The organism is Gordoniibacillus kamchatkensis (assembly GCF_000829455.1).
GTDB lineage: Bacteria > Bacillota > Bacilli > Paenibacillales > NBRC-103111 > Gordoniibacillus > Gordoniibacillus kamchatkensis.
The window spans coordinates 1-56,218 of sequence record NZ_JXAK01000002.1 but is presented as its reverse complement, the minus strand read 5'-3'; the positions used below and the strand labels follow the sequence as shown (position 1 = coordinate 56,218).

Here is a 56,218-nt window from a genome sequence, read left to right as displayed (position 1 = left end):
TTCCGGCATCACGATATCGGTGATGACCACTTCCGGCTTGCCCTCCAGAAAGGCATCCCACGCTTTTTTGCCGTTCGGCGCGTCGGCGGCCACATGCATCCCGTATTTGCCCCACGGGATTGTGCCCATTAACCCTTTGCGGATAATCGCTTCGTCATCCACGATCATGACGCCGATTGACGTATCCGGGACCATTTATATCTCCTCCTGATAAGGCAGCCTGATATATACGGATGTTCCGGCGCCGAGCCGGGAACGAACTTCAAGACCGTAGCGGTAGCCGAAATGCAGCTTGATTCGCTGGTCTACGTTGTACATGCCGATCCGTTTGAGGGAATGGGCTTTCTCGCCCGGTTCGAGCATGCGGCTCAGCATCTCGGGCTCGATGCCTTTGCCGTTGTCGGTCAACGTGAGCAGCACGGCTCCCGAATCGGCTTCGATCGTAAGCTGAATGTTGCCCGCGCCGTCCTCGAACGCATGGAAAAAAATGTTTTCCACCAGCGGCTGCAGCGTCATTCGCGGAATTTGCACGCTCTTCAGCGGCACGCCTTGATTCGTTATCGTATAGGAGAAAACGCTTCCATAACGGTGCTCCTGAATTTGCAGAAAATGGTCGATCAGCTCCAGCTCCCGGTCGAGCGAAACGATCTCTTTCGTGAAATTCAAGTTGCCGTCCAGCACTTTCGTCAAGTGATAAATCATTTTATTGACGTCCTGCGCCCCTTGCAGCCGGGCTTTCCATTGGATCGAAGCGAGCGTGTTCAGAAGCAGATGGGGATTGATTTGAAAATGGAGCGCGCGCAGCTCGGCCTCCTTCTTCAGTCCTTCCACCCGGCGCACTTCGCCGATGAGCGTCTCGAGCTGGTACAGCATGTTGTTGAAGCTGAAAGCCAGCCTGCCGAGCTCGTCCTCGGAATCTACTTCCACCCTCGTATCGAGCTTGCCGATCCCGACCAGCTGGATCGTCTCCTTGAGGCGCTTGATGCGGCGGATAAACCGGGACGAGAGGACGAAGGCGTGCAGAAAGGCGACCAGCAGCGCCAGCGAAACCGCCAGAATAGTGAACGTGCGGATAATGACGGACGACTTGTAGAACTCGCTGTAAGGAATTCGCACCTCGATGCGCCAATCGGTGACCCCAGACGATTTGATCCATACGACATCGGTCGCTTTAGCGTCAAAATGGGATTGCGTCTCGTAAATGACGCGCTGCTGCGAATCGGTAATTTTGATCCGGGCATGCGTGTCGGCCTCGTACTCTTGAAACAGCTTCAGCAAGTTATCCGCGTTCACCTCGATCAGAATGTAGCTTCCTTCCAGAAAGCTCACCTGATTTTTGATCTGAAACAACAGCCCGATCACTTTTTCGCCGGGAATCGTCAATACGTCGATATAATGCTTCGGCTCGTAGATGCCGAACCAATAGTTGCCGGAGCCGGGCTTGTAATTGCGAAGCAGCCCTTCTTCCTCCATCTTCTGGACGTTGATCGTGCTTTCCCCGTAATAGTACCCCGAGCGGGTGATGATATAGATGCCTTTCGTATCCACCATTTTATGCGCTTTCAAAAATTGCTCCAGCTGCTGCTCGTCCTGAAAGCCTTTGTAGGTGGAGGGCACCTCCTCATGCAAGACGGTGAACTTCGGATCGAGCAAGTAGGCCAATATGTCCGTTGCCGTGAACTTCATCTGGCGCAAGCTGGTATCGATCTGGAATTGCAGCTGGGCCGCCGAATTGTTGCCGTACAAGCCGAACTGCTCGTTGATCAGCTGCGACGATTTCAAATAGGAGAAAAAGCCGAGCAGCAGCAGCGGAATCGTGGCGGCCAGCATGATCAGCAGCGTTAATTTCGTTTGCAGGCTTTGGCGTGCGATTTTGAGCCACTTGTCCGGTCGAATGGTCATCACCTTCATCTCGCGCGGTTCGACATTGTTTTTATTATAGCACGGCGGGTTGCCGGATGAAGCGGGCTTTTTTGGATAACGAACGGGGCCAGGGACTGCGTCCCCGGCCTGATCGTTTCGCTATTTCGCCTTTTTTTGATAAGCGCGCCACGTGATGCACCATTCGCCGGGATGGTCGAAGCCGGATTCGTCGATGCGATGAACGGTGCTGTTGTGCGGAGCGCTGCGCACGACGTCCGGGTCGTGGTAAGCCTCCCACGAAATTCGCTCCAACGCCCGGACGTATTCGTCCAGATCGTCCTTCGAGTAAGACTCCGTCGGCTCCAGGGTAAACGGCTGCGGCACAATATACGGATGGTGGCTGGTCCAGTAATGCAAGCCGAAGTCGCACATTCTCCGCTGGACGTCTTCCGTCGTAATGCCCGTCTCCTTGGTCAGCTGCTCCCAGCTGTAGCGCACCTGCTCGAGCCGGCCTCCCTTCACGTACGGAGCGCTTGCCCCGCGAATTTGCAAAATTTTATGGTACAAGTAGTTGTTGTTCAGCACGGCGATTTTGGCGACGTCGAGCAGCCCTTCCGGCCCGAGCGCGCGAATCCACGCGTACGCCCGCAGCACCGTTTGCGCGACGCCGTGGAACATTCTGACTTTGCCGATGCTGTGCTCCAGCTGCTTGTTAAACTTGTATTTCTCCCCGTCGAATCGACGATAGGGCCCGGCAGGAACGGAATCAGCTCCTTCGTAACGCCGAGAGCGCCCGTAGCGGGGCCGCCGCACATGTGCGGGGCGGCGAACGTTTTGTGCAGGTTGAAGAAGCACATATCGAAGCCGGCTTCTTTGGCCCGGGCGATGCCGAGCAAGCCGTTGGCGTTCGCCTGGTCGTAATAGCAAATGCCGCCATACTCGTGCACAAGGTCCGTGAACTGCTTGATTTTCGGATTGAAAATGCCCGTATCTTCCGGGTTCGCCACGACGAAGCCCGCCGTCCGCTCGGACAAAGCGTTTTTCAGCGCCTCGATGTCCGGGAAGCCATCCGGGTCCGGATGCAGGGTGATGATCTTGTACCCTTTCACCGCTGCGTCGCCGCTTGCGACGGGTGGGAGAAGATCGTCGTAATAATCTCGTCGCGCTTGTCGCCTTCGCCTTTCGCGTCATGGTAAGCGCGGCAAATCGAAGCCATCGCGAACAGCGCCTGGGTGCCGCTGCTCGGCTGGAAGCTGAACTGGTCCATGCCGGAAATTTCGCGCATGGCGAGATCCAGCGCGTAATAAATGCTCAAGATGCCCTGCACAGTAGATTCGTCCTGCAGCGGATGCAAATCCATCATTTTGGGATTCCGGATCAGCAGCTCGTTGACGCGGGGAATGTATTTCATCGTGCACGTGCCTTGGCCGATCTCCACGTTGAAATCCGAACCGAGCGTCTCCTGCGACAGCCGGAGATAGTGCCGCAGCACTTTGGCTTGGCCGATTTCCGGAAGCGCCGGAGGCGTGTCTCTGACCGCCGCTGCCGGCAAGCCGGAGACGCCGTCGCCGACTGCTTCTTCCACCGCTTTGTCCGCCGCAGGCACGAGCACTCCCCGCTCTCCGGGGCGGTGCAATTCGAAAATTACCGGCTCATCCCATTTCGCCTGATGAAACTGTCTGACCGTATACTTCCTCTGTATTCGTTTCATATCGGCTCCCCTTTCACGTTTGAAATTAGCTCTGAACGATAGACCGAACAGATGCTGCGAGCTTATCCAGATCTTCTTTCGTATGGATCTCCGTAACGCAATAGAGCGCGCACTGCCCCCATTCCGGATATTCGGCCGAAAGATCTTTGCCGCCGAAAATGCCCATCTCCAGCAGCCGCTTGTTCACCGTCTCCACCGTTTTCCCGGTCCGGGTGAAATCGACCACGAACTCTTTGAAAAACGGAGCCGCGAAGCGGATGCCGACACCTTCGATTTCGCTCAGCCGAAGCGCTGCGTATTTCGCATTTTGGACAATCGTCCGCCCCACTTCCTGCATCCCGTGCGGTCCCATCAAAGCGAGGTACACGCCCGCCGTGATGCCCCACAGCGCCGTTTGCGTGCCGACCGATTCCTTTCCTTTTTCCCGCTTGGCGAACGAAGTCCGTTCGTACGCGACATCGCCGAAGCCGTACTCCCCTTCCACCGCCGTGGGGGCGATGCCGAACAGGCGGGAAGGGTACTCCATCACGAACTTTTCTTCGTCGCGTGTGGCGATAAAGCCCGCCTGGCCCCCTCCGTACTGCATATGGATGCCCAGCGGCTGCAAGTCGCCGCAGACGATGTCCGCGCCGAACTGGCTCGGAGGCTTCAGTACGCCGAGCGAAATCGGATCTACGCCGACAACGAACAGCGCTCCGGCCTTATGGGCGTATTCGGCTATCTCGGCGCCGCGATGCTCTACGATGCCGGCGTAAGAAGGATTTTCGATGTAGACCGCCGCAATGCGCTCGGACAGCTTGGCGCGCAGGTCGTCCACCGACAGCAGCCCCAGCTTCGGATCGGCGTCGATATAGACGCAGCGGATGTCCGGCGACAAATAATTTTCAATGATCATTCTCCGTTCGGGATGGATGATCGCTGGCAGCAGCACTTCGCTTCGCCCCGTAATCCGCGCCGCCATCCTAAGCGACGTAGCGGCCGCCTGGGCCCAATCGAACGTAGGCACGTTGACGACGTCCATATCGACCAGTTCGGCAACGAGGCTTTGATATTCGAACAGAGTCTGGAACCGGCCGTGGTCCTCGTACGGTTCTCCGGCATAAGCCGTGACGAATTCGGAGCGCTGGCTGATTTCGTCGCACACCGCCGGGATAAAATGCTGCCAGCAGCCCGCTCCGAGAAAGTTCACATATTGCTTCGCCGAAACGTTCGTGTCCAGCAGCTTCTCGATATGACGCTGCAGCTCGTACTCCGTAAGCGCCGGAGGCACGTTCATTTGCCCTTTGAATCTGAGCTCCTCGGGAATGCCGCGGTAAAGCTCCTCGATGCCGGACGCGCCGATTTCGGCGAGCATTTGCCGCTGTACCTCCGGCACGGTGTTCGGAATGTACGGATGCGGCTTATAAGGTCCGTTCATGTTCTGCCTCCTGAGCTCGATTTGATTTCGCTAACGTCCGGTTAATTTCCGGCCAAACCGCCGCCGTCGACGACCAGCACGGACCCGGTCACCCACGAGGACATGTCGCTTGCCAGAAACAAGACCGCTTTGGCGATATCTTCCGGCGTTCCGATGCGGTCGAGCGGACGTCCCGCGGCGGAGGACTGCATAAACTTCGCTTCCTCCATGTTCATCTGCTTCGCTTCGTCGCGCAGCAGCGGCGTGTCCGTATCGCCGGGACAGACGCAGTTGACGCGAATGTTCTGCGGCCCGTGATCGATCGCCATCGCCTTCGTCAAATTGACGACTCCCGCTTTGGCCGCACAGTACGCCGCCGCTCTGCTGCCGCCTTCCAGCCCCCAGCCCGAGCCGGTGTTAACGATAGTTCCTCCCCCGCCGTCGGCCATGACCGGAATCGCGAATTTGGACAGCAGATAGGCGCCTTTTAACGAAATATCGATGACCTGGTCCCATTCCCGCTCTTCCAGCTCCACAACCGATTTGCGGCGAATGACCCCGGCATTGTTGAACAAAATGTCGATGCGGCCGAAGGCGGCAGCGGTCTGCTGCACCGCCTGCTCGCAATCGCGAATGGAGGTGATGTCGCAGTGCTGAAACGATGCGCTCAGCCCTTCCCGCACAAGGCTGTCCGCCGCCGCTGCCCCTTGCTTTTCGTTGATGTCCACAATTACCGCATGCGCCCCGTACTCCGCAAGCAGCTTGGCGGTTGCGAAGCCGATGCCCGACGCTCCCCCCGATATGACGGCCACTTTCCCTTGCAAACTGAGCATACTGTCCTTCATCGTTTCGTGTCCCCCTTAGTTTGATAGAGCTCATTTGCCAACATTAGAAATACGCTCGAGGTCCACGTAAACGCCCGGTCCCGCAGCCCCTCGCCCGACACGGCGTCGAAGTTTTCCGCCATGCCGCTCTTCGCCGCCATGCCGCAAAACCGCGCGGCGATGTCCAGCGCGAATTCATGCTCGCCGCAAGCTTTGAGCCCTTCGTATACAAGCATCGTGGACGGCGCCCAGATCGGCCCCCGCCAGTAGCCGTCCGCCTCGTAAAATTCGCTGCGAACGCTTTCCGTGGCAAAGCCGTGCCCGGTCAAAAAGCGGCCCTGCTCCTTGAGCCCCTCTACCAGCTTGCGCATGACGGGCTCGGGCAGCCGCCTACCCAACACGATGGGCAAAAACAGCTGCAGGCTATCCCCGACCGAAGGCGTATGCTTGCCCGACAGCTTCGCGCGGAACGCCTCTCCGTCCCAAAAATGGTCGATCATGCCGTGCAGCAGCGCCTTCGCCCGGCTGTCCCATTCCGAAGCTTCGCGCTCCAGGCCGAGGCGCGACGCAATGTTCCCCAGCACCTCCATCTGCAGCACAAGGAAAGCGCTTAAATCCGGCGTCTCGACAGGCACCCCCAAATGGAACGCCGTACCGTTGTCCCAACCGCTGTCGTTGCCGTGGTTGTACTGCGGAATGCCGTCCCGGTCGTCGTCCCGATGCCGGAACCAGAAGTTCGTCCACTTGGCCAGCGGCTCATATACTTCCCGCAAACGCTCGGTGCCGATCCGATCCGTCCTGTCCATCATCCAGGCCAGCGTCCAGCCGTGAATCGGCGGCTTGCAGCCGTTCCACAGCGCATACTTGTCGTTCATCAAATCGGGCAGCATGCCCGATTCGTGCTGCCGGTCGAAAAAAATCATAAACTGGTCCCACGCCAGGTCCGGGTCGCTGCGCACGAGCGCCATCGCATTAAAGCAGTGATCCCAGCTCCAAATGTTCGTCATCCAGTTTTTCGACATGTACATCGCTCTGCGCGGCAAGTACCCTTCCTGGCTGACTACGCAGGACCATGTAATGTACGCCGCCAGCTTTCTCGCTTCCTCGTAGCGGGACGGGGACTGCAGCGTGCGATCCAGATACGCTGTAAAATGTTCCTCCGTCCGCTTCGGCCCGCCGCTTAGCAAGCCGCGAACGTCAGCTCTTGGCTGAACCCGGTATTCATGCAGCAGCAATTCGAAGCCGTCCTCGCCTTCCCCCGGCGCCATCTCGAACGCGATAGCGGTGCACCTGGACTTTTCCCAAGGCGCGTCCGTCCGCAGTACGCCCGATAACGGGTACAGGCCGAACCTCGTTTCTTTGGAGTAGCTGTTGACCTCCACTCCTTCCGGCACGGCAACGGCATAATCGTACGTTTCGTTTACCGCGACGAGCCGCAGTCCCGCTCTATGGCCCGTTATCCGGATCACATCAGGCTCTTGAAAACAAAACTGTACGCAGCCGTCATCCGCGATGACGTCGAGCTGCGATGCCGTCGCCGTGTAACGATACGGCACCGGCTCGCCTTGGCGCGTAAGTTCCAGGCGAAAAGCGAGACCTGGGTCTTCGTCGCCCCCGCGCACGCTTTTCAAATAAAGGCCTTTTTCCGCCTTGCTCCCCGCCGTTTCCGAAATGGCCATGTACGAGCCGAACGCGCTGAATGGCACCTGACTTAAGTTAAGCAGCATGTTTGCACCTTTTCTCCCATGTCGTCCGCGACTTCGTTTCAAGGAAATTGTATATAAAAAAAATCCGTTCATGAACGGATTTCTTAGCGGAGTTATGTGTCAATTGTTCTCTTTTTGTTGGAAGCAAAATGCCGGGTGCATTTTCGTTAGATCACGGTATGAGTTTTGTTCGAAGCAGGTGATATGGCGCTGCTTGCCACGCGTTTTAGCCGAGCACGATGCGGTCGTCGGACAGCTGGTGCCCGCTGATTTGCTCGAATTCGCCGAGCAGCTGCTCTACGGTCAAATGGCGCTTGCGCTCCTCCGGAATGTCGAGGATGATGCGCCCTTTATCCATCATGATGAGGCGGTTGCCGAGACGGATCGCCTGCTCCATATTGTGCGTCACCATCAAGGTTGTCAGCCCGAGGTCGCGCACGATTTGGTCCGTCAGACGGGTGATCAGCTCCGCCCGGGCCGGATCGAGCGCCGCCGTATGCTCGTCGAGCAGCAAAATTTGCGGCTTCGTGAACGTCGCCATGAGGAGGCTCAGCGCCTGCCGCTCGCCGCCAGAGAGCAGTCCCACTTTAGCCCGCAGCCGGTTCTCGAGGCCGATGCCTAGCCGCTGCAGCTGCTCGCGGAACATCGCCCGCTTGCTGCGATTCACGCCGAGCCGGAAGCCGCGCGGCTTGCCGCGGGCGTACGCCATCGCCAGGTTCTCCTCGATCGTCATACGCGGCGCCGTGCCGGCCATCGGGTCCTGGAACACGCGGCCGATCCAGCGGCTGCGCTGGAATTCGGGCAGCGCGTGAATCGGCTTGCCTTCGATCAGCACTTCGCCGTAATCCGGCTTCATGACGCCGGAAATGATGTTCATCAGCGTCGATTTGCCGGCCCCGTTGCTGCCGATCACCGTAACGAAATCGCCGGGGGCGAGCTTGAGCCGGATGTCCGTCAAGGCGATTTTCTCATCCGCCGTGCCGGGGTTGAACAGCTTGGATACTTGCGACAGCTCGAGCATCAGCGCACACCCCCTTGCTTCGGTGCGGCAGCCGCAGCCGCAAGCTCGAGCGACCGTCTGCGCGCGGCGCTCCTCGCCTTGACCGAGCGCCGTGCGGTCGGCAGCACCAAGGCCACGATGACGATGATTGCCGTAATGAGCTTCAAATCGGAAGCGTCCAGCCATTGGACGCGCAGCGCGAAGGCGACGACAAGCCGGTATACGACCGAACCGAGCACAGCCGCCAGCGTTGCCCGGAACACCGAGCCGGAGCCGAAAATCGCCTCGCCGATAATGACCGAAGCGAGCCCGATCACGATCATTCCGATGCCCATGGAAATGTCCGCGAATCCGGACTGCTGCGCGACGAACGCGCCGGATACGGCGACGAGGCCGTTCGACAAGCTGACGCCGAGAATGGTCGTCGAGTCCGTATTGGCGCCGAGGCTGCGAATCATGCGCGAGTTGTCGCCCGTCGCCCGCAGCGCCAGGCCGAGATCGGTGTGCAGAAACGCGTCCAGCAGCAGCTTCACGATGATGACGACAATCAGCATGAAGACCAGCGGCGAGATGGACGCGAAAATCGTATCGACGCCGAGCAGCGAGATGTTCGGCTTGCCCATAATGCGCATATTGATCGAGTACAGCGCGATCATCATCAGAATGCCCGACAGCAGGCCGTTGATTTTGCCCTTCGTGTGCAGCAGTCCGGTGCACGCCCCTGCCGCCAGCCCGCTGGCGAACGCAACGAGCGTAGCGAGCCACGGCGAGTTGCCGTGCGAAATCATGATGGCCGTCACCGCCGCGCCGGTAGTGAAGCTTCCGTCGACCGTCAAGTCGGGGAAATCCAAAATCCGGAACGTGATGAACACGCCGAGCGCCATGAGCGAATACAGCAGTCCGAGCTCGACTGCTCCGCTTAACGAGCCAATCATAACAAATCCCCCAAATATGAAAGTAAGGGGTGAACGATTAGGCGCGTTCACCCCGGTTCTGGTTGCGATGGTTACTGGATGATGTTATTCGTTTTGTCCTTGACTGCGTTTTTCATGGCGTCGGTGACGGTGATGCCTTGCGCAGCCGCCGCTTTCAGGTTAAGGATCAGATCGAGCTTCTCCTGCATCCCTACCTTCATGTCGCCCGGCTTTTTGCCGTTTTTCAAAATATCGACGGCCATTTGCCCAACCTGGTAGCCATGATCGAAATACTTGAAGCCGACAGTGGCGAAGGCGCCTTTTTCAACCGTATCGCGGTCGCTGGAGAAGAAAGGAATATGGTTCTTGTTCGCCGTCTGGATAATCGCGTCGACGCCGCTGACGACCATGTTGTCGAGCGTAATGTAGAACGCGTCCACGCGGCCTACGAGCGACTCGGCGGCTTGCTTCACTTCGGACGTATTCGTTACCGGCGCGCGAACGAGCTTAACGCCGCTCTTCGCCAGCTCCTTCTCCGCTCTGTCGGCCATAACGACCGCGTTCGGCTCGCCCGTATTGATGACGACGCCGACGTTTTTCACGTTCTTGAAGTTGGTCGTAATGAAGTTCACAAGCTGAACGGTTGCTTCCGGGTTCGTGTCTGACGCGCCGGAGACGTTGCCGCCCGGCTTATCCAGGTTGCTGACGATTTTCGCGCCGAGCGGATCGGTGACGGCTGCGAACAGCACCGGCGAATTTTTCACTTGCTGCACGACCGCTTGCGCCGACGGCGTAGCGATAGCGAGAACGAGGTCGTTACTCTTGGCGCCGATCTTTTGCGCGATCGACAAGTTGTTGGCAGAGTCGCCCTGCGCGTTGTTGTAATCGACCTTCAGGTTTTGGCCGTCGACGATGCCGGCGTCTTTGAGCGCAGCGAGGAAGCCGTTGCGGGTCGCGTCCAGCGACGGATGCTCGACGATTTGCGAGATGGCGATGTTGTACGTTTTGCCGCTTGCTGCAGGAGCGGCCGGCGTGTTCGAGCCCGCTGCCGCAGGCGCGTCTTTCTTGCCGCAGCCGACGGCGCCGACGAGCACAGCCGACATAACGAGAGAAAATAATACCTTGTTTTTCATTGTTCTTTTTAACCCCTTTCAATATAGTACGTGCGACAGCAAAGTTGGAAATTTCACGCGCGAAAGCAGGAAAGTTTATGAACAGAATCAGAAAGTATAAGCTTCCTTCAGCTGCTTCCTGATTCCGCCTGAAAAGCTGCATCGCTTACGAAGCGAGTTTTGCTTCGCAAAACTTGTAGGTCGCTCATCTTCGAAAATAGTTCGATAGAAGCTTTTCTTACCACAGTTTAAGGCGCTTGTCTTATGCCGTCAATTGAAAATTGTACGCTTGATGCGCAATAACGGGTTGCGTCGAGAGAGGTCGTGAAGATGCATCGGCCCGACGGCACTCCTTGGCAGCCACCCAACGCAAAAGGCGGGTAGCGCTTCTAACGCTTACGGAACAGACGGGAGGGGGCTTTCGGCCGATTGCGGAGGGCTGCCCAGTTGGGCGGCTAGAGCCGGCCTCGATCGGCGCCGAATGCGGACGGAATGCGGCGGCTCCCGCTCTGGAGAATCATGGTATGCTACGCCGTACCCTCCGCCAGTACTGACGATGCGGCATGCTGCCATGAGCCCTCGTCATTTCAGCATTGTCCCCATCCGCTTGGCCGCTTCCATAATCAGAGGCGCTTGCTCCTGCATTTTTTCCAGCGTCAGCCGGTTCGACGGACCGGAAACTGCCAAAGCGGCGATCAGACGCCCGGCCCGGTTCAAGATCGGCGCGGACACGGCGGCGGCGCCGGGCTCCCGCTCTTCCACGCTCGTCGCGTAGCCGAGCCGCTTCGTCTCCTGCAGCTGCTGCACGAACAAATCGCGGTCGAGGCTGGCCGGCCATTCCGGATCAAGCAGCATCTCGCTGACGACCATCGGCTCGCCGAAGGCGACGAGCACTTTGCTCGACGCGCCGACGTACAGCGGCATGCGCGCGCCGACCGGGGCTACGCGGCGGATCGCCTGGCTGCTTTGCACCGCCTGGATGCGGACCCGCTCTTTGCCGTCGCGCACGTAGAGCGACACCGTCTCGCCGACCAAATCGCGCAGCCGCTCCATCTCCGGCAGCAGCAGCAAGCTCGGGTCGTCCGTCTGGGCGAGATTCGCCGACAGCTCCCACAGCCGGAACCCGAGCCGATATTTCTCCGTCGACACGTCGCGCAGTATGAAACCTTTGCCTTCCAGCGAAGCGAGCAGCCGGTGGACCGTGCTTTTGTGCAGCTTCACTTTGCCGGCAATTTCCGTCAAGCTCAGCTCCGTCGATTCCGTAAAACAGAGCAAAATATCCAAAGCGCGTTCGACCGCGCGCACCGTCAGCTTCCCATCCTCCATCAGCCCGTCACCGCCTATTCGAGTTTCACCAAATGAAACCATGTTGCTTTCAGTATAACGGATCGCCCGTCCTTGCGTAAAGCCCTTTCGACAAATATTACAGCGTCGTTACAGGCGGCTAACAATTGCGCGGAATCGTTGACTTCCGGATCGAACGGGTCATACACTGGAACTACACCGATCGACTCCCCGGTCATCCGTTTCCGTCCCCCGTCGCCCCAGTCACAAATGAATCGCTTCTAGGAGGATCCCGTATGGATGCACCCGTACCTCAAACACCGCAAACGCCCCTTGCGACGGCTGCTATTGGCAGCGCTTCCACAACTGCCGGCACGCTGCGCCGCAGACGCGGACGATGGCTGCTCACCGCCCTGATCTCACTCGCAATGCTCGGTGTCAGCCTCATTCTTGCTTTTCACGCTTATATCGCCTGGACGCTCGCCCGTCCGCATATCGACCCGCTTCAAAGCAATCCGCAGGCCGCTATCGGCGTTCCGTATGAGAACGTCACCTTCCCGAGCCGGGGCGGCGGATCGACGCTGCAGGGCTGGTATTTGCCGGCGGCAGGGTCAACGAATACCGTCATTTTCTCGCACGGGTACGGAGGCAACCGCGAGGAGATCTGGGTGCCGATCTATAGCTTGGCCAAAATGCTGCACGACGCTGGCTACAACGTGCTCATGTTCGATTACGGCTATGTGCAGGGTGGCGACCGCATCGTAACCGGCGGCATCCGCGAGTCGCAGGAGCTGCTCGGCGCGTTCGATTACATGAAAGACAAAGGTGCGCACAACTTGTTCATCTGGGGCTTCTCGATGGGGGCCGGCACCGCTTTGCAGGCGGCGCTGCAGGAGAACGGCACGGCGATCAGCGGAATGATTCTCGACAGCACGTTCCTGCTCAATCCCGACACTCTTTACCATAATATGCGCCAGGTTGTCGATTTGCCGCGCTATCCTTCGCTGCCGCTGATCCGCTGGTTTTCCCGCTGCTCAACGGCGTCAAACTGCGGGAAGTTCCGTACACGAAAGTGGAATCGACCGCCTACCGGATGCCGATCTTTTTTATCCACGGCAAGCAGGACGAACGCGCTCCGTACGAGACGATCGAGCGTCTGTACGCGAATCAGAAAGGCACGTACGGCAAGCAGCTGTGGGAGCTGCCGAACGCCACGCACGAGCTGCTGTACCGCGCGGAACCGGAGCAATACAAGCAGCGTACGCTGCAGTTTTTGCGGGCGAATACGGTCGAATGGAGCAGCTTCTCGGGCCCGCGTTAATCGACAATGGCGAGTATAGCGATCCCCTCCCCCGAATATAATGGCTTCAGCGGAATCCGTCATGGTAAAAGAAGCCATTTGCCCGTGGGGAGGGGATTGTTGCATGTTAAGAGTTTACGGCACCCTGATGCCGATACGTGTTCTGGAAGAAATCCGATTCTGGAAAATGCAAGAGCGCGAGCATACGCTCGTCATCCGCGCGCTGGCGCCCGATCTGGAAGCGCCTTTCGCAGCGCTGCTGAGCGAGTGGGAGAGCGTGTTCGAGCAAAGCGAGATGGCCGCCGGGCGCATGCTGGAAGCCGCGGTGCATGGCGGACTCGTCGTCTCGCAGCCGCAGCACGCCGAAGTAAGCCGGTTGCTTACCGTTTCGGCCGTGCAGTCGGAGCAGTTCATCCGGCATTTGATGAGGATGGAGGGCGAAAGCGCGCCGATCCGCAGCAGGCCGGTAGTCAAAACGGTGCTCGAGCACATCATTCGCGAGTCCGAATATTTTCTCGGCGTGCTTCAGGCCGGCGATCCGCTCCTTGCGCCGAATCAGCCGCTCTCGTACGCGCCGGGCGCGCCGGCAAGGCCTGCTGCGCCCGAAAGCGCTGCTGTGCCTGAGCAGCCGTCGCCGGCGGTATCGCCTCCGGCGGCACCGGCAGCGCCGGCGGGCGGCGTGGCGGAGGCAGCGGCACAAGGCATGACCGATACGGAAGCTGCGGAAGCGGTGCGGGAATCGGGTTCTGCGGAGGCTGCCCGCGTTGCGGAATCGGCAGCAGAGCCGGCAATTGGCCTAGCGGAAAGGGAAGCGGCAACAGAAGGTGGCTTAGCGGAAACGGAAACAGCAGGGCCGGTGCGGGAATCGGGTGCGGCGGAGGCAGCCCGTATGGCGGAATCTGCAGCAGATGACGCAATAATAACGGAGGAGGACGACACCCGCGAACTCGCCTACCTGCATGTGGTTCCGACTTCCGCGGACGCTTTCTTCGCTTCGGGTGATTTCGAGCGAGTTGCTACCGGCGAAGGGCTATGGTCGCTTCCGGATACGCCCGGGCATGCCCCGGTGCCGATCGGCGGCCATCATCTGCCGCCGCTGCCGTACGGATACGATGCGCTGGAGCCGCACATCGACGAAGCGACGATGCGGCTGCACCACGATAAGCACCATCGCTCTTATGTCGAAGGCTTGAACCGCGCCGAGAAGAAGCTTGCGGCAGCCCGCGAGGCTGGCGACTTTGCGCTGGTCAAGCATTGGGAACGTGAGCTTGCGTTTCACGGCGCCGGCCACAACTTGCACACCCTGTTCTGGAGCGCAATGAGCCCGAAAGGCGGCGGACGCCCGAACGGAGCGCTGGCGGCGGCTATCGACGGCAGCTTCGGCTCGTTCGAGAAGTTCCACAGCCATTTCAGCGAGGCCGCGAATCAAGTGGAAGGCGGCGGCTGGGCGCTGCTCGTCTGGTGCCCGCGCAGCTGGCGGCTGGAAATTTTGCAGGCCGAGAAGCACCAAAACTTGTCGCAGCAAGACGTCGTTCCGCTTCTCCCGCTCGACGTCTGGGAGCATGCGTACTACGTCAAATACCGCAACGAGCGCGCCAAATATGTGGCTGCATGGTGGAACGTCGTCAACTGGCCGTTCGTCGAGGAACGGTTTGCGAAAGCGCGCCAGCTCAGGTGGCCGGCGTACTAGCGCGCGTAAAGCCCCGGGCGAACAGCCCGGGGCATATGGAACGCCGCACTCTTTTCATGCTATTGCAAATTGAAGCTGCACTGTTATAATGGATATCATAGGTCCATAATGATAACAATCCTTTGTGAAGGGAGGACGAACCATGCAGTTCTCCAAAAGCACCGATTACGCCCTGCACGCCTTAATTCATTTGGCACAATCAGAGCGCCGCAACAACATCGGCATCAAGGAGCTATGCGCGACACTTGGCGTTTCGGAAAGCTACTTATCCAAAATCATGTCCAAGCTGAGACAGGACGGGATCGTACGCGCTGTACCGGGAGTGAACGGCGGTTACGAGCTTGCACGGCCAGCCGGGGAGATTACATTTCTCGAAGTTATTCAAGTGATTGAAGGCCGGCAGCAGCTGTTCGAATGCTCGAATTTGGACTCGCAGCAGCATCGGTTGCTGGCTGAGGACAGAGCCGCGCGGCAGGACCAGGATTGCCAGGGACAGAGCGAATGTCTCGTAAAAAAGGTGATGGACGGCGCCGAACGGCAGCTGCATCAATACTTGCGGGAGTACACGATCCAGTCGGTGCTGGACGCGGCTTCCAAGGAGTGCAATCATGCATTAAACAAGAAGTGACTCACTTCTTGCAATTTAATTATGGATATTGTAGATCCATGGAGGAGAATAGTGACAATGAAAACCCAACTTCTTGATGTAGCGATTATTGGCGGAGGCCCGGCAGGTTTGAATGCTGCCCTCGTGCTGGGGCGGGCGAGGAAACATGTGGCGGTGATCGATGAAGGCCGTCCCCGCAACGCGGTCACTCGCAAAACCCACGGATTTGTTACCCGTGACGGAATAAGCCCTGGCGAATTTCGGTGGATTGCGAAGGAAGAGATCGGCTCCTATCCGTCCGTCTCTTTTGTACCGGATACGGCTGTGTCGATTGCGGGCACGGACGGTCATTTTCATATTGCGACTGCGCAAGGAGCAACCTTTGCCAGCAAAAAGCTGCTGTTTGCCGTCGGCATGAAGGACCGGCCGCTGGACATTCCGGGGCTGGCGGAGGTTTACGGGAAAAGCGCCTTCGTCTGCCCGTATTGCGATGGCTGGGAATTAAGGGACGAGCCGCTTGTCGTTATTAACAAGGGGGCTGAACTGATGCATTTCGCTCCGTTGATTTCCGGATGGACGAACCGTTTTACAATTTGCACGAACGGCCCCGACGAGCTGACGGACGCCGAACGCGAGGAACTCCGCCGGCATCGTGTCCCCGTTTTCGAATCGCCGATCCGGCACATCGACTCAAACGACGGGATCGTGCGGCAAGTTGTTCTCGAAGACGGCACGGCAATTCCGTGCAGGGGGATCTTTTTTAAACCGGACCTGGTTCCGGGATCGGATTTGCCGCGAGCCATAGGATGCCAATTCTCGGAAACGGGAACAGTCGTCGTCGACGCTTTCGGGAAAACGAACGTTCCGGGCATCTACAGCGCCGGGGATGCGGCATCGCGGCTGCATCAGGCCATTGCTGCCGCCTCTATGGGCGCATTTGCCGCCGCAGCCATAAACAATGAACTGAATATGGAGGCTTGGCAGCGGAACGGATGAACATTTTTGAACCACAATAAACCATAGTGAAAAGAGGAATGATCTTGAACGATTTTTTTAATGAAGCCATTTGGGAAAACGCGTGGAAAAACGATCCCGACACCGGCGTGAACAAGATGGAAAAATCCGGGATCAACCCGGCCAACGCCTTTGATGACAAGGCCAAGTCTTTCAACGAGCAAGCGTTTAACGAAGAGGGAAGAAAGCGAGCCAAACGCATCATGAACTGGCTGGAAGGACAAGGAGTTCGGTTCGAAAACGCCTCCGTTCTGGACATCGGCGCCGCCTCGGGAGGATTCTCGGTGCCGTTCGCGCAGCGAGGGGCCAATGTAACCGCCGTAGAGCCCAACCTTCCGCTGGTCGAGCTGCTGGAACAAAACATCGGAAAGTTCACCGAAGGCAAGGTGAGGATTGTACCCGAACCGTTTGAGGAAATTGACGTGCGGGCCAGAGGCTGGAGCCATGCCTTTGATCTCGCTTTTGTCTCGATGTGCCCGGTCATTGTCGATTGGGCGAGCGTGGAAAAGGTGCTCCAATGCGCGCGGCAGTTTTGTTATATCAGTATGCCGGCTGGCTCCAGGGAGCACAGTCTGGTGAGTGAAATCTGGCCGCTCATCACCGATAAGCCCTTCAAAACGAAACAAATGGAATTCGGATATTTACTCCATCTGCTGTATCTCAAAGGCTATTCCTACGAATCGCTTGTCACCCGGGAAATGAAGACGACTGAAGTATCCAGGGAAGCGGCGTTGCAGGAAGCGATGAACCGGCTGCGCATTCACGGTTTGCCTGACGATGATCGGACTCGGAAAACGGTAGCTGGCTATTTGGAGCAAACGTATCCGTCAGGCAAAGTGGCCGTGCAGGAGGGTGGCCGTTTTGGCAAAGTATTGATTCGATTGCAGGATCAAAGCATGTACACGGGAGAAATTTGAGGCTGACGGGGCGGGTTGCGTTCTCATTCCGGAAAAACCGGCGATCGCTTTCTGAGCGAATACCGAAAAGCGGTTGCCGCTTTTCTATACGTCCGCTCGTGGCCGCCCCGCAAATAACACTTTTTCTGCCGCCAGACATTTAGCCAACGTGTAGCAGCGCCTTTTAGTTCCATATCAGCGTCCCCATAGTCTTTGCATAAGGAACGCGGGCGCAAGACACCACTGCAGCTTCAAAAGACTGCCGCAGCAACAACCAACCCTTCCGGACGAGCGCATGCCCGCCGCAGCAAAAAGGCCCCCCGCCGCGCGGAGAGCCCCCAATATCTCTTACAACAACCGTCCCTACTGCTTGAGCAGCGCCAAAAACTCCGAGCGCAGCGGCGCATTGGTGCGGAACTCGCCGCGCACCGCGGACGTGACCGTCTGCGAGCCGGGCTTTTTCACGCCGCGCGAGCACATGCACAAATGCTCGCCGGTAACGACGACCATGACGCCGTGCGGCTTCAGCACACGCTCCAAAATATCGGCCAGCTCCGACGTAATCCGCTCCTGCACTTGCAATCGGCGCGTCACCGCCTCGACGAGCCGCGCGAATTTGCTCAGCCCCGCCACCTTGCCGCTCGGAATATAGCCGACGTGCACTTTGCCGAAGAACGGCGCCATATGATGCTCGCATTGACTGTAATAGACGATATCTTTAATGATGACAAGCTCTTCGTGCTGCTCGTCGAACGTGACGCCGAGCACCTCGTCGACATCCGCATCGTAGCCGCCGAAAATTTCCTCATACATCCTTGTCACTCTGGCCGGCGTGTCAAGCAGCCCTTCCCGTTCGACATTTTCGCCGATCAGCCGCAAAATTTCGCGGATATGGCCCTCGATCAGCTCTCGATTTTCAGCCACACGGCTGTTGCGGTATTCTTTAGCGGGCATGACAGTCCCTCCGTTCTCCCTGGCCTGACCGGCGCTTGCGCATTGCTTCGCCGGCAAGCTTGTGACGCCGTTTACCTGCGTCTTTGTTTTTTGCCGCCCAGGTTCTGATTTTTCATCATCGCCTGCATTTTGTTCATCTGCTGCTTGTTCAGGTTGTAGCCCATCTGCTTGGCCATTTGCTGCAGCTTCTCCGGATCTCTCTGCATCGTTTCGAGCTGGCGGCGCAAATAGTAGACGCCGATAAAAAAGCCGCCGATCAAGCCAACGACCAGCGTTACGATCGGAATGACATAGTTATACCACATGGCGGACGCCTCACCTCTATCATCGCAAAAATGTTGCTGCGCTTGGCGCATAGCCCCATCATAACAGGAAAGGCTAGCGCGCACAAATGGCGGCAGCTACACGAGCACCGTCTCCACAAACACCGTCGTCTGCTTCGCCAGGTCGACTTCTTTAATTTCCAGCCCGCCGTCGTTGTCCTGCCTCGCGATGCGCACGATCGGACGGCTGGGCAAGCCGCGGTGCTGGCCGACGACGACGCCGGTCTCCTTCGTGGAGAGCCGCACCGACGAGCCCGTCGGGTAAATCGACACCGTCTTCAAAAACTGGATAAGCACTTCGCGGTCGAGCTTCGTTCCCGACATCGCCATCATCCGCTCGGTCGCCTCGTGCGGCAACAGCCGCCGGCCTTGCGACAGGTCGAACAGCAAGTTGTCGTACGTATTGGCGACGGCGACGATTTTGGCGTACAAGTGAATCTGGTCACCGCTTAGCTTGCGCGGCAGCCCTTCCCCGTCCGGCTGCTCGTGATGCTGGAACGCCACGTGCGCGATGAGCAAGCTGTATTCGCGCTTGTTTTTCAGCACCTCGAAGCCCCGCCACGTATGGTGCCGCTTGAGGTCTTTGGAATCGTCGTCGGCCGTCAGCTCGACTTTGCCGATGTCGTGCAGGAGCGCGCCGATCGCCAGCTCCTTGAGCTGCGACTGATTGAGGCCGAGATTGAGCCCCATCATGACGGACATCATGCATACGTTCGTAGCGTGCACATACATATCGTTGTCCTTGGTGCGGATGTCGGTCAGCTGAATGAGCACGTCACGGTTTTTCATAATTTCGTCAAGGAGCGAATCGATCGTAATGCTGATCGCCTTCGTGGAAAATCCTTGCCGGAACGGATGGACGCGAACGTCTCGCCCATTTGCTGCATGACGGCCCGTTTCGTTTCCTCGGAGACGACATCTACGATTTCCACATCGTCGGTGGCGGGATCTTTGATATAAAGCATCGTCACCCCGATCCGCTTCAGCGTATTGATCATATAGACGGTAAGCTGAACGCCGTCCGACAGCAAAATGGCACCGTTGCTGGCGAAAATCGTCTTGCCCAAATACTGTCCGGGTTCAACGGCTTCTACATTGATGTATTTCATAATCGACACTCCAACTGTGCTAGTAGTAGGCCTATCTTATCCGTCCGTGTCGGCGCCGGCCGCGTCCGGCCCGCCCAGTCTTCCGAGCGCCTTGTCCAGCGCCTCGATCACGGCAGGCTCCGTCTCCCGCTCCCGCGCTTCACGCAGCGCCGCTGCGGCTTCGCCGCCGCCGATTTTGCCGAGCGCCCACGCCGCCGTCTCGCGCAGCTCCGGCCGCGGATCTTCGGCCAGCAGCTTGGCCAGCGCCGGCACGGCGGAGCGGTCCTTGAAGTTGCCAAGAGCGATGACCGCGTTGCGTTGAATCGGCTTCTTGCCGCGCCACGCCGCGGCGCTTTGGCCGTAACGCTGCTTGAATTCCTTGTTGCCGATCTCCAGCAAAGGCAGCAGAAGCGGCTTGACGAGCTCCGGATCGGGCTGCAGCTCAGGCTGGTGCGCCCAATTTTTGCCCTTGTTGTGCGGGCACACAATTTGGCACGTATCGCAGCCGTACAGCCGGTTGCCGATTTTCTCCTTCATTTCGTCGCTGACAATGCCTTTCGTCTGGGTCACGAACGAGACGCAGCGGCTTGCATTCAACTGTCCGGGGCCGACAAGCGCGCCGGTCGGGCACGCGTCGATGCAAAGCGTGCAGTCGCCGCACAGGTCCGTAATAGGTTTATCGGCAGGAAAAGGGATATTCGTAATCATTTCCCCAAGGTACACCCAGGACCCCCACTCGGGGGTAATGACGGCGCAGTTTTTGCCGCTCCAGCCGATACCCGCCCGTTCCGCTACAGCTCTGTCCACAAGCTCGCCGGTGTCGACCATGCTGCGCACTACGGCGCCTTCGACCCGCTCGTGCAAATAATGCTCCAGACGCTCCAGGCGGCGCCGCAGCACGTGGTGGTAATCTTCGCCCCACGCCGAGCGGGAGATGATCCCCCGGTATGCCCCGGGCTCCGAGCGCGGCGGGTTCGGAAGCTTGGACGGATAGGCCACCGCAATCGAAATGATGGATCGAGGCTCGCTATGGAGCAGCTCGGGATGCGTTCGCTTCTCGATGTCCGGCTCCTCGAAGCCGGATTCGTGGCCGCGCTCGCGATGCCGGTACAACTTATCTTTCAGCTCGACAAAAGGATCCGCGGAAGCAACCCGATCTTGTCGATGCCGAGCTCCGCAGCCTTGCTTCTGATTTCGTTCTTCAGCTCCAGCCAATCTTGAGGAGACGCCGAAGCCGGATCCAGCTTGATAGTCATTGCTTCGTTACAGCCATCCCTTCTTGGAGAACGGCCACAAAATAAATTCCGCCCGCCCTTGCACGAGCGAGAGCGGCACAGGTCCGAACGTGCGGCTGTCCTCGCTGGCATGCAGACGGCGGTTGTCGCCCATGACGAATACTTGCCGCGGGCCGACATCAATCGGCCCGTAGTCGCCGTCTTCGACGGGGGAATCGGTATACGGCTCGTCGGTCTCCTGACCGTTTACATACAGCTTTCCCCGCCGAATTTCCACTTTATCCCCGGCGACCGCCACGACTCTCTTGACGAGGTACGGATGCTCGGCAGTGCTCCGCGCGACCGGCGGCTCCTTCAAAATAACGACATCGCCCCGATGCGGCCGGGTGAGCCAGACGGCGGTCTTATTGACGAACAGCCACTCCCCCTCCTGGATCGTCGGCCGCATCGATTGGCCGCGCACCGTCGAGAAATTGAAGCCGAACTGGTGGATGAGCAGCACCGCGAGCAGCGCTACTCCCGTCGCTTTCATCCAATCCCACACTTCCGCCAAAAAGGGCCGTTCCCCCGCATCCGAATCGCGGCGCTCGCCCATGCGGCTCTCCCCCGCTCTCATCGCGCGGCTCCGCCCTGGCTTCTGTTCCACCGCTCGAAAGAGCGGTAGGCCCAATCGTCGTCAAAAGGAGCGCCGCCGCCCGCAATGCGCTTCAGGAGCGCCTGCAGACCGTTCTGAACTTTCTGGTGGACGGCTTCGGAATAATGATAAGAGGCGCGGTGCTGCTCGTACTCTTCCTGATCGACAATATGCACTTCGCCTCCCGACAACCGGATGACGTCTAAATCGTAGTCGATATAAGTCAGCACGTTTCCGGCCACATAAGGCGGAGAAGCGACATTGCAGTAGTAGCGAACGCCCTGTTCCTCAAGCAGCGCGACGACGTTGTACCACTCGCCCGGAATAAAGAAGGAAATGCCGGGAATGCGACTCGTCCATTCTTTGCCGTCCGCCTCCTGAATTTTGGTCTGCGAGTTGATGAACACCATCATCGCTTCGCGCCGGTGCTCCGGGAGTAGCTGCGCATCGGGCACGAGCCAGTTTTGCAGCCACATGCGATGCAGATGTCCGTCGTGCTTGAAGCTCTTGATCAAATATGGCGTGTATTCGTGCATAGCGTCAAGCACCTCGTGCCTTTTATCCTTGTTACTAATAGAAAAGCATATCCGCTCCCCATTTGCAACGGGTGGCGAGATATGCTTGTATACGTAATTGCTCACAGCCTTGGCGTTAAGCTGGTTGTGAGACGCCTGCGTATTGCTTGCCGTTACTCCTCCAGCTTAACGCCTAAACGCTGATCTTTTTCAAAATGCTGAGGCGGTGCGGAGTGCGCGAGAAATCGGAGGACAAGTAACCGGCCGATTCGTAAACGGGCAGCACCACTTCGTTATGGACGTCGACGGAAATGAAAATTTTGCTCACCTTGCGCATTTGGAAACGCTGCTTTAGCGCGGCAATGAGCGTCTTGCCTATGCCTTTGCGCCGATGCCCGGCGGCAACCGCGATTCGATAGTAGTAACCGTTGTTGTTGTCGATCGTGCCCATAATCATGCCGACAAGCTGCTCGTCCTGCTCTGCCACGAGCACAAGCTCGCTGTCCCAGCCGATTTGGCGGGCGAACGCCTGGATCGTCTCTTCATAGCACTCCTCGGACAATGCTTCCTCCAAAAGCTCGGTTAAAGGCTGATAATCAGCCAGCTGAAAGGAACGTACGATCATCGGTCTCTCCCTAACGCGAAATAACGCGAAAAAATTTTTGCCGTATCTTAATGAATACGACAAAAGAACACGAAGTCCTGCTGAAAAATGCCGGATTTCGCGAAAAACTTTACAAAAACTCAAAATATTTTGTGGAAGCGCTTTATTGCAAGCGATTGCATGGAAAATGCTCGGTTATGCTTCCATTTTGACGCGTTTCACGAATATAGGAAGTTGATTCCGGATATAGTAGTTCGAGGCGGTCATGCAGGCCGAGGACAGAAAGGAGGAACGTTCGGATGGCATTGGAATCGGCGCAGGGGCGCAGACAGCTGCACGACTTAAGTACGCTGGGCACTTCGGCCTGGAGCGACGAGGAGCTTCGCTATCACCACCATGTCATGAGCGAGCTCTCGCCGTGGTTGAACGCGCAGGGCGTTCATATACACGGCCAGATCATTCAGGAAATCGAGCGCCGGGGCGGGCTGAAGCGATAGCCGAGGCATTTTGCACACGCCCGACTTAGTAAACATACATGTTGATTTATTATCGTAAATCGGTCATAATGATAGACGTCACTACATAATTTTGGGAGGTATATGCCATGGCACATCAATTGCCGCCGCTGCCTTACGCAAACAACGCGCTGGAGCCCCACATCGACGAAACGACGATGATGATTCACCACGACCGTCATCACAACGCTTATGTAACGAACCTCAACGCTGCGCTCGACAAGCATCCCGAGCTGCACGACAAGTCGCTGAACGACTTGATCGGCGACCTGAACAGCGTGCCGGAAGACATTCGCACCGCTGTCCGCAACAACGGAGGCGGCCATGCCAACCACTCCCTGTTCTGGGAAACGATCGGCCCGAACGGCGGCGGAGCCCCGACGGGCGCGCTCGCTGCCGCTATCGAAAGCGACCTTGGCGGCTTCGATAAGTTCAAGGAAACTTTCGCCGCTGCCGCTACGACCCGCTTCGGCTCCGGCTGGGCGTTCCTTGTCGTCGGCAAAGACGGCAAGCTGAAAGTATACTCGCTGCCGAACCAAGACAGCCCGATCATGGAAGGCGAAACGCCGATCCTGGGCATCGACGTTTGGGAGCACGCCTACTACCTGAAATACCAAAACAAGCGTCCGGACTACATCCAAGCGTTCTTCAACGTGATCAACTGGGCGGAAGTCGGCAAGCGCTACGAAGCTGCGAAGTAATAAAGCAATGCCTAAAGGGGCCGTCCATGAGACGGCCCCTTGGCGTTTTTGCCGCGGCTGGTCGGCTTATATTTTTGCGGAAACAACGTAAACTACGGATAAAATAAACGCAAGACTGACCGTCATCCCATAGACGTATTTATTGATTCCGGCGGCTGCGTCCCGTTCGTTGCCAGCAATGAGCTTTTTCACCAGCTTTTTGCCAAGGATCGATATCACGATGATAAACAGCAGGATGAAAGTCCCTCCCGCCTTCTCCATGTAGTGCATCCAGAAAGGTTTATCGGACTCATGCGTCATGCCCATGCCGACAAGCATCAGCACGCCGCTGATCAAGACGAGAAAAGAGCTTGGATGAGTAATCATGTTGAACGTCCGAACCGTCCGCTGCGCCAAGGCCCCGACCGCTTTCGACTCCAGCTGCTTTTTCATCAGGACAAGCATTACGGCGATGGCGGCAATGGAACCGACCCATATCGACAACCCGGCTAAATGAAGAAATAGAAACACACCGAACAATGCGTTAACCTCCTTGGGAAAATGTATTGTTGTAGAAAATAGTTCAGCTTAACTCGCCCTCCCTGGCCTATTTTTCGGCGTACGGAGGCTCATATACCCTTTCAGCTGCGTATGGCAATCCTCCTTTAACGGGCATGAAGTTTGGCCTTGTTGCGATAGCTGCGAGCTATATAATCACACGTGTATAGTCACGTATGATTATTTCGACGTGAGTAAGAGTAACAGCTTTTGCGCTTTTAGTCAAGAGTGACTATAATGAACCGTACAGGAGGTGCTTTCATGACGGATGAACGCGAGCTGCTGGTTCTCGGCTTGTTGATGGCCCAAAGCCAGCACGGATACCAGATCAACGAATTCATCGAGAAAAATTTGGGACAAGTATCCGATATGAAAAAAGCGACGGCTTACTCCATTTTGAAGCGCCTCAATCAAGGCGGATTCGTGGAGGTTTCCGTCGAACAAGAAGGCAATCGCCCTCAGCGTCAAATATATACGATTACCCCGAGCGGGGAACGGCGGTTTCTCGAACTGCTGCGAGCCAGCATAGCGACTGCGGACAATGTGACGCCTGCGGGGAATATAGGGTTTATGTTTATCGATCATCTGAACGGGCAAGAGGCCGTTAAACTGCTGGAGGAAAAAATGCAAAAGGTCGACCATTTCCTCGGCATGCTATCCTTGGTCCCGCAGCACGGGCACGGAACCGGGGTCGACCTGTCGATCAAACACCGCATTGCTTTGTTGCAGTGCGAGAAAGACTGGCTCGCTCGGACGATACAAGAACTACGGACTAGGAAAACATAGCCGATAAGGCTGGTTCGAAAAAGATGCGTCCTGCGTCCCCTTAATACAAGTGGTGTTCGATAATCATAACGTCTCCTCTGTCCGCTAGTCCGTTTTAGAGCCATAACGGAACGGTGTTTAATTCTGATCCGCTATCTGACGCAATAACTGGCTCAACTGCGTTTCTGATGTGTGATTGCCGGCAAATAACTCTGTTCCTCGCAAAACAACGCGCAAATTGTGGTAAGATAAGGAACAGCGTGTCGCATTAATGATCTGGGGGATTGTTGCCGTTGCCAAAAGTCATTCAAGTTCAGGAACGCCCGTCGCTGCTCGCCGGCATTCCGCTCAGCCTGCAGCATCTATTCGCGATGTTCGGCTCCACTGTGCTCGTCCCGATTTTGTTCAAGGTGGACCCGGCTACTATTTTGCTCATGAACGGGATCGGGACTTTGCTGTACCTGTTTATCACCAAAGGGAAAATCCCGGCCTACCTCGGCTCCAGCTTCGCCTTCCTGTCGCCCGTCTTCGTCGTTCTGGCCTCGCAAGGCTACCGGGCTGCGCTTGGCGGCTTTATCGTCGTCGGGGTCATCTTCTGCCTTGTCGCGCTTATTATCCGGCTCGCCGGAACGCGCTGGCTTGACGTCGTGTTCCCGCCCGCGGCCATGGGCGCTATCGTCGCCGTCATCGGCCTTGAGCTTGTGCCGACTGCCGCCGGAATGGCCGGGCTGACCGCCCCCTGCCGGCGCCCCGGCGGGCTGGTCGCCGGACGCCGCCACCGTAACCGTCTCGCTCGTCACGCTCGCGGTCGGCGTCGTCGGCTCTGTGCTGTTCCGCGGTTTTCTTAAGGTGATCCCGATTCTCGTCGCGATTGTGGTCGGCTATGCGTTGGCAGGCTTTCTCGGTCTTGTCAAACTGTCCGTAGCGGATGCCGCGTGGCTGCAGCTGCCTACTTTCTACTCGCCCGCTTTCAACTGGCCGAGCATCGCCATTATCGCCCCGGCCGCCCTCGTCGTGATCGCCGAACATATCGGCCACCTGATCGTTACGGGCAACATCGTCGGCCAGGATTTGTCCAAAGATCCCGGTCTGAGCCGCTCGCTGCTCGGCAACGGCATCTCTACGGTCATCTCCGGCTTCGCGGGCTCGACCCCGAACACGACTTACGGCGAAAATATCGGCGTCATGGCGATCAGCCGCGTCTATTCCGTCTGGGTCGTCGGCGCGCCGCCGTCTTGGCGATCGTGCTTTCCTTCGTCGGCAAGCTGTCGGCGCTCATCCAATCGATTCCTACCGCCGTAATGGGCGGCGTGTCCTTGCTGCTGTTCGGCGTCATCGCCGCCTCCGGCATCCGCATGCTGGTCGAGACGAAGGTTGATTACTCGAAGCCCGTCAACCTTGTGCTGACTACCGTCGTGCTCGTCATCGGCATTAGCGGCGCCGCCCTCCGCATCGGTAATTTCGAGCTGAAGGGGATGGCGCTGGCGACGGTGACCGCCATCGTGCTCAGCTTGCTGTTTAAAACGTTCGAAGCGCTGCGGCTGTCGAACGACGACTAGCCCGAAGCCTTCGCCGGCCCCGACAAGCGAAAAGGCGGCAGTGCAGGCCGAGACAATCGGCTTCGCACTGCCGCGTTTTTTTACAAGCAACAGCGGCTAAATTACAACGCGGTGCCGCCGCTGGCGTCAAGCAGTTGGCCGGTCATCCAGCGGCTGTCGGGCGAGGCCAGAAAAGCGGCTATATCCGCAACGTCGCCGGTTTCTCCCCATCGGCCGAAAACGGACAAGCCGGCTGCGAACTTCCGCCCCTCCGGATCCTGCAAAGTTGCGGCATTCATATCGGTGTCGATGATCCCCGGCAGGATTGCATTGACAGTAATACCCCTCGCTCCTAATTGCTTGGCTAACGTCAAAGTAAGCGTATTGACCGCTCCCTTGGTCATGCTGTAAGCGAGAACGTTCGGAAACGCAATCCTTGTCGTAGCCGACGAGATGTTAATGATGCGCCCTCCGTCTCTCATGCGGCGAAGCGCTTGCTGGATCAGGAAGAGCGGAGCTTTGACGTTGATCGCCATCACTTCGTTGAACGAATCTTCCGTGATATCTTCAATTGTACTATACTGCCCGATTCCGGCGTTGTTCACCAAAATATCGAAACCGGTACCGCCCGTCCGCTGCCGCAGCTCCGCATCGAGTATTTCGAAGAGGGCTTGCACCCCGCTTGGCGCCGCAAGCTCCGCCCCGATAGCGAATGCCTCCCCGCCGCTGTTCTCAACGGATCGAACCGTCTCCTCCGCGGCACCACGATTTGCGCCGTAATGAACGGCGACGAGTGCGCCGTCTTGGGCCAGGCGCCGTGCGATGGCCCGTCCTATCCCGCGGCTCGCTCCCGTGACCAATGCAACTTTCCCTTTCAGCTTGCTCATATAACCCATCTCCCTCGGATTTTTTAAACGCAGACGGCGAAGTGTTCCATGTTTTGGCTCTCGTTCGTCTGTTATCGTTTTATCACAAGGGTGCTTTTGAAGTGTTGCTCACATATTGGCGCGCAAGGCTGTACGCAATTTCGGCGCGCTGCCGAAGCTGCCCGGCCAAAGGCGCAAACGTGCGAAACGAAGCGCTGTCCATATTTACAGGGCCAAATGAATGCGTTAACATTACCATATACATCAAGCAAAACGATGCTTGAAACGTCTGCACCGGAGGTGTTGGCATGGCCGTTACGATTGTCGATGTCGCGAAAAGAGCCGGAGTATCCCCTTCCACCGTATCGCGGGTCATTTCCGGACATCCGCGCATCAGCCCCGCTACCGTTAACAAGGTTAAAGAAATTATGGCAGATATGGGCTACCATCCGAACGTAATGGCCAAAAGTCTCGTCTCCAAAACAACGAGCACGATCGGCATCGTCTTGCCCCGACCTGCGGAAGAGCTGTTCCAGAACATGTTTTTTCCGGAAGTGATTCGCGGCATCGTGACGCATTCGTCGCGAACTTCCTACGACCTCCTGATGGCGACGGGCGTTACCGAACGCGAAGAGCTGGAGGCGGTCATCCGGCTCGTCAAAGGACGCCGTGTCGACGGCCTTCTGCTGCTGCACTCCCGCAAGCGCGATCCGCTCGTCAACTTTTTGCGGGAGGAGCATTTTCCGTTCGTGCTCGTCGGGAGGAGCGAGGAGCATGCCGACATTTTGTCCGTCGACAACGACAATGTACAAGCGTCCTACGATGCAACCCGCCACCTCATCTCGCAGGGCCACCGGCGGATCGGGTTCGTGAGCGGGCCGCCGAATTTGGTCGTATCCATGGACCGGCTCGCCGGTTACCGCCAGGCGCTGGCGGAAGCGGGTCTCGCATCGTCTCCGGAATGGATCGTGGAAGGGGAATTTTTGCAGGAGAGCGGCTATCAGGCGATGTCGTTCTTCATGAGCTTGCCGGAGCGTCCGACGGCCATCGTCGTCATTGACGACCTCGTGGGGTTCGGCGTTTTGCGCGGGCTGACCGAGCTCGGCTTCAAAGTGCCGCAAGATCTCGGCATCATCGGCTTCAACAATACCCCGATGGCGGAGCTCGCCACCCCTCCGCTCAGCTCGGTCGACATCGGCATATACCAGATCGGCTACACGGCGTCGCAAATGCTGATCCGCCGCATCAAAGGCGAGAAAACGATGCAGCCTCGCGCCGTCATTCCGCACCGCCTCGTCGTGCGCGAATCGAGCCTTCCTCCCGTGTAAACCCGCCTATTGCCGGATCGACAGCAAAACGATCACGACCCTGAAGCCGAACCGGATGCGCGACAACTAGCCGGCAAGCCGTCGCGTCAGCCCTGTTTGAACGCCTCCCGGAATATCCGTACAAAAACGTTCGGAAACGCGTACTGCTCCATTTCCTCGTGTCCCATCCAGCGATAGTGAAACGGCGTCAGCTCCGGCAGCGCGCCGCCGGTCTTGCCGTCCGCAGAAGCGAGACGGCACCGGTACACTTGCATGTCCCAATGAATGTGGCTGAACGTATGCTCGGCGTGCATAAACGGTTCCTGCGGCAAGACATCGAGCGTTTCGTCCTGCAGCAGTCGGCCTTGCAGGAGCCGCATCGCTTCGTCATCCGTTGTGCCGGCGCCCTGCTCGACCAAAATATGCGGCAGCTCCCACATGCGCGCGAGCAGCCCTTCCTGCGGCCGCTGGCGGATGAGCACTTTGCCGGCATGCTCGCCGCTCCCTTCGATAAAGGCGGCCAGCCGGCGCTCCGGGCGCGGCGGCTTCGCCTTTTTTTTGACGGGAAGGTCGTCTTCTCTCCCTTCGTGGCGGGCGGCGCAGCGCTCCATGACAGGGCATGTGAGGCATTGCGGCGACCGCGGAGAGCAGACGAGCGCGCCGAACTCCATCAGCGCCTGATTGAAATCGCCGGCCTCCCCGTCCGGGATAAGGCTGCGCGCGAGCTTCTCCATGACGGTGCGCGTGCCCGGCTTCATAATATCTTCCTCAATAAGAAAAAAGCGCGCCAGCACCCGCATCACGTTGCCGTCGACAGCAGGCTCCGGCTTGTTGTAGGCGATGGACAAAATGGCGCCGGACGTGTACGGTCCAACCCCTTTGAGCGTGGCGATGTCCTCTTTCGTATCCGGCACAACGCCGCCGTAACGTTCCTTCACTTCGCGGACGGCACTTTGCAAATTGCGGGCGCGCGAATAGTAGCCGAGCCCTTCCCACAGCTTCAGCACTTCCTCTTCCGGCGCGGCGGCGAGGGCATCGATCGTCGGGAACCGTTCCAGAAACCGGTGATAGTAAGGAATGACCGTTTCGACGCGGGTCTGCTGCAGCATCACTTCGGACACCCATATATGGTAAGGATCGCGGCTCCGCCGCCAAGGCAGGTCGCGCTTGCCCCGCCGGTACCAAGCAAGCAGACGCTCGGCGAAGTATTCCCGGTGAGGATAGTCAGATGATGGCATATTTTCTCCTCCTGCACGATATTATATCATAGGCCGGAACGCTGCGCGGAGGTGGCGAAGCCCGTCACATCTTGTCACATTTTTGTCAAAAATGTATTGCCAATACGACAAAATGTCGCTATAATGCAAATTGGCAAGCCCATTATGAAAATTAGGGGGGGCATTTCATGAACGAACAATTTCAGGCCGGGCCGGCGAACGGCGGCTATTCGAATCAACAAATGGCGCCGGTCATTTCGCTGAAAGAATGGATGATCACCATTTTGCTGCTCGCGATTCCGCTCGTCAACATCATTATGCTGTTCGTGTGGGCGTTCGGCGGCGGCGCGAATCCGTCCAAGTCGAACTATGCCAAGGCAGCGCTCATTTGGGCGGCAATCGGAATCGTGCTTTACATCATTTTTGGCGTTATCATTTTCGGAGCGATGATGTCTTCGATGAGATAAATATCCCGATGCAACATGAAGCGGCGATCGCTTCCGCACGATGCGGGGCGGTCGCCGCTTTTTCCCGTGCATGATTATTCCATAAGCGGCTTACACTACTAATCATTCCGAGCTTTAAATGGAGTGTATGCTTATGGTCTTTTCCAGCTTCGTGTTCTTGTTCGCCTTCCTTCCCCTCGCGCTTTTATGCTATTTTGCCGCCCCTGCCAAATGGAAGAACGCGGTCCTGCTCGTCTTTTCCTTAGTGTTCTATGCTTGGGGAGAGCCGGTGTGGATCGCGGTTTTGCTGTTCAACGTGTTCGTCGGCTGGGTCGGGGGGCTGCTCATAGAGCAAAGCCGCGGCCGGACCCGCGCGAGGACCGTTCTCATCGTTTCGATCGCGTGCCAAGTGCTGTTTCTGTTTTATTTCAAATACTTGGGACTCGCAGTGAAAACTGTTGCTGCGCTCGCTTCGGTTGCGATCCCTTACCGCGATCCGGGCTTGCCGATCGGCATTTCCTTCTTCACCTTCCATCTGATCAGCTACCTCGTGGACGTGTACCGCGGCGAAGCGCCGGCGCTCCGCACGTATTCCAAGCTCCTGCTCTACATCTCGATGTTCCCTCAGCTGGTAGCCGGGCCGATTATTCGTTACGCGGACGTCCAAAGTCAGCTAAGCCGCCGTACCGCCACCGTCGCGGAATTCAGTTACGGGGTCGGGCGCTTCGTCATTGGACTCGCCAAAAAAGTCATATTGGCCAATGCCCTGTCCGATATTTCCCCCGCTTTTCTGGACGGCAATTTGCAAAACTTGCCGCTGCTCGGAGCGTGGCTCGGCATCGTCCTGTTTGCTCTGCACATCTATTTCGACTTCTCCGGCTATTCGGATATGGCGATCGGTCTCGGCCGAATGTTCGGGTTCACCTTTAAGGAAAATTTCGACTACCCTTATATCTCGAGGAGCGCGACCGAGTTTTGGCGACGTTGGAACATATCCGTTGGAGCCTTTTTTCGGGATTACGTCTACATTCCTTTAGGCGGCAACCGCCGGCGTCCCTGGCTCAATTTATTCGCCGTCTGGTTTCTGACCGGATTGTGGCATGGGGCCAGCTGGAATTTTGTCGTATGGGGTCTGTACTTCGGCGCATTCATCGCGCTGGAGAAACGGTTTTTGCTCGGTGCGCTGTCGCGTTTGCCGCAATGGATATCCCATCTGTATTTCATCGCTATTGTACTCGTCGGCTGGGTATTCTTCTATTTTGAATCGATGCGCCGCGGGGGTGCGTTCCTTCGTGCCATGTTCGGCCTGAACGGCGCCCCCGCAATCAATGCCGAAACGCTGATTCAGCTGCAAAATCACGTATGGCTGCTTCTCGTCGCCGTCATCGCCGCGACACCGCTGCCGAAACGTATCCACAGTCTCTTGACCGAGCGGGGAAAGCTGTCCGCCAATGCTTTTTACGTGCACGGCTTGGTCCCGGCCGCCATTTTGGCGCTATTGTCGATCTCCGCCATCCTGTTGGTCGGGAAAACGTACACGCCGTTTTTTTATTTCCGCTTTTGACCGGGATGGTGAATGAGGTATGCGTACTGGCTCCTTCATGCAAATTGCGGTGTTTATCGGATTTCTTGTTGCGGGTGCGGCGGGCGTTATGATTTTTGGCGGCAAGGATAAAATCTCGGAATCGGAAAATCGCGCGCTCGCCCCGTATCCCGTCTGCTCCTTGCGATCCATGATGTCGGGCGGCTATTTTCGCCAGCTCGAAAATTTTGTCGCCGACCATATCGCCTTCCGCGACGCGCTCGTTCAAATCAGCAAATATATTTCCACATGGCACGGTGTGGCGGGGCGGGATTCGATTGTGATCGTGCCTTCCAAAGCCAACAATACGAGTGAATCTCAGCAGGTGCCTCAAGGAAGTCACGTGGCCGAAGCCGTGCCGGTGCCGGAGCGAGTTGTGAATGGGCCTGCGCCCGCAGGGAGGGATGCGGAACCGCTTCAGGACGAGAAGTTCCGTGTCCAAGGGAAAGTGGCGGTCGTCGGGGATAGGGCCGTGAATTTGTTTAAATACGATGCTGCCGCCGGACAAGCTTACGCCGATGCCATTAACGACATTGGAAAAGCGCTGGACCGGGCCATGCCGAATCAAGTCCGGACATCGGTCCTGCTTGCTCCGACGGCGGCTCACTTCGTTCGTTCCGCGAAGCTGAAGTCGTTGTCCGATTCGCAGAAAGAAGCCATCGACAAAGTGTACGGCCGTATCGAGTCAAAGGTCAAAAAAGTTGACGTTCTATCGATGTTGGAGCAGCATGCCGATGAATCGCTTTACTTTCGCACGGATCATCATTGGACTGCCAACGGAGCTTATTACGCTTATGCGGCGTATGTGCAATCGTTGGGGCTGCAGCCGGCGCCGCTCGCCAGTTACTCGAAGGGCCAGGCGGCGGGCTTTCTGGGCTCGCTTTACGCCTCGACGATGAACCGCCGGCTGGCGGAGCATCCCGACGACGTCGTCTATTACATGCCGAGCGTGAAGCATCAATATGTTGTCCATTACAGCGGCCCGCTGCAAATGCCTCTCATCGATTTGAGCCATGCCCAGAGGAAGAACAAATACCGCATTTTCCTGAGCGGGGATCGGCCCTGGGCGCAAATCACCACGGACGTGAACAACGGGCGGCGGCTTGCCGTCGTGAAAGATTCGTACGGCAACGCATTCGTCCCTTTTCTGCTCCCGCACTATAGCGAAATATTTGTGGTCGATCCGCGCCAATTCGGCCAGTCTATCGCCGCATTTATGCAAAAACGCGGCATTCACGAGCTGCTCTTTGTGAATAATGCGGAAGTGACGATGGATTTAGGCTTTGCAGAGCAGTTGCAGAAGCTTATTAAGGAGTAGGCCGGTTGGTTGGGGTGGTTGTGCGGGGCGCTGGTGTGGGGAGGTTCGATCGTATGGACTGGTTGATTGATTGATTGATTGTTGGTTGGTTCGGAACGTTTGCCGGCATGCTGGATCAACTAGTCGGCTAGCTTGGCTAGGCTGACTAGCTCTTTTGCGGCTTGGAATTGGTGAAGTGCCCGGTTCCTCGAGGGGTCGGGTTTTTTGCCGTTCGGAGCCGGTTTCGGGCGAGATTTTGATATGCCGAAGGTGCACCTTCAGCCCGAAAACCCTTCTCTTGCGCAGCGCCATTCAATGCCTGTGGTTCGGGGCTTCGCTTGTCATGCAGGCGGGGATCGGCTAGACTTGGAGTATTCAAGGAGTTGGTTAGAGAATGGCGAATGTGAACAGGCTCGTTAAGAACGCCGAAACGGCCCGGCCTCGGAGTTGGGCGCAGTTTGCGCCGTGGTTGGCGCTATGGGGATGCGCTGGCATCATTCGGGCTTTGCTGCTGTATGCTTCACTTTGGATCGAACTGCAGGCTGCCGCCGATATCGTCGTCTGGGCCGCAAGCGCCGTCACGGCCGTCGGCGTGCTGGCGTGGCTGCTGCGCAGCTCTAAGGAAGCGCGCTCGGGCGCGCTGCAGACAGCGCTGCCCGTGCTGATGGTGCTCGCTTCCGTTTGCTTGCTGGATTACGTGCACGCCGTCGACTCTTTTTTCATGCCGATGTTCCGCACATTAGTATTGGCCGTAGCGTTCGTCTACACAGGAGTGGTAGCATCCGCGGCATGTTAGCGCTCGGGCTGTGGCTGTTCGCCGCCGCACTCGTCTTCGGCGTCTGGTATTTGGGCTACTCCCCCATCGGGCTGGAAGGACTGAGCGGCCTGGCCCTCTTGGTTGCGGCTGTTTTCGTTCGACGGGAAGCCTTGTGTGAGGAAGTTAGTGGCAAGTAGAGGTGATACGGGGCGCGGATCGGAAGCGGCGGCGCCAAGGTGAGTTGGGCGCCCGGGACGCGGGGCGGTATGTGGCAGCGCGAGGTGAGTTGGGCGCTCTAGACGTGGTGAGTTATGTGACGATGCCGTGGTGGTTTGTACGTGGTGCGGTGTAATGCGGTGCCGAGGCCGGTTGAGCGTCCGGGACATGGGACGGGATGCGGCGGCGCTGTTGATTCGGCGCTGGGACGTGGCGACGGTGTGTGCCTGCACCGGAGCAAGTATGTGGCCGCTTGGTGCATCACTCACTGCTAGTAGCAGAGAAGAAGCTACAGGTCTAGGCCCGACGGTGGGATGCGCCAGCAGTTTAGTTCCCGATGACGGAGCTGGGTTGGATGTTTGTCTCGGTTGTCGGGCATAGCGGAACGTAGTTCCGCTATGCCCGCAATTCTGAGGTGATGACCCCGCATTAGCGGAATACAGTTCCGCTATTTCGCTCGAATATGGCGAAAATAAGCTTTAAATCAGGCAATAACGGAACACTTTTCCGCTAACATTGGGAAATTACCGGGAAATACCGGAATAGCGGAACAGCGTTCCGTTAACGCGCCGCATTCCGACTTCGATTGGCGATACTAGCCAGTATTTGGTCGACTAGAACCGAACAATGAGTAACGAAGAGGCGATCGTATTGCGACTACAAAAACTAGTGCAAAAACGCCAGAACAAGCGACCGTATAGCCTAAACTGGCAATCGCTTGTTTCTGGAAAGCTGGCGTTTAACCCGGTCGGACTCATGAGCAACCTTGCCAGGCGCTTGAGCAATCCGGGCAGGTGGGCAGCGCGTTTGGATGAACAAGCCTCCCGGCAAGGCGGACTGGCGCTTGACACGAACACAGACAGGCAAGCGCTCAGCAACGCGATTGAGCAGGCGAGTGGCGCGGACACGAGCAATCATGCGGCCAGCGCGGCCGAGCGCGAGCGCGGCCGGAGCGGCCGCGTACGCGGCATAGCGGCGGCTGCGGCATTGGCGGCGATAGCGGTAGCGCTCGCCGCCTGCGGTGGAGCCGGCGCGAAAGCGGGCGGTGGCGCGGCCTCCGGCAAGGAGGCCGCCGCCGGACCGCTGGCGCAGACGAGCGAGCCGGTGCAGGCGCTGTACAAAGCGACCTGCCAAGCGTGCCACGGCGCTGATCTCGCCGGACGCGCCGGGCCGGTCACGAACCTGCAGCACGTAGGCAGCAAGTTGACGGAGGAGCAGATCGCCGCGCAAATTACGCGCGGCGGAGGCAACATGCCCGGCTTCGGCAACAAGCTGAAGCCGGATGAGGTCGCCGCCCTGGCCGCATGGCTGGCGGCGGTCAAATAGCCCGCGCCGGCGGCCGAGTATGGCCGCATGCGCGGGCTAACGCGAACAAGCCCGAGCCGGGCCGCCCGCAGCAGGCGGCCCAGGCGCCAATGCCGACCGTGCGCGCCGCGCCGAGCAAATGCTCGGCCGCGCCGCTTCGGCTTTGGCGCCTAGCTCGGGCTTGTTCGCTCGGCGATGGCGTACGCCGCCGCCATCGCGGCGCTGTGCGTGATGGAGAGGTGGATCGTCACCTCTCCATCACGCCAGCCGAGCCGGCTGAGCGCAGCCGGCTCGAGCGTGCACCCGGGCTTGCCGTGCAAGCCCGGCAGCACCTCCAGGTCGCGGAAGCCGACCTGGGCGCCGATGCCGCAGCCAATAGCCTTGACGACGGCTTCTTTGGCTGCGAACCGGCCGGCGGCGAACTCCGCCAGCCGGCCTTTGCGCTGCGCCGCGAGCTCCAGCTCCGCCGGAGTGAGCACCCGCTGCAGGAACCGCATCCCCGACTTGCTCTCCACGATGCGCCGCATCCGCTCAATGTCCAGCAGGTCGACGCCTACCCCGATAATCACCGACATTCTTCCTCCGTTAACCGAATCCGCAGGCCCTGTCGGCCATCGCGATCCCATGTACTGACCTGCCTTTGCCGCCGAAACTTGCATAACGGAACGCATTTCCGTTATCAGCGGCATTTCCCGCCATTTCCCAAAATTAGCGGAACAGAAATCCGTTATTTGCCCGCAATAACAGGCCAAAACGCAGATAATCCGGATATTGCGTCAAATAACGGAACGGAAATCCGTTAACTTCTCACCATCGCTCTCACTTTTGAAAATAGCGGAACGTCGTTCCGCTATGGCTCGCTGGGAGGGGGAGCCGACGGCCCGTACCGGGGAGAACAGCCCCATCCCAACACTTAAAATAGCGGACCGCCGTTCCGCTATGGCTAGTCGGCAGCGGGGCTACGCGGCGCATCCGCTATCGGCATCACAAAATCCCGGTCAGCCCCTCCACAATACTAAACGCCGCCGTCAAATGCCCGGAATCGGCGCGCGCTTATGCTCCGTCCGCAAATACTGCTTCTCGAGCTTCTCTTTCGCCGCCGGCGCAATCTCCTGGCCTTCGAGATAGTCGCTGTTGTCGTCGTACGTAATGCCGAGCTCGCCCTCGTCCGTCTGCCCTTCCCACAAGCCCGCCGTAGGAGCTTTGTCCAGCACCGATTGCGGCACGCCGAGGCGCGCGGCCAGCATCCGCACCTGCCGCTTGTTGAGCGAGCTGAGCGGCGTAATGTCCACCGCGCCGTCGCCGTACTTGGTGAAAAAGCCGGTGATCGCTTCCGACGCATGGTCCGTCCCGACGACGAGCAAATTCAGCTCGAACGCCAGCGCATACTGCATCACCATCCGCGTCCGCGCCTTCACGTTCCCTTTGCCGCCGCGGCTCAAATGCTGATGGACGCCGATCGACTTCAGCCCGTGCTCGGCCTCGAGCACAATTTCGTTCACCGCATCCTCGATGTTCGTCTCGACCCGGTACCCCAGCTGGAACGCTTCGGCAACCGCGTAGCTGTCCGCGATGTCGACCTGCTGCCCGTAAGGTTGGAACACGCCGACAGTGCGGTATTCTTTCCCCGTCTCTGCGGTCAGCTCGTCTGTCGCCATTTTGCACAGGCCTGTCGCCACCGCGCTGTCGATCCCGCCGCTAATGGCGATCAGCAGTCCGCTTGTCCCCGACTTCCGCACATACTCCTTCAAAAAATCAACCCGGCGCCGAATTTCCGCGTCAACGTCGATTTCCGGCTTCACGCCGAGCCTGGCGATAATGTCCTGCTGCAAGCTCATCCCAATCCCCGCCTTCTATCCGTCGATTGCACTTCATGCTCTTTAGTATAGACCGGAAAGCGGCTATTTTCAAAGGTTGCGCGCATATTCGCACACCCGGTTGCGCCCGGACCGCTTCGCCTCGTACAGCGCCTTGTCCGCCGCTTCGACCAGCAGGTCGCTGTTCACGTCGGGGAATGTCGCGATGCCGATCGAGACGGTGATGCGGATCGTCTCCTTTTCTACAGCAATCGGCATGTCCTGCACATAGGCGCGAATTCTTTCCGCTACGTGCAGCGCTTCTTCCCGCGGACAATCGGGCAGGACGATAATGAATTCCTCTCCGCCGTACCGCCCGACAAAATCGTTCCAACGCGTAAGCCGCGCCAGCGCCTCCGCCACCCGCCTCAGCACGATGTCGCCGGCGCCGTGGCCATACGTATCGTTGACTTTTTTGAAAAAATCGATATCGAGAAACGCTACCGACAGCGGTTTTCCTTCCTTGGCCAGCCGCTCCGTCAAGCCCGGGAACACGCGCTCGAACGTGCGGACATTGTACAGCTTCGTCAAAAAATCGCGGCTCGCTTCTTCCATAAGGGCCGCCCGCCGCGCGTATTCCAGCTGCAAGTCGCGCAGCAGCAAAACGAACCCGCCGCACAGCAGCAGCCTGACGGGAAGCACCCACAGACCGCCGCCGGCAAAATAACGCTCCGGCCCGAACACCCCGAACATCACGCTGTAAGCCGCATAGAACACGTTCAGAACGAGCACGAACAGCAGCATGCGGCGGGCAAAAGTCCAGACGTCCGCATCCAGCGTGAGCCGGTGCAGCAAAGCGGCCAAGCAGCCCGCGAGCGCCATGCCGAGAAAAGCGGTCAGCGCCCCTTCGCCCCAGCCCAGCCAAAAACGGCCGAGCCCGATGCCGGCGCCGATCGCCGCGTACGCCCAGGCGCGCTTCACAAACATCGGCGCAACGACAAGCGGCACAAGCCGCAGGTCAGCCAGCGGGCCGCCGCCGAGCGGGAACGCGTATGCCATGGAGAGCCAGCCGGCGAGAACGGCAGCGACGCCGAACAGCAGGCGCTTACGGCCAATGCGCAGCTGCGGCAGCCACCACTTGTGAATGAGACTGGCCATATAGATGAACGAGATCATCACGCCGAGGTTCGCCGCAAACAGCTTGACGATGCTCCAAGTGGCCACGGTTCCCGCCTCCCTTTTGCGGAGACTTGCTTAACGTTTTTCCATCATATATGAAAATTTGCCCGGCTTTGCCCCTGCATCAGTCCATACGCCGCAGTCCTGCATGAAATAAACCGGTCCTCGCCCAAAAATCGCAAAACGGCAAACGTACAAGTTTCTCCGGCAGCTGGTAGGTAGGCCAAAAGGCTGCAAAGATCACGTATGTGCTCCCTTTTCAAAACGGCCCCCTGCGCAAGCTACAGCTCGAGTCAGCCCGCTACAAAAAAATCCTTTCCCGCCGCACGAACAATGGGCAAGAAAGGATTTGTCAAGCTGCCTCTGCCAGCTTTTACTTGCAGTAGTGATCGAATGCGCCGATGAGGTCGCCGGCAATCATTTCCGCGGAACGGTCTTCGATCTGGTGGCGCTGAATGAAATGAACGAGCTCGCCGTCCTTGAACAGAGCGATCGAAGGAGACGATGGCGGGTACGGCGCGAGGTATTCGCGCAGCTTCGCCGTCGCTTCTTTCTCCTGGCCGGCGAACACCGTGTAAAGACGATCCGGCAGCGCATCGTTCTGCAGCGCTCTGGCGACGCCCGGCCGGCATTGTCCGGCAGCGCAGCCGCATACGGAGTTAATGACGACCAGCGTAGTCCCTTGCTTCGCTTCGCCTTCCATCAGCTCGGTCACCTGTTCCGGCGTAAGAAGCTCCTTGATGCCGAGTCGGGTAAGCTCGTCGCGCATCGGCTGAATCATATCTTTCATATACGCATCAAACGACATGACCATCGTCCATTCCTCCTGTTTCAACTTATTTTAAATAAGTGTCATCTTATCGTCTATTATACAACGGTCCGAGGGGAATGCAAGATGATCATGTCTTAGCAGGCCAAAACGCTCCGCGCTCGCCTGGGCCCGGTCTATGCGTCCGAGGAGCGGTCTTCCCCGTCCTCCGCCTGCCCTGCCTCCACTTCATAGGCGACGTCCTTGTCCGGATGCATGAAAATGCCACCCTGCGGCGGGATGCCGCGCTCAAAATAGTCGCGGTTCTCCTTCGTATGGAAGCCGACGTCTTTGAACGGGTGCACCCATTCGTCCCCGGCCATGACCGCCGGGTCGGTATCGCGGCTCCACTGCTCAAGCGGCGAATTCGGCGACTGGTAGTCGTGGTCTCCGATGACGACGCCCTGCGAGTTGACGAACGGCTCGCGCGGCTCGTCCGAACTGCGAAACTCAGGCCTGAAATCGATCTCGAACGGATCGAGCTCCGGGTCGTCGTGACCGGGAGCCGGCTTCATGCTTTCATCGCGGTCGCTCATGCCAGCTCATCCTCCTTCGCCTCATGTGGATGGCCGATTCGGGCCGTCAAGCTTTTTGTCGAAGTTGCCGTCGCCGTTGGAATCTTCGCCGGGGGAGCGCTTTTTATTCTCCTGCTCTTGCTGTACTTGTGTACGGGAATCTGTCTTTGGGTTTGCCATCGTCGTCATCTCCTTTGCGGTAAAGCTCGTTCTTGCCGTATTATGCGCATTGCTTCCGGCCCGGATTCAAGTTCCCGCAGAAAAGGAGCCACAACGCCGCCATACCGGCAACAGGTCGCAAAGTAAAAATGGCGCTGCAGCTTTGCGGAGCGAGGCTCAGCGCCATTTTCCATGCTTATTTCAAGGTCACCGCCGCCACGTCGGGCGCCGCGAAGGCGCCGCCGCTTCCGGCTTGCTCGCGGCTGACGGAAATGGTTCGCGCCTCATGCAGTTCGCTGCCGCGGTAATGAAGATGCGCTTTCCCGGCGGCCAGCCGCATCGTCCCGAGCGTCACGCGGCTGCCGTCGTGTATCGACCAAACGCGATAGTTTTCGCCGGGAACGTTCGGAAGCCCTTCAACGAGCAGCAGCAGCTCCTCCGCCTCGTCGTTCACCCAAGCGACGCCTCTCGCGCCGTCCGTTCCGAGCGGCTGCACCGGGTACTGCGCGGTTCGGTTCTTGAGCAGCATATCCATATGAGAGATGATTTCGTCGTCCGCACGAACGACGGGGCCGACTGCAGCGGATGAGTTTAGACGGTCCCGGATGCCGCTTAGCGCCCCGATGTACAGTACCGCAAACAGCACCGCCGCCATGCCCGCGGCAAAAGCGACGCGGCCGGTGCGCTGCGGCAAACGCAGCAGCTGGCGAAGCGGAGCCCGCCACCGCAAAGCTCTCTTCAGGCGCACCCACACCGCAGGGGACGGCAAGGTACTTTCCTCGCGCGGCTGCGCCGCCAGCAGTGAAGCCCATTCGCGCAGCCGTTCGGCACAGGCGGGGCACTCCGCAGCATGGCGTTCGAAGCGCCGCCGTTCCTGCACCCTTGCACTGCTCTCGAGGAGCAAGTCTACAATTTGCTCCTCTGTCATAAAGCACGTCTTTTGCTGTGTCATGGCATTCTTCCTCCCTCCGGCCCGGACTTCCAACCTCCGCCCTCAAGCTGGCGGCGGAGATGCTTCAGTCCGTAACGCACGAACGATTTGACCGTGCCGAGCGGCCGGTTCATCTTGCGCGCCAGCTCCGAATGCGACAGCTCTTCCACGTAAGCGCCGTACACCGCTTGCCGCTGCGCCGTCGGTATGCGCTCCAGCGCTTCCCGCAGCTGCGCAAACGAGATGCTGCTCAGCGCTTCCTCCTCGACGCCCGCCGCAGCCGGCTCGAAGCGTGCCGACAGCTGCTGCCGCCGCGCCTCCTGGCGCTGGCGGCGGCGCAGGAAATCGAGGCAGCGCGTGCGCGTCTTGACGGCAAGCCACGCCTCCACGCTGCCCCGCGCCGCATCGTACGAAGCCGCTTGCCGCCATACTTCCAGAAATACTTCATGGCATAAATCTTCCGCATCTTGCCGGCTGCCCGTCATTTTCAAAGCTATGCGCAGCACAAACTCCGCGTAAGCTCCGTACAGAGCCTCGAATGCGTGCAACGAGCCTCCGCCCGCTTCCCGCAGCCACTCCGCAGCCTGTTCGCGATCGCCATCCATCGCAAGTTTTCCCCTCTTTCGCCGATTCGTCTCCGCATCCGTCGTCGCAATATTTTGGCTTCTTATTCATTTACATAGCAAAAAATCGGCTCGATTTTAACCGTTTTCAGCATAAATTTAGTTTGTTTTAAGGAAATTTTTATGTTGCGCGGCTTAAATCCGGCGACCTTTTGCGGAACGTAACCCCTATGTAAGACCAATTACACGGGGAGGTTGTTTCTAACATGAAAAGCAGTTGGAGGTTTTGCTGCAAGCCGGTTCTTATGCTTGCCGCGCTGCTCTTCGGCGTGTTCGGCTTCGGGGCTGCAGCCGGCGCAGCCGAGGGGGATGTATCGCTGTATACGCCCTATGCCAGCTTATCCGCACCGCCTGGCGACTCGATCAGCTATTCGGTTGACGTCATTAACAATACGTCGCAAATTCAAACCGTCGAGCTGAGCCTGGACAACGCGCCGCAGGACTGGAAAGCCCAACTGACGGCGGGCGGCCGGGCCATTCAGAAGCTGTCCGTCAAACCGAAAGAAACGCAAACCGTCAACCTGCAGGTCGATGTACCGCTCAAGGTCGACAAAGGCGCCTATACGTTCACTTTGACGGCCAAAGGCGCCGCTTCGCTGCCGCTTACTGTGAATGTCTCCGCGCAAGGCACGTACAGCACCGAGCTGACGACGACGCAGCCGAATATGCAAGGCACCGCCGGCTCCAATTTCAACTACAGCCTGACGCTGAAAAACAAAACCGCAGGCAAACAGCTGTATGCGCTTAAATCCGACGCGCCGCAAGGCTGGACCGTTTCGTTCCAATCCGGCGGCAAGGACGTTACGTCCGTCAGCGTCGACCCGAACGGCTCGCAAGATATTAGCGTTACCGTCACGCCGCCCGACGGCGTTAAAGCCGGCTCCTACAAGCTGCCTGTTTCCGCGGCCGGCAATAATACGTCGGCGCAGGCCGAGCTCGAGGCCGTCGTCACCGGCACATACGCCATCGATCTCAGCACGCCAAGCGGCAATCTGGCTACGGACATAACGGCCGGCAGCACGAAAAAGGTGACGATGCAAGTGAAGAACAAAGGCTCGTCCCCGCTGAAGGATATCGAAATGAGTTCAAATGCCCCGGTCAACTGGGAAGTGACGTTCGAGCCGTCCAAAATCGCCAACCTTGCCCCTGGCGCTTCGACGCAAGTAACGGCTTCGATCAAGGCTGACAAAAATGCGATCGCCGGCGATTATATCGTATCGATGACGTCCAAAACCGCGGAAAAATCGGCCGACGCCACGCTGCGGATGACGGTGAAAACGTCCGTGCTGTGGGGCTGGATCGGCATTCTGATCATCATTGCCGTCATCGGCGGCGTGTACTACTTGTTCCGCACGTACGGGAGGCGATAACCGTGGCCGCTGTTGTTAACGGCACTGCGGCCCGCACTGACGGCGAGCCGCTGATCCAGCTCACGAACCTGACGAAAATGTACGGCGACTTCACCGCTGTCAACAACCTCTCGTTAAGCATTTCCCCGGGAGAAATATTCGGCCTGCTGGGGCCGAACGGCGCCGGGAAGTCGACGACGATTCTCATGATGCTCGGGCTAGCCGAACCGACGTCGGGCAAAGTGCGGGTGTGCGGCGTGGACTCGACCCGCCAGCCGCTGCTCGTCAAGCGGCGGGTCGGCTACTTGCCGGACGACGTAGGCTTTTACGAGGATCGGACCGGGCTCGAAAATTTGCTGTATACCGCCGAGCTGAACCGCATTCCGCCGGCGGAAGCGCGCAGGCGGGCCCGGGAGCTTCTGGAGCGGATCGGGCTGAAGGAAGCGGCGGAAAAACGCGCCGGCACATACTCGCGCGGCATGCGCCAGCGGCTCGGGCTCGCCGACGTGCTGATGAAGAAGCCCGAAGCGATCATCCTCGACGAGCCGACGCTCGGCATTGATCCCGAAGGGGTGCGCGAGCTGCTTCAGCTCATCCGCAGCCTGAGCCGCGACGAAGGCTTGACGGTGCTGCTGTCGTCGCACCAGCTGCACCAGGTTCAACAAATTTGCGACCGCGTCGGCTTGTTCGTGCGCGGCTCGCTGCTCGCGCTCGGTACGGTCGAGGAGCTGTCGGCGCAGCTGTTCGCGGGCGAGCCTCTCGTCGTGGAAGCGGAAATCGGCGGCGACGGGTCGCCGCTCGCCGCCGTTACCGAGGCGCTCGCATCTGTCGACGGCGTGCTGCAGGTAGTCTCCGCCGCCGAGCAGCCGCAACTTGTGACGGTTTCCTGCAGCCGCGACGTCACCGCAAGCATCGCCAGGGCCATCGTCGGGGCCGGCATGGAGCTGCTGTCGCTCAGCAAGAAGCGTTACGGGCTGGATGAAATTTATCATCGCTATTTCGAGGGAGGGAAGCGCCATGACCGAGCCGTTTGACGTGCTGCGCGGAATCCGCGCCCGCTTTTTCGGCGGCGGAACGCCCGGCGGAGCAGCGCCCGCCGCGACGGCTGCGGCCGAAGGCGAGCGTGCGGCCGGATCACCGTTTCTCGCCATCGTCCGCAAAGAAATTTCGGATCACGTCCGCAGCTGGCGCTACGTCATTCTTGTGGCGCTCATGCTGCTGACGTGCCTCGCTTCGCTGTACACCGCCTCCTCGGCGATGCGCAGCGCCGTCTCGACCGACAACGCCGTGCGCTCCTTTTTCTTCCTGAAGCTGTTCACGGCGTCGGGCGGCTCGCTGCCGCCGTTCATCACGTTCGTCTCTTTTCTCGGCCCGCTACTCGGCATCGGCCTCGGCTTCGACGCCATCAACTCGGAGCGCAGCAAAGGCACGCTCAGCCGCATGATGGCGCAGCCGATCCACCGCGACGACGTGCTGAACGCCAAGTTCGTAGGCGCCCTGTCGGTCATCGGCGTCATGTTCTTCGCCCTCGGCTTCCTCGTTATGGGGCTCGGCATCGTGCTGCTCGGCATTCCGCCGACGCCGGAGGAAGTGTGGCGCCTCGTGCTGTTTTTGCTGCTCAGCACCGTGTACGTCGGCTTCTGGCTCGGCCTCTCGATCCTGCTGTCGGTGCGGTTCCGGCAAGCGGCTACGTCGGCCTTGTCGTGCATCGGCATCTGGATTTTCTTCAGTGTGTTTTTCAGCATGCTGGTCAATCTGATCGCCGGCCCGGGTCCGGCTGACCCGAACAACGCCGAAGCCGTCATTCGCCACACCCAGTGGGTGCAGCTGCTCGAGCGCATCTCGCCGAGCCAGCTGTTCAGCGAAGCGACGACAACGCTGCTCGTGCCGTCCGTACGTGCGCTCGGGCCGCTGACGATGGAGCAAATCGTCGGCGCTATTCCTAGCCCGCTCCCGCTCGGGCAAAGCCTGTTGCTCGTCTGGCCGCAGCTGACGTGCATGATCGCCGAGACGCTGATCTGCTTTGCCATCTCCTACGTGCTGTTCATGCGTCAGGAAATTCGCTCGCGGAACTGACTTTTTGGGTTCGTCGAGCGACTGCACAACGTTTCACCCGGTTCCCCCGGCTTCCGGCCATACGGTCGGCTGGCCGGGGGAACGTTTTTTGACAGGTTGCGGGCCGTCTGCTTTGTTTCATCTTTTGTGGCATTGATAAGTCATGGGATTTATTTCGGAAGCAGGTCGCGCAATTACCGTTTTCGCGGTACAGATCAGCAAGTTCGGAGCTGTCCTTTTCTCCGCCGCCCCGCTTCCCGAGAGATGGGTTGGGATAACGCCTAAAGTCGCTAATTGGAGATGGAGTGGGATAGCGCCCAAAGTCGCTAATTGGAGAAATTGGAGACGCTGTTTAGGCCCGTATGAGGGGAAATGCCAGGTTAGAGACCTCGTTGACGCTCGCAAGGTCAAAAGTTCGCTCGACACGGAATAATTGGGCTCTAAGTATTGTTTGCTAACTTCCTCCCGTTCAGCGGCAAAAAAAGCCTTGACTATTCGCTCAAAAAGCGCCATTTTTAAATTGCAGTTTCTTCCAAAATATTGAAATTCCCCACTAAGGAGGGATGAATGGGTTCATTGCATTCATGTTCCGGAATATTGAACGGGCGACCGAGTTTACATGCAAAGGTGTGTGATAGCGTTGCAAAAACAGCAGCCATCCTCCGAAATGCCTGACATCGCTTCATGGTTCCAAAAGTATTCCGATCGCTGGCACAACGATCCGTATCCGTTTTATGCTTATTTGCTCGAGCACGAGCCGCTTTATTACATACAAGAACGAGGGTTTTGGGTCGCTTCCCGGTACGAGGACGTCAATTTTATTTTGAAGGATCCGTTGTTCGTCCGCGAATACCGGAACGCCGTGCCGCAGCAACACCTGCAGGAACTTCCGCAGCCACAGTCGGAACGGAATCCGCTGGGCAAGTTGCTCGACAACTGGATGCTCTTTCGTGATCCGCCGGTTCATACGCGGCTAAGAAGCTTGGTCAGCCACGCTTTTACGCCGCGAACCATGGATCGGCTCAAACCGAAAATACGCGCTATCGCGGAGCAGCTTGCCGCATGGATGGCAGAACAACCGCAGCCCGATTTGATCGCGTCGTTCGCCTTTCCGCTGCCGGTCATCGTCATTGCAGAGATGCTCGGCGTGCCGCCGGAAGACCGCGAGCTGTTCAAGGATTGGTCGCATACGTTCGCCAGAGTGCTTGAAGGAACTGACGGGTCGCCTGAATTTGCGCAGCAAGCCGGAAAAGCCGCCGAACAGATTGCCGATTACTTCCGCCGTTTAATTGCAGCGCGAAAATCGGCACCGCGCGAAGACATGATCAGCGACCTGATTGCCGCTCAAGAGCAAGCCGACGCGTTAACCGATCAGGAGCTTATCGCGACCTGTGTGCTGCTTCTCGTAGCTGGCCATGAAACGACCGTGAATCTGATCGGCAACAGCGTTCTCACGCTGCTGAACCATCCGGAGCAGCATGCCCGGCTGCTCGAAAAGCCGGAGCTGGCCGCTTCCGCCGTTGAAGAAGTTTTACGGTACGAAAGCCCCGTCCAGATGACATCGCGTCTCGCATCGGCCGATTGCGAAATCGGCGGCCGGACGATTCGTCAGGGGCAGTCGGTAAATGTGATGCTCGGGGCGGCCAACCGCGATCCGGCAAAGTTCGAAAGACCGGACCGGTTCGATATAGGACGCTCGCCGAACCGCCATTTGGCCTTCGCCTCCGGCCCCCATTTCTGCCTTGGCGCGCCGCTCGCACGCATGGAAGGCGAACTCGCGATGGCCGCGCTGTTGGAACGGTTTCCGCAGATGCGCCTTGCAGACGAGAAGCCGAACTGGCGTCCTAATATCTTGTTCCGGGGTTTGGGATCGATGGCCGTCAAGCTATAGAGGGTAGGCGGCTGTAGCTTGCCCTCACTTAAACCGCCGAAACAATAACATAATGCCGCGGAGCAATAATCATATGAAAAAGGTACTCATAACCGGAATTGTAGCGAGCGGCAAGACAACGCTTGCAGAGCAGTTATCCGAAAAAATTCATGTCCCGTGGTATGAGTTGGATAGCATCGTCTACCATAAAACCGAGGCAGGCAGATATAAGCGTACACCGGATGAGCAGCTTGAAGTTATTATGGATATTGATAAAAAGGGTACCTGGATATTTGAAGGTACAGACCGCGAATCGTACCGTTGTTTATTTGAAATGGCGGATACGATCATATTTCTTGATACACCGCTTTGGAAGCGCAGAATTAGAATTCTGACTCGTTTTCTCAAGCAAAATCTTGGCATTGAAAAGTGTGCTTACAAACCGGATACGATGATGTTAAAAATGATGTACAAGTGGACCAGGGATTTTGAAAGAAACAGAGCAGATTTTGAAGCCAGGCTAAAGCTATTCAAAAATAAAGTTATCAGACTATCTGATCATAAAAACTTAGACTTCGATAAGCATACGTACTCCTAACGGTCTTAAAGGCAAAGGCGCCTCGCACGAATGCGGGCGCCCTTCCCTTTTTACATACCAATATTGAGCGTCGCTCTGATAGAATGCCCCCTCTATCGTGGCGGGACGTTCTCTTCTTCGTTATCTTGAACCTTGTTGCTGTTTCAGCAAATCGCGAATTTCCGCAAGCAACGTTTCTTCATTGGACGGTTTCGGTGGGGCGGCAGGCTTGTCCACTTCTTTTCGCTTTAATTTACTTAAAGCTTTAATGAACAGGAAGATTGAGAATGCGACGATGAAGAAGTCGAGTACCGACTGCAGGAACTCCCCATATTTAAGAACAGCCGTTCCAAACTGGAATTTAAGTCCGGACAGGTTCAACCCGCCAAGCAGGAGGCCTAGCAGAGGCATAAGCACGTCGTTGACGAGCGATGTTACAATTTTACCGAAAGCGCCGCCGATAATGACCCCAATCGCCAGGTCCAGTACGTTCCCTTTCATAGCAAAAGCTTTAAACTCTTTCCACACAAAACATTCCTCCAGTTGAGCAGCGTATATTTCCCGCTTAGAAAATACTTTTATTTTATCCAATCCAAATCATAAAGGATAGTATTTAATTCGGTGCGAATGGACGTTTTCGGGCTATTTCATCAGAATTGCGTCATAAGGGGCATAAGAGTCAGAACCTCTCTCTTGAAACCCGTATAAATTCGGACACAGCTGCTGTTTTCAAAGTATCTTTACGACGTATGAATAGAGTCGGTGTTCTAAGGAAATTTCCGGAGATTTCATGATAGTGCACATTATATTGAACCGTGGCCCTCTCGACCACCGAGCGAGGTAATAGGGATACCCCCAGACCGGCGTGAACACATCCCAGGATTCCCTCCAATGTCCCCAATTCCATGATCTTAGCGGGAATAATCCCCTCCAGATGCAACCAATCCTCAAGTTTTCGGCGGTAAGAACAACCTGCGCGAAAGACCAGTAAAGTCAGATTACGCAGTTTATCTTCCGGCCTATCGATGGAGCTGAGTTGCCCTCCCGATATGAACACGAGTTCTTCAATTCCGACTTCTGTAATATCGAGCTCTGCATGTTCAACTGGAGCAGCTACAAAAGCCCCATCCAATTCATACTTTAAAATGGAATGGATGAGTTCTTCTGTCGTTCCCGTTTTTAGTGTCAAGTCAACCTCTGGATAGGACTTATGGTATTCGGCGAGAATAAATGGCAGACGAATCGCTGCCGTGGTTTCAAGCGACCCGATTCGAAGAGGCCCGCGCGGGATTGAGTTATCGGATACGACTCGTTCTGCCTCCTGGGTAAGATGGATAATTTTTTCTGCATATGACTTAAGCGCTTCACCGGATGTTGTGAGCCTAACCCCTTGTCTACCTCGATGGAATAGTTCTGTTTTCAGTTCATTTTCAAGTTGCTGGATGCGGATACTTATACTCGACTGAACGTATTCTAGTTTCTCGGCGGCTCTGGTGATGCTCCCCTCTTTTGCAACTGCAAGAAAAATCTGCATGTCTCGAATGTCCACCAGTGTTCCTCCATATGCAGTATCATTTTTTTTAATGTTATTTATCGTTTATGTTCATTTTACACAATATCATCGGGGGGGTTACAATGAATCTTGAAAGGGGTAAGCCTTATTCATCAGCGGCAAATCCATCTTTCCAAGGATTAGGTTATATCGTTAGCGCTCACATAAAAAAGGATTCTCATTAATCAAAACCCATTAACAGGAGGCGTTCATCAGTGTTTGAAACTGAGTTAACACGTACGCTAAACATTCGATACCCAATATTCCAAGCGCCGATGGCAGGTGGCCCTACAACGCCTGACCTAGTAGCAGCAGTTTCAAATGCCGAAGGCTTAGGCAATCTGGGAGCCGGTTACTTAACGCCGGAACAACTCCGCGGCGCGATCAAAAAAATCAGAGAACTGACAAACAAGCCTTTCGGCGTTAACTTATTTGTGCCTGAGCAACCGGAAGAATCGGAAGAAGCAGTCGTTCAAATGACGGATTATCTCAATAAATACCGCGTCAAACTTGGAGTTGCTCAAAATCCATCGACTCTGAAATTTTCGGAATCTTTTGAGGAGCAAGTGCAAATATTGCTTGAAGAGAACATCCCGGTATTTAGCTTCACTTTTGGTATACCACCGCAAGACGTGATCCAAGCTATGAAGCAACGCGGTACAGTCGTAATAGGGACTGCAACAACAGTCGATGAAGCTAAACAATTGGATATAGCCGGTGTAAACGCAATTGTGGCTCAGGGATGTGAAGCAGGAGGTCATCGAGGCACATTCTTGAAAAATGTTTCCGAATCTCTGATTGGCACCATGGCTCTTGTTCCACAGATTGTAGATCATGTGTCGATTCCGGTCATCGCATCGGGGGGCATCATGGATGGAAGAGGACTTGTGGCAAGCCTGGCATTAGGGGCTGAAGCTGTACAGATGGGCACTGCTTTTCTGGCGTGTTCGGAGAGCGGTGCCCATGAAACATACAAACAGAAGATCCTTTCATCAAATGAGGATTCCACTGAAATTACCCGTGCATACTCGGGAAAAGCGGCAAGAGGAATTCGAACAAAATTTATGAGCGACATGCATCAGTATCCCGGAACAATCCCTGCCTACCCCATACAAAACGCATTGACGCGAGACATTCGACAGGCAGCTGCAAAAGCGAATGACCCTGAGTATATGTCGCTTTGGGCGGGCCAGGGTCTTAGGTTAGCCAACGACCAATCTGCAGCTGAAATCGTCAAACAAACCATGGAGCAGGCAGAAGCACTTGTTAAAAAGAATTTCCTCTATTCAGGGGAACGGTTCTGATACGAGCACTCGTTTCAACCAATGAGGATTCGGAAATAGCGCGACCGTTTCACCCCCTAGCGCAACGAAGCAAACCGAGAGCCGGGTATGATAAATTCGTAGCGTAATGCAGTATCATTCAACAATGAAGGAGAATAAATTTATGCCGTTACTCCGTTTTGACCTTATACAAGGGCGAGATAAAGCAAGTCTAAAAAAGCTTTTAGACGTTGTTCATACTGTTATCGTAGAGGTTTTCGGCGTTCCCGAGCGTGACCGTTACCAAATTGTTCATGAACACCCAGCAGAACATATGATTATTGAAGATACGGGGTTAGGACTTCACCGTACTAATAATTTAGTTGTTTTATCCATTGTAAGCAAAGCCCGACCAAAAGAGAACAAACAAGAATTCTATTCCTTACTCTCCGAACGGCTGGAAGCTGAGTGTGGTATCGCACCAAGCGATTTAATGGTATCTATCGTTGAAAATTCCGATTCTGATTGGAGTTTTGGACGGGGTGAGGCCCAATTTCTAACAGGTAAGTTATGAGGCGATTCAAAACAAAGGAGACGATTTCATGGCTATCGCTTCCAGTTGGTTTGATGGTCGCATTCTTGTATGTATGTCTCAAAATTAATCATGGATACACTTAGGCAGGTAATCAACACATGTATTTGCTTAACCGCTTTTCCAAAGGAGAGGACAAGTTATGGGCAACTACCTTTTTAAACAACTAAGATTTGTTCGGGGCAATACGATCTTACAGGTTACAGGGATGAGCGAGGAGAAAACATGCATTGTACCTCGAGGATTCAACAACAATGTTCTATGGAACCTTGGGCACATTCTCCTTATACATGAGAAGTTCTCTTTTGCACTAACGAATGAAAAGATGGAGTTGCCGAACCATTTTGCAGAGTTGTTTGCTACTGGGACAAAGCCGGAAAACTGGGGAATGCAAGTACCTGGCTTAGATGAAATTATTCTTTTGCTATCCAATCAAATTGATCGAATTGAGCAAAGCTTGAAGCACCGGCTAGAAGAAGAGCTCGAGAAACAATTCGTCACTTCAACTGGTCTTGAATTATCGACAGTTAAGGAATGCCTTAGTTTTTGTTTGTATCACGAAGGCATGCATTTTGCAACGATTAAAGCCATTAAACAGCAAATGTAGTACCGTGAAACCCCGTTTGATATATTATTTTCTCCAATTAAATGAAAGGGCAATTATTAACTTATCATTACAGATCACATGAAAATCGCACCCAAGGATGTTGAACGAACATAACCTGGAACGAGAGTACGATCACCGCCAATCAGTCTGATGCAAAAAAGGAAAGGCGCCTCGCACGAATGCGGGCGCCTTTCCTTTTTTACATACCGTTATTGAGCGTTGCTTTGGCCGCCAAGCTTGCTCTTCAGCAGCTCCAGCTGCTCGTCGATCTTCGCTTGCTTCGCCGCGTTCGCCGCATCGTAGGCGGACACGCCGCTGATGCCGCCGGCAGGCACATAAGGCTTGCGGGCGATTTCGGCTTCGACTTCCAGCTGCACGATTTTCTCTTCCATGCGGTGGAAGCCGCGCGCTGCGTTGCCGCTCTCGATGACGTTGCTGGCCGTAACTTGCGCCATCTGCTTCTTCGCCTTCGCCAGCTGGGCTCGGTTAGACAGCTCGCTGCGCTTGTTGCGGAGCTTGTAAAACTCGTCTTTCATCTCGTGCAGCTGTTGCATCAATTCTTGCGCTTGTTGCTGAGCTTGAGCGTGCATGTCGGTGTACTCGGCCGTTTTCTCTTCGTAGTACAGCTTCTCTTCCAGCGCTTGGCGGGCTACCGCTTCCTGGCCGTTCTTCAGAGCGGCCGCAGCTTTCGCCTCGCGGTCCGCGGCAATACGCACCGCTTCGTCCAGACGCTGCTTCAGCTGGCGCTCCGTCGCCATTTGGCGGGCTACCGTCACTTCGGCTTGGGCGATTTCCTCTTCCATGTCGCGGATGTACTGGTTCAGCATGACGACCGGGTCTTCCACTTTATCCAAAATCTCGTGAATCGATGCCTTCGTCATATCCTTAATTCTCGAAAATACTCCCATTTTACACATCTCCCTTTTGTTTTTTCTCAAAGTCGGTGATTTTTGCCTTCAGTTCCTCGATTTCGCGCTGCATCGCTTTGCGCTCGATGTCTTTCATCACTTCGTCGATATGGCTTTTCTTGTCTTCCGCTTGCGCGCCGGCCGTGTAGCCGGCATTGTAACTATTGCCGCCGTTATAAGCGCCGCCTTGCCCGTGATTAAAGTGGTGGCCATAGTTTTGCGTATGGCCGTAGCTCTGGCCGAAGCCGCCGGTGCCGTACGCGCCGAACGGTCCGCCAGGCGGCTGATCGAAGCCCGGCTCCTTCGGGATCACGAGGCTGGCGATGACGTAGATGAAGATCACCGTGCCTCCGCTAAAGAACGTTGCAATCACGACCAGCAAACGCAGCAGCGTTGCATCGACATTAAGCAGCTCGGCGAGACCGCCGCAAAGTCCGGTTACTTTTTTATCTCGTCTTGAGCGGTATAGCTTGCTCATCGGTTAACCACCTTCCCGTTCCAGCTTTTTGCGCAGCGCCGCCAGCTCGGCGTCGACCGCCGGGTTCGCCGGCGAGTAGCCGCCGCCGTACGCTCCGCCGCCCATGCGGCGCACGTCGCGGAGCGTGCGCGCTTGCAGCTCCATTTCGCTGACGCGGTCCTCGAGCCGGCCAAACGCCCGCGGCGCACCGTAACCTGCTCCGAAGCCGCCCAAGCGCTCGTTCATGCGCTGCTGCAGCCGCGCCGCTTCCATCCGGGCCAAGTAGTAGCTCCGTTTGTCGGCTACTTCTTGGTAGTCGGCGCGCATTTGCTTCATCTCTTCGCTCAGCTCGAGCACCGACTGCTGCGCGTCTTCGTACAGCTTCTTGTACGACTCGCTCTTCTCTTCCGCCTGCAGCTTCTCTTGCAGCACGAGCCGGGCCATTTCCTCTTCGCCCGCCTTGAGCGCTACAATCGCTTGCTGCTCGCGCTTTTCCTTGACCTCGAGCGCCACCAAGTACTGCTGCCGCATCGCCGATGCGTGTCCGGCGCATTGCTGGTACAGACGTTCCGTCTGCTGCAGCTGTTCGCGCCGCGCGGCGAGGTACTGGTCGATCAGGCGAACCGGATCTTCCGCAGATTCGAGGTGCTCGTTAAGCGTCGCGACCGTGATGTCGCGGATCCTTTTCATAATGCTCATCTTCGAATTCCACCTTTTCACACCGGAGTGTTTATTTCGTAAGTCATACCCGGTTCGCGCTGCGCTTCAGCATCGAAACGCCGAACGCGATCAGGGCTGCAGCCAACACGATTACGATCAGGCCGGACATTTTGCCAAGCAGGATAATGGCACCGAGGATCGTGATGACCCAAGCGATTTTGCTGCCGCGCGTAATGCCGTACCACCCGAGGCCCACCATCGCGATCGGGATCAGCCAGCCCATGAAGTGGTGCAGCAGATTCCCGTGGTAGAAGCCGAACATGAGGCTCAGCTTGTTCAGCAGGATGAGCCCTCCGAACAAAATCAGGATGATGGCCAGACCGCTATGCCGATTCAATTTCATTTGTTCTCACCGCCTTTCGCGTTGTTGCAATGTCTCTTGCTCATGTCTTCATTCTAGGCGATCGCGAGCTTCGCCAAAACGGACCCGCGGCGGTTTTTGCACCTAGCCCTTAGTCGGGGGACAAGTCGGACCGGAGGTTGGAAGGCGCCCCGCCCGGCGCATTTTTTTGTAATATAGATGCAACCTGCCTAATTTTTCTTCCGTCTATATCCATTAAAGGAGAGGAGAACCAATGACAATGCCTATCATTCGAAAATGGCGCGCCCGCCCTGTCACGGCGGCCGCCGCCGCCACTATGCTGTTACCCGCTCTGCTCGCCGGCTGTTCCGGCGCCAAGCCCGCCGGCGGCAAAGACCCGGCCGCGGCCCCGCCCGCCGCGGCGCTGAAAGAGCTGGGCAAAGACGAGAAAGCTACCGTCAAAGTGATGTACTTCGACAAAAACTACTTTTTCCAGCAGTACGGCAACTTGTTTCTGGCGAAATTCCCGAACATCGACATCGAAGTCGTCTCGAACCAAGGCATTTACGGCCCAGGCAAAGACTACAAGGAGGAGTTCAAAAAGCTGCTCGACACGGAGAAGCCGGACGTGCTGCTCATTAACGATCCGGCTCAGGTGGAAGAGCTAGCCGCGGACGGCCGGCTTTATGCGCTCGACGATGTCATGAAGCAGGACAAGTTCGATATCGACCGCATCCTTCCGTCCGTCGTGGACTTGATCAAAGAGATGGGCAACGGGAAAATGTATGCATTATCCCCGACCTTCTCCAGCTCGGCCCTTTACTATAACAAAGATTTGTTCGAACAGTACGGCGTGCCGCTGCCGACGAACCAGATGAGCTGGGAAGACGTACTGCGGCTCGCCGCGCGTTTTCCGACCGACGGCAAGGACGACGAACGCGTTTACGGCCTCGCCGCTTATTCGTACAACAAAGACCTGGCGTTCCCGTACTTTAACGCCATCGGCACGACCAAGGGACTGCTCCCCGTCGATCCCGGCACTATGACCGTAACGCTGCAGACGGACGGCTGGAAGCAGGTGCTGCAGTTGACCGCAGACGCTTTGAAATCGGGAGCGTTGTATGCGCCGAAATCGGATCCGCAAAAAGCCGGACAGCCGGTCATGTTCGATAATTATTTGAAACAAAATCCGTTCGTTACCGGCAAGGCGGCGATGACGATCGACCGCTCCTACTTGATCCAGACCTTGGCTCAAGCGAAAGAACGATTGAAGGACTTGAAGCCCGTCAATTGGGATATCGTTACCGTGCCTGTCGACCCGGGCAACCCGAGCGTAAGCAACACGATCTCGCCCATAGCCCTGTTTGCGGTCAGCGCCACGGCGTCCAACACCCGTGCCGCGTGGGAAGTCGTGAAATACATCAACAGCGACGAAATGGCGCGCATCCAGTCCAAGTCGTCAACTGAGCTGCTGGCACGAACAGCTTATATGAAAGAAAAGGACGGTCACAATCTGGAGCCGTTCTACACGCTGAAGCCGAACACGTTGTCCATGCTCAAAGGGATGGACAAGCTGCCGAGCGGGTTTATCCTCAGTTCAGCGAAATAGTGAACAAGGAAGTTCAGGCGGTGGCAGACGGGAAAAAGTCGGTCGACGAGGCGCTCAAAGCGATCCAGGAGCAAAGCCAGGCCGCTCTCGTGAAAGCGAAGACGGAGCAGGACGCGCAGAAGGAGAAAGACGCCGCCAAAGGCGAGGCGAAGTAAGGCGGGTGTAGGGCGAAGGGTATGAGTAAGACGTGCGTAGAGCGAGGTACGGTGAGCGTAGATGCGAGGTATGGCGTGCGTAGATGCGAGGTATGGTGAGCGTAGGGCGGACATAGCACGGGCGTTCGCCCGCCGTTCCGCTTCTCGAGGTTGCAAGTGAGATGAAACGGCCACCGGCTGTTCTGATGTGGTGCAGTTAAAGTTAGCGTTGCACATAAGATAAGGGCGCCTGTAAAGCGCCTTGAGGCAGTTAGGCAGCTTATTTGCGATTCCCGTTCATCGGATTCGCTTAGTGGAAAGCAGCTGGCTGGCGAGTCCGCGTCCCAATTGCACCTGTCGCAAGGCAGCTTTCCTTGGCAGCCTTAAAGGAACATATGCAGTTAGAATAAAAAGTGGACACTCCGATAAGGGAATTAGATAATAATCCTACGAAACAAAGGGAGTGTCCACTTATGGGAGAACAGCGTCAACGAT

At 57.1% G+C, this 56,218-nt stretch carries 57 protein-coding genes and 3 pseudogenes (1 of these 60 cut by a window edge); 25 read left to right on the top strand and 35 right to left on the bottom strand.

Going from position 1 to position 56,218, the window contains the following annotated elements; translation table 11 throughout:
• The 10 genes and pseudogenes from SD70_RS32695 to SD70_RS01425 form a co-directional block, all read right to left on the bottom strand.
• A protein-coding gene (locus SD70_RS32695; protein ID WP_052486937.1) for a response regulator crosses the window boundary here: on the bottom strand, positions 1 to 195 show its start. The gene continues 558 nt to the left of window position 1, outside the view; 195 of the gene's 753 nt are visible here — the first part of the coding sequence; it begins with the start codon at positions 193 to 195; the stop codon falls past the left edge of the window.
• Entirely contained in the window at positions 196 to 1,902 is a 1,707-nt protein-coding gene (locus SD70_RS01465; protein ID WP_052486936.1) for a sensor histidine kinase, read from the bottom strand.
• 120 nt (positions 1,903 to 2,022) lie between these two features.
• A pseudogene (gene gcvPB / locus SD70_RS01460) lies at positions 2,023 to 3,574 on the bottom strand (aminomethyl-transferring glycine dehydrogenase subunit GcvPB).
• A gap of 25 nt (positions 3,575 to 3,599) precedes the next feature.
• The gene (gcvPA, locus tag SD70_RS01455) at positions 3,600 to 4,991 is read right to left on the bottom strand and encodes an aminomethyl-transferring glycine dehydrogenase subunit GcvPA (protein WP_041044969.1); all 1,392 of its coding nucleotides are present in this window, start codon (positions 4,989 to 4,991) and stop codon (positions 3,600 to 3,602) included.
• A gap of 41 nt (positions 4,992 to 5,032) precedes the next feature.
• Positions 5,033 to 5,815 (bottom strand): SDR family NAD(P)-dependent oxidoreductase, encoded by a 783-nt coding sequence (locus SD70_RS01450; protein WP_041044967.1) that lies wholly within the window; start codon positions 5,813 to 5,815, stop codon positions 5,033 to 5,035.
• Positions 5,812 to 7,521 carry an amylo-alpha-1,6-glucosidase gene (locus SD70_RS01445; protein WP_041044965.1) on the bottom strand — a complete coding sequence of 570 codons (1,710 nt, stop codon included), beginning with the start codon at positions 7,519 to 7,521 and terminating at the stop codon, positions 5,812 to 5,814. Before SD70_RS01445 ends, SD70_RS01450 begins: the two co-directional genes overlap by 4 nt.
• A gap of 205 nt (positions 7,522 to 7,726) precedes the next feature.
• Positions 7,727 to 8,521, bottom strand: coding sequence for an ABC transporter ATP-binding protein (locus SD70_RS01440; protein WP_041044963.1), 795 nt, complete (start codon positions 8,519 to 8,521; stop codon positions 7,727 to 7,729).
• Positions 8,521 to 9,435 carry an ABC transporter permease gene (locus tag SD70_RS01435; RefSeq protein ID WP_041044961.1) on the bottom strand — a complete coding sequence of 305 codons (915 nt, stop codon included), beginning with the start codon at positions 9,433 to 9,435 and terminating at the stop codon, positions 8,521 to 8,523. The genes SD70_RS01440 and SD70_RS01435 overlap by 1 nt, the downstream gene beginning before the upstream one ends.
• Positions 9,436 to 9,506: 71 nt before the next feature.
• Complete coding sequence (locus tag SD70_RS01430) at positions 9,507 to 10,547, bottom strand: ABC transporter substrate-binding protein (protein WP_041044959.1); 1,041 nt, start codon at positions 10,545 to 10,547, stop codon at positions 9,507 to 9,509.
• 561 nt (positions 10,548 to 11,108) lie between these two features.
• On the bottom strand, positions 11,109 to 11,852 hold the full coding sequence (locus SD70_RS01425; protein ID WP_041044956.1) for an IclR family transcriptional regulator: 744 nt from the start codon (positions 11,850 to 11,852) through the stop codon (positions 11,109 to 11,111).
• A gap of 254 nt (positions 11,853 to 12,106) precedes the next feature.
• On the opposite strand from SD70_RS01425, the gene SD70_RS01415 reads away from it, so the two are divergent.
• The 5 genes from SD70_RS01415 to SD70_RS01395 all read left to right on the top strand — a co-directional run bounded on the left by SD70_RS01415 (position 12,107) and on the right by SD70_RS01395 (position 17,338).
• Positions 12,107 to 13,150 (top strand): alpha/beta hydrolase, encoded by a 1,044-nt coding sequence (locus tag SD70_RS01415; RefSeq protein WP_231570978.1) that lies wholly within the window; start codon positions 12,107 to 12,109, stop codon positions 13,148 to 13,150.
• Between the two features lie 84 nt (positions 13,151 to 13,234).
• Positions 13,235 to 14,800: a Fe-Mn family superoxide dismutase gene (locus SD70_RS34410; protein WP_041044951.1), complete on the top strand. Its 1,566-nt coding sequence runs from the start codon at positions 13,235 to 13,237 to the stop codon at positions 14,798 to 14,800.
• Between the two features lie 142 nt (positions 14,801 to 14,942).
• Entirely contained in the window at positions 14,943 to 15,428 is a 486-nt protein-coding gene (locus SD70_RS01405; RefSeq protein WP_041044949.1) for an RrF2 family transcriptional regulator, read from the top strand.
• A 57-nt stretch (positions 15,429 to 15,485) separates the two neighbouring features.
• Positions 15,486 to 16,403 carry an NAD(P)/FAD-dependent oxidoreductase gene (locus SD70_RS01400; protein WP_041044947.1) on the top strand — a complete coding sequence of 306 codons (918 nt, stop codon included), beginning with the start codon at positions 15,486 to 15,488 and terminating at the stop codon, positions 16,401 to 16,403.
• Positions 16,404 to 16,444: 41 nt separating this feature from the next.
• Positions 16,445 to 17,338, top strand: coding sequence for a class I SAM-dependent methyltransferase (locus SD70_RS01395; protein ID WP_041045177.1), 894 nt, complete (start codon positions 16,445 to 16,447; stop codon positions 17,336 to 17,338).
• A 342-nt stretch (positions 17,339 to 17,680) separates the two neighbouring features.
• Here the strand turns inward: SD70_RS01395 and folE are convergent, their stop codons facing one another.
• The 8 genes and pseudogenes from folE to SD70_RS01360 all read right to left on the bottom strand — a co-directional run bounded on the left by folE (position 17,681) and on the right by SD70_RS01360 (position 22,691).
• Positions 17,681 to 18,271, bottom strand: a complete 591-nt coding sequence (gene folE, locus SD70_RS01390) for a GTP cyclohydrolase I FolE (protein WP_041044945.1) — start codon at positions 18,269 to 18,271, stop codon at positions 17,681 to 17,683.
• A 71-nt stretch (positions 18,272 to 18,342) separates the two neighbouring features.
• Positions 18,343 to 18,576 (bottom strand): YneF family protein, encoded by a 234-nt coding sequence (locus tag SD70_RS01385; RefSeq protein ID WP_041044943.1) that lies wholly within the window; start codon positions 18,574 to 18,576, stop codon positions 18,343 to 18,345.
• Positions 18,577 to 18,672: 96 nt separating this feature from the next.
• Positions 18,673 to 19,703, bottom strand: a pseudogene (locus SD70_RS01380) (HD-GYP domain-containing protein).
• A gap of 36 nt (positions 19,704 to 19,739) precedes the next feature.
• Positions 19,740 to 20,795 (bottom strand): tRNA epoxyqueuosine(34) reductase QueG, encoded by a 1,056-nt coding sequence (gene queG / locus SD70_RS01375; RefSeq protein ID WP_394297929.1) that lies wholly within the window; start codon positions 20,793 to 20,795, stop codon positions 19,740 to 19,742.
• An 8-nt stretch (positions 20,796 to 20,803) separates the two neighbouring features.
• Positions 20,804 to 20,938, bottom strand: a complete 135-nt coding sequence (locus tag SD70_RS40115) for a hypothetical protein (protein ID WP_394297928.1) — start codon at positions 20,936 to 20,938, stop codon at positions 20,804 to 20,806.
• Positions 20,939 to 20,945: 7 nt separating this feature from the next.
• Entirely contained in the window at positions 20,946 to 21,533 is a 588-nt protein-coding gene (gene lepB, locus SD70_RS01370; protein WP_052486935.1) for a signal peptidase I, read from the bottom strand.
• On the bottom strand, positions 21,530 to 22,087 hold the full coding sequence (locus SD70_RS01365) for a DUF402 domain-containing protein (RefSeq protein WP_041044939.1): 558 nt from the start codon (positions 22,085 to 22,087) through the stop codon (positions 21,530 to 21,532). Before SD70_RS01365 ends, lepB begins: the two co-directional genes overlap by 4 nt.
• A 172-nt stretch (positions 22,088 to 22,259) precedes the next feature.
• Positions 22,260 to 22,691, bottom strand: a complete 432-nt coding sequence (locus SD70_RS01360) for a GNAT family N-acetyltransferase (protein ID WP_041044938.1) — start codon at positions 22,689 to 22,691, stop codon at positions 22,260 to 22,262.
• A 278-nt stretch (positions 22,692 to 22,969) separates the two neighbouring features.
• On the opposite strand from SD70_RS01360, the gene SD70_RS01355 reads away from it, so the two are divergent.
• Complete coding sequence (locus SD70_RS01355; protein WP_041044935.1) at positions 22,970 to 23,167, top strand: hypothetical protein; 198 nt, start codon at positions 22,970 to 22,972, stop codon at positions 23,165 to 23,167.
• Positions 23,168 to 23,274: 107 nt separating this feature from the next.
• Entirely contained in the window at positions 23,275 to 23,886 is a 612-nt protein-coding gene (locus tag SD70_RS01350; RefSeq protein WP_041044933.1) for a superoxide dismutase, read from the top strand.
• A 66-nt stretch (positions 23,887 to 23,952) separates the two neighbouring features.
• Here the strand turns inward: SD70_RS01350 and SD70_RS01345 are convergent, their stop codons facing one another.
• Positions 23,953 to 24,405, bottom strand: coding sequence for a hypothetical protein (locus SD70_RS01345; RefSeq protein ID WP_041044931.1), 453 nt, complete (start codon positions 24,403 to 24,405; stop codon positions 23,953 to 23,955).
• A 279-nt stretch (positions 24,406 to 24,684) separates the two neighbouring features.
• On the opposite strand from SD70_RS01345, the gene SD70_RS01340 reads away from it, so the two are divergent.
• Together SD70_RS01340 and uraA are read left to right on the top strand one after the other, a co-directional pair.
• Positions 24,685 to 25,209, top strand: coding sequence for a PadR family transcriptional regulator (locus SD70_RS01340; RefSeq protein WP_041044929.1), 525 nt, complete (start codon positions 24,685 to 24,687; stop codon positions 25,207 to 25,209).
• A 272-nt stretch (positions 25,210 to 25,481) separates the two neighbouring features.
• Positions 25,482 to 26,747, top strand: a pseudogene (uraA, locus tag SD70_RS01335) (uracil permease).
• Between the two features lie 101 nt (positions 26,748 to 26,848).
• Here the strand turns inward: uraA and SD70_RS01330 are convergent.
• Positions 26,849 to 27,613: an SDR family oxidoreductase gene (locus SD70_RS01330; RefSeq protein ID WP_041044927.1), complete on the bottom strand. Its 765-nt coding sequence runs from the start codon at positions 27,611 to 27,613 to the stop codon at positions 26,849 to 26,851.
• 287 nt (positions 27,614 to 27,900) lie between these two features.
• Here SD70_RS01330 and SD70_RS01325 point away from each other — a divergent pair, with 287 nt between their 5' ends.
• Positions 27,901 to 28,920 carry a LacI family DNA-binding transcriptional regulator gene (locus SD70_RS01325; RefSeq protein WP_041044925.1) on the top strand — a complete coding sequence of 340 codons (1,020 nt, stop codon included), beginning with the start codon at positions 27,901 to 27,903 and terminating at the stop codon, positions 28,918 to 28,920.
• A gap of 86 nt (positions 28,921 to 29,006) precedes the next feature.
• Here the strand turns inward: SD70_RS01325 and mutY are convergent, their stop codons facing one another.
• Entirely contained in the window at positions 29,007 to 30,137 is a 1,131-nt protein-coding gene (gene mutY, locus SD70_RS01320) for an A/G-specific adenine glycosylase (RefSeq protein ID WP_041044923.1), read from the bottom strand.
• 167 nt (positions 30,138 to 30,304) lie between these two features.
• On the opposite strand from mutY, the gene SD70_RS01315 reads away from it, so the two are divergent.
• From SD70_RS01315 to SD70_RS34405, 5 genes are all read left to right on the top strand, one after another.
• Positions 30,305 to 30,583, top strand: coding sequence for a hypothetical protein (locus SD70_RS01315; protein ID WP_052486934.1), 279 nt, complete (start codon positions 30,305 to 30,307; stop codon positions 30,581 to 30,583).
• 133 nt (positions 30,584 to 30,716) lie between these two features.
• Positions 30,717 to 32,126 carry an MBOAT family O-acyltransferase gene (locus tag SD70_RS01310; protein ID WP_041044921.1) on the top strand — a complete coding sequence of 470 codons (1,410 nt, stop codon included), beginning with the start codon at positions 30,717 to 30,719 and terminating at the stop codon, positions 32,124 to 32,126.
• Between the two features lie 19 nt (positions 32,127 to 32,145).
• Positions 32,146 to 33,462 (top strand): DHHW family protein, encoded by a 1,317-nt coding sequence (locus SD70_RS01305; RefSeq protein ID WP_082053044.1) that lies wholly within the window; start codon positions 32,146 to 32,148, stop codon positions 33,460 to 33,462.
• Positions 33,463 to 33,835: 373 nt separating this feature from the next.
• Positions 33,836 to 34,237, top strand: coding sequence for a hypothetical protein (locus SD70_RS01300; RefSeq protein ID WP_041044917.1), 402 nt, complete (start codon positions 33,836 to 33,838; stop codon positions 34,235 to 34,237).
• Positions 34,238 to 35,221: 984 nt separating this feature from the next.
• Positions 35,222 to 35,740 carry a c-type cytochrome gene (locus SD70_RS34405; protein ID WP_231570977.1) on the top strand — a complete coding sequence of 173 codons (519 nt, stop codon included), beginning with the start codon at positions 35,222 to 35,224 and terminating at the stop codon, positions 35,738 to 35,740.
• Positions 35,741 to 35,889: 149 nt separating this feature from the next.
• On the opposite strand, the gene acpS is transcribed toward SD70_RS34405, so the two are convergent.
• The 8 genes from acpS to SD70_RS01260 all read right to left on the bottom strand — a co-directional run bounded on the left by acpS (position 35,890) and on the right by SD70_RS01260 (position 41,712).
• A complete protein-coding gene (acpS, locus tag SD70_RS01290) occupies positions 35,890 to 36,288 on the bottom strand; it encodes a holo-ACP synthase (RefSeq protein ID WP_041045171.1) in 399 nt (132 codons plus the stop codon).
• A 459-nt stretch (positions 36,289 to 36,747) separates the two neighbouring features.
• Positions 36,748 to 37,557, bottom strand: coding sequence for an ammonia-dependent NAD(+) synthetase (gene nadE, locus SD70_RS01285; protein WP_041044915.1), 810 nt, complete (start codon positions 37,555 to 37,557; stop codon positions 36,748 to 36,750).
• Between the two features lie 69 nt (positions 37,558 to 37,626).
• The gene (locus SD70_RS32685; RefSeq protein WP_052486933.1) at positions 37,627 to 38,739 is read right to left on the bottom strand and encodes a GGDEF domain-containing protein; all 1,113 of its coding nucleotides are present in this window, start codon (positions 38,737 to 38,739) and stop codon (positions 37,627 to 37,629) included.
• A 328-nt stretch (positions 38,740 to 39,067) separates the two neighbouring features.
• The gene (locus SD70_RS01275) at positions 39,068 to 39,508 is read right to left on the bottom strand and encodes a BrxA/BrxB family bacilliredoxin (RefSeq protein WP_041044913.1); all 441 of its coding nucleotides are present in this window, start codon (positions 39,506 to 39,508) and stop codon (positions 39,068 to 39,070) included.
• Between the two features lie 131 nt (positions 39,509 to 39,639).
• The gene (locus SD70_RS01270) at positions 39,640 to 40,038 is read right to left on the bottom strand and encodes a DUF3905 domain-containing protein (RefSeq protein WP_052486932.1); all 399 of its coding nucleotides are present in this window, start codon (positions 40,036 to 40,038) and stop codon (positions 39,640 to 39,642) included.
• A 21-nt stretch (positions 40,039 to 40,059) separates the two neighbouring features.
• Positions 40,060 to 40,197 carry a hypothetical protein gene (locus SD70_RS36685; protein ID WP_197080898.1) on the bottom strand — a complete coding sequence of 46 codons (138 nt, stop codon included), beginning with the start codon at positions 40,195 to 40,197 and terminating at the stop codon, positions 40,060 to 40,062.
• Positions 40,198 to 40,372: 175 nt separating this feature from the next.
• Entirely contained in the window at positions 40,373 to 41,128 is a 756-nt protein-coding gene (locus SD70_RS01265) for an anti-sigma factor domain-containing protein (RefSeq protein WP_041044911.1), read from the bottom strand.
• Positions 41,125 to 41,712: an RNA polymerase sigma factor gene (locus tag SD70_RS01260; RefSeq protein WP_041044910.1), complete on the bottom strand. Its 588-nt coding sequence runs from the start codon at positions 41,710 to 41,712 to the stop codon at positions 41,125 to 41,127. The genes SD70_RS01265 and SD70_RS01260 overlap by 4 nt, the downstream gene beginning before the upstream one ends.
• Positions 41,713 to 41,936: 224 nt before the next feature.
• On the opposite strand from SD70_RS01260, the gene SD70_RS01255 reads away from it, so the two are divergent.
• The 5 genes from SD70_RS01255 to SD70_RS01235 all read left to right on the top strand — a co-directional run bounded on the left by SD70_RS01255 (position 41,937) and on the right by SD70_RS01235 (position 47,602).
• Complete coding sequence (locus SD70_RS01255; protein WP_041044909.1) at positions 41,937 to 43,100, top strand: COG1470 family protein; 1,164 nt, start codon at positions 41,937 to 41,939, stop codon at positions 43,098 to 43,100.
• Positions 43,101 to 43,177: 77 nt separating this feature from the next.
• Positions 43,178 to 44,113, top strand: a complete 936-nt coding sequence (locus SD70_RS01250) for an ABC transporter ATP-binding protein (protein WP_052486974.1) — start codon at positions 43,178 to 43,180, stop codon at positions 44,111 to 44,113.
• Positions 44,097 to 45,155 carry an ABC transporter permease gene (locus SD70_RS01245; protein WP_082053043.1) on the top strand — a complete coding sequence of 353 codons (1,059 nt, stop codon included), beginning with the start codon at positions 44,097 to 44,099 and terminating at the stop codon, positions 45,153 to 45,155. Before SD70_RS01250 ends, SD70_RS01245 begins: the two co-directional genes overlap by 17 nt.
• A 619-nt stretch (positions 45,156 to 45,774) precedes the next feature.
• Entirely contained in the window at positions 45,775 to 47,025 is a 1,251-nt protein-coding gene (locus SD70_RS01240; protein ID WP_052486931.1) for a cytochrome P450, read from the top strand.
• A gap of 73 nt (positions 47,026 to 47,098) precedes the next feature.
• Positions 47,099 to 47,602, top strand: coding sequence for an AAA family ATPase (locus tag SD70_RS01235; protein WP_041044908.1), 504 nt, complete (start codon positions 47,099 to 47,101; stop codon positions 47,600 to 47,602).
• Between the two features lie 120 nt (positions 47,603 to 47,722).
• Here the strand turns inward: SD70_RS01235 and mscL are convergent, their stop codons facing one another.
• Together mscL and SD70_RS01225 are read right to left on the bottom strand one after the other, a co-directional pair.
• Positions 47,723 to 48,109, bottom strand: a complete 387-nt coding sequence (gene mscL / locus SD70_RS01230; RefSeq protein ID WP_041044907.1) for a large conductance mechanosensitive channel protein MscL — start codon at positions 48,107 to 48,109, stop codon at positions 47,723 to 47,725.
• Positions 48,110 to 48,260: 151 nt separating this feature from the next.
• Entirely contained in the window at positions 48,261 to 49,130 is an 870-nt protein-coding gene (locus SD70_RS01225; RefSeq protein ID WP_041044906.1) for a LysR family transcriptional regulator, read from the bottom strand.
• Positions 49,131 to 49,348: 218 nt separating this feature from the next.
• Here SD70_RS01225 and SD70_RS01220 point away from each other — a divergent pair, with 218 nt between their 5' ends.
• The 3 genes from SD70_RS01220 (at position 49,349) to SD70_RS01210 (ending at position 51,594) form a co-directional block, all read left to right on the top strand.
• Entirely contained in the window at positions 49,349 to 50,437 is a 1,089-nt protein-coding gene (locus SD70_RS01220) for an NAD(P)H-dependent flavin oxidoreductase (RefSeq protein ID WP_041044905.1), read from the top strand.
• Positions 50,438 to 50,579: 142 nt separating this feature from the next.
• Positions 50,580 to 50,969, top strand: coding sequence for a tautomerase family protein (locus SD70_RS01215; protein ID WP_041044904.1), 390 nt, complete (start codon positions 50,580 to 50,582; stop codon positions 50,967 to 50,969).
• Between the two features lie 160 nt (positions 50,970 to 51,129).
• Positions 51,130 to 51,594, top strand: a complete 465-nt coding sequence (locus tag SD70_RS01210; protein WP_041044903.1) for a DinB family protein — start codon at positions 51,130 to 51,132, stop codon at positions 51,592 to 51,594.
• A gap of 209 nt (positions 51,595 to 51,803) precedes the next feature.
• On the opposite strand, the gene SD70_RS01205 is transcribed toward SD70_RS01210, so the two are convergent.
• Genes SD70_RS01205 through SD70_RS01190 form a run of 4 tightly spaced genes read right to left on the bottom strand, consistent with a single transcriptional unit; the run spans position 51,804 to position 54,022 of the window.
• Positions 51,804 to 52,502 carry a PspA/IM30 family protein gene (locus tag SD70_RS01205; protein WP_041044902.1) on the bottom strand — a complete coding sequence of 233 codons (699 nt, stop codon included), beginning with the start codon at positions 52,500 to 52,502 and terminating at the stop codon, positions 51,804 to 51,806.
• Between the two features lies 1 nt (position 52,503).
• The gene (locus SD70_RS01200) at positions 52,504 to 52,980 is read right to left on the bottom strand and encodes a PspC domain-containing protein (RefSeq protein ID WP_041044901.1); all 477 of its coding nucleotides are present in this window, start codon (positions 52,978 to 52,980) and stop codon (positions 52,504 to 52,506) included.
• A gap of 3 nt (positions 52,981 to 52,983) precedes the next feature.
• A complete protein-coding gene (locus SD70_RS01195) occupies positions 52,984 to 53,658 on the bottom strand; it encodes a PspA/IM30 family protein (protein WP_041044900.1) in 675 nt (224 codons plus the stop codon).
• Between the two features lie 43 nt (positions 53,659 to 53,701).
• Positions 53,702 to 54,022, bottom strand: coding sequence for a hypothetical protein (locus tag SD70_RS01190; RefSeq protein ID WP_041044899.1), 321 nt, complete (start codon positions 54,020 to 54,022; stop codon positions 53,702 to 53,704).
• 232 nt (positions 54,023 to 54,254) lie between these two features.
• On the opposite strand from SD70_RS01190, the gene SD70_RS01185 reads away from it, so the two are divergent.
• Both SD70_RS01185 and SD70_RS39070 read left to right on the top strand, forming a co-directional pair.
• Complete coding sequence (locus tag SD70_RS01185; RefSeq protein WP_231570976.1) at positions 54,255 to 55,589, top strand: ABC transporter substrate-binding protein; 1,335 nt, start codon at positions 54,255 to 54,257, stop codon at positions 55,587 to 55,589.
• A gap of 20 nt (positions 55,590 to 55,609) precedes the next feature.
• Positions 55,610 to 55,744 carry a hypothetical protein gene (locus tag SD70_RS39070; protein WP_269432392.1) on the top strand — a complete coding sequence of 45 codons (135 nt, stop codon included), beginning with the start codon at positions 55,610 to 55,612 and terminating at the stop codon, positions 55,742 to 55,744.
• Positions 55,745 to 56,218 lie beyond the last annotated feature (474 nt).

Coding starts and splice junctions, on each gene's coding strand:
- SD70_RS01300 (WP_041044917.1), top strand. CDS start 33,836: ATGGCGAATGTGAACAGGCTCGTTAAGAACGCCGAAACGGCCCGGCCT.
- SD70_RS01360 (WP_041044938.1), bottom strand. CDS start 22,691: ATGATCGTACGTTCCTTTCAGCTGGCTGATTATCAGCCTTTAACCGAG.
- SD70_RS01195 (WP_041044900.1), bottom strand. CDS start 53,658: ATGAGCATTATGAAAAGGATCCGCGACATCACGGTCGCGACGCTTAAC.
- SD70_RS34410 (WP_041044951.1), top strand. CDS start 13,235: ATGTTAAGAGTTTACGGCACCCTGATGCCGATACGTGTTCTGGAAGAA.
- SD70_RS01185 (WP_231570976.1), top strand. CDS start 54,255: ATGACAATGCCTATCATTCGAAAATGGCGCGCCCGCCCTGTCACGGCG.
- SD70_RS01385 (WP_041044943.1), bottom strand. CDS start 18,576: ATGTGGTATAACTATGTCATTCCGATCGTAACGCTGGTCGTTGGCTTG.
- SD70_RS01450 (WP_041044967.1), bottom strand. CDS start 5,815: ATGAAGGACAGTATGCTCAGTTTGCAAGGGAAAGTGGCCGTCATATCG.
- SD70_RS01350 (WP_041044933.1), top strand. CDS start 23,275: ATGGCACATCAATTGCCGCCGCTGCCTTACGCAAACAACGCGCTGGAG.
- SD70_RS01435 (WP_041044961.1), bottom strand. CDS start 9,435: ATGATTGGCTCGTTAAGCGGAGCAGTCGAGCTCGGACTGCTGTATTCG.
- SD70_RS01315 (WP_052486934.1), top strand. CDS start 30,305: ATGAACGAACAATTTCAGGCCGGGCCGGCGAACGGCGGCTATTCGAAT.
- SD70_RS01200 (WP_041044901.1), bottom strand. CDS start 52,980: ATGAGCAAGCTATACCGCTCAAGACGAGATAAAAAAGTAACCGGACTT.
- SD70_RS01215 (WP_041044904.1), top strand. CDS start 50,580: ATGCCGTTACTCCGTTTTGACCTTATACAAGGGCGAGATAAAGCAAGT.
- SD70_RS01425 (WP_041044956.1), bottom strand. CDS start 11,852: ATGGAGGATGGGAAGCTGACGGTGCGCGCGGTCGAACGCGCTTTGGAT.
- SD70_RS01310 (WP_041044921.1), top strand. CDS start 30,717: ATGGTCTTTTCCAGCTTCGTGTTCTTGTTCGCCTTCCTTCCCCTCGCG.
- folE (WP_041044945.1), bottom strand. CDS start 18,271: ATGCCCGCTAAAGAATACCGCAACAGCCGTGTGGCTGAAAATCGAGAG.
- SD70_RS01405 (WP_041044949.1), top strand. CDS start 14,943: ATGCAGTTCTCCAAAAGCACCGATTACGCCCTGCACGCCTTAATTCAT.
- SD70_RS01250 (WP_052486974.1), top strand. CDS start 43,178: ATGTACGGCGACTTCACCGCTGTCAACAACCTCTCGTTAAGCATTTCC.
- SD70_RS01205 (WP_041044902.1), bottom strand. CDS start 52,502: ATGGGAGTATTTTCGAGAATTAAGGATATGACGAAGGCATCGATTCAC.
- SD70_RS01330 (WP_041044927.1), bottom strand. CDS start 27,613: ATGAGCAAGCTGAAAGGGAAAGTTGCATTGGTCACGGGAGCGAGCCGC.
- gcvPA (WP_041044969.1), bottom strand. CDS start 4,991: ATGAACGGACCTTATAAGCCGCATCCGTACATTCCGAACACCGTGCCG.
- SD70_RS01415 (WP_231570978.1), top strand. CDS start 12,107: ATGGATGCACCCGTACCTCAAACACCGCAAACGCCCCTTGCGACGGCT.
- SD70_RS01305 (WP_082053044.1), top strand. CDS start 32,146: ATGCGTACTGGCTCCTTCATGCAAATTGCGGTGTTTATCGGATTTCTT.
- SD70_RS01440 (WP_041044963.1), bottom strand. CDS start 8,521: ATGCTCGAGCTGTCGCAAGTATCCAAGCTGTTCAACCCCGGCACGGCG.
- SD70_RS01265 (WP_041044911.1), bottom strand. CDS start 41,128: ATGACACAGCAAAAGACGTGCTTTATGACAGAGGAGCAAATTGTAGAC.
- SD70_RS01260 (WP_041044910.1), bottom strand. CDS start 41,712: ATGGATGGCGATCGCGAACAGGCTGCGGAGTGGCTGCGGGAAGCGGGC.
- SD70_RS01340 (WP_041044929.1), top strand. CDS start 24,685: ATGACGGATGAACGCGAGCTGCTGGTTCTCGGCTTGTTGATGGCCCAA.
- SD70_RS01400 (WP_041044947.1), top strand. CDS start 15,486: ATGAAAACCCAACTTCTTGATGTAGCGATTATTGGCGGAGGCCCGGCA.
- mutY (WP_041044923.1), bottom strand. CDS start 30,137: ATGCCATCATCTGACTATCCTCACCGGGAATACTTCGCCGAGCGTCTG.
- lepB (WP_052486935.1), bottom strand. CDS start 21,533: ATGAGAGCGGGGGAGAGCCGCATGGGCGAGCGCCGCGATTCGGATGCG.
- SD70_RS01190 (WP_041044899.1), bottom strand. CDS start 54,022: ATGAAATTGAATCGGCATAGCGGTCTGGCCATCATCCTGATTTTGTTC.
- SD70_RS01355 (WP_041044935.1), top strand. CDS start 22,970: ATGGCATTGGAATCGGCGCAGGGGCGCAGACAGCTGCACGACTTAAGT.
- SD70_RS01270 (WP_052486932.1), bottom strand. CDS start 40,038: ATGAGCGACCGCGATGAAAGCATGAAGCCGGCTCCCGGTCACGACGAC.
- SD70_RS36685 (WP_197080898.1), bottom strand. CDS start 40,197: ATGGCAAACCCAAAGACAGATTCCCGTACACAAGTACAGCAAGAGCAG.
- nadE (WP_041044915.1), bottom strand. CDS start 37,557: ATGAGCTTGCAGCAGGACATTATCGCCAGGCTCGGCGTGAAGCCGGAA.
- SD70_RS01255 (WP_041044909.1), top strand. CDS start 41,937: ATGAAAAGCAGTTGGAGGTTTTGCTGCAAGCCGGTTCTTATGCTTGCC.
- SD70_RS01430 (WP_041044959.1), bottom strand. CDS start 10,547: ATGAAAAACAAGGTATTATTTTCTCTCGTTATGTCGGCTGTGCTCGTC.
- SD70_RS01210 (WP_041044903.1), top strand. CDS start 51,130: ATGGGCAACTACCTTTTTAAACAACTAAGATTTGTTCGGGGCAATACG.
- SD70_RS01325 (WP_041044925.1), top strand. CDS start 27,901: ATGGCCGTTACGATTGTCGATGTCGCGAAAAGAGCCGGAGTATCCCCT.
- SD70_RS01245 (WP_082053043.1), top strand. CDS start 44,097: ATGACCGAGCCGTTTGACGTGCTGCGCGGAATCCGCGCCCGCTTTTTC.
- SD70_RS01235 (WP_041044908.1), top strand. CDS start 47,099: ATGAAAAAGGTACTCATAACCGGAATTGTAGCGAGCGGCAAGACAACG.
- SD70_RS01275 (WP_041044913.1), bottom strand. CDS start 39,508: ATGGTCATGTCGTTTGATGCGTATATGAAAGATATGATTCAGCCGATG.
- SD70_RS01465 (WP_052486936.1), bottom strand. CDS start 1,902: ATGACCATTCGACCGGACAAGTGGCTCAAAATCGCACGCCAAAGCCTG.
- SD70_RS01365 (WP_041044939.1), bottom strand. CDS start 22,087: ATGCACGAATACACGCCATATTTGATCAAGAGCTTCAAGCACGACGGA.
- SD70_RS01445 (WP_041044965.1), bottom strand. CDS start 7,521: ATGCTGCTTAACTTAAGTCAGGTGCCATTCAGCGCGTTCGGCTCGTAC.
- SD70_RS40115 (WP_394297928.1), bottom strand. CDS start 20,938: ATGACTATCAAGCTGGATCCGGCTTCGGCGTCTCCTCAAGATTGGCTG.